General features: G+C 46.9%; 56 protein-coding genes and 1 pseudogene (1 of these 57 only partly in view). 14 read left to right on the forward strand and 43 right to left on the reverse strand.

Annotation, left to right across the window (positions count from 1 at the left end; translation table 11 throughout):
- The 3 genes from upp to CEF21_RS00300 form a co-directional block, all read right to left on the reverse strand.
- Window positions 1-520, reverse strand: the 5' portion of a protein-coding gene (gene upp / locus CEF21_RS00290) for a uracil phosphoribosyltransferase (protein ID WP_123912889.1). The gene continues 110 nt to the left of window position 1, outside the view; 520 of the gene's 630 nt are visible here — the first part of the coding sequence; its start codon is at window positions 518-520; its stop codon lies off the left edge, out of view.
- Window positions 521-695: 175 nt separating this feature from the next.
- Window positions 696-1,718 (reverse strand): IS110 family RNA-guided transposase, encoded by a 1,023-nt coding sequence (locus CEF21_RS00295; RefSeq protein WP_241156737.1) that lies wholly within the window; start codon window positions 1,716-1,718, stop codon window positions 696-698.
- A gap of 372 nt (window positions 1,719-2,090) precedes the next feature.
- The gene (locus tag CEF21_RS00300) at window positions 2,091-3,323 is read right to left on the reverse strand and encodes a serine hydroxymethyltransferase (protein ID WP_123912890.1); all 1,233 of its coding nucleotides are present in this window, start codon (window positions 3,321-3,323) and stop codon (window positions 2,091-2,093) included.
- A gap of 154 nt (window positions 3,324-3,477) precedes the next feature.
- Here CEF21_RS00300 and CEF21_RS21155 point away from each other — a divergent pair, with 154 nt between their 5' ends.
- Both CEF21_RS21155 and CEF21_RS00305 read left to right on the forward strand, forming a co-directional pair.
- Window positions 3,478-3,642 (forward strand): hypothetical protein, encoded by a 165-nt coding sequence (locus CEF21_RS21155; RefSeq protein ID WP_164462054.1) that lies wholly within the window; start codon window positions 3,478-3,480, stop codon window positions 3,640-3,642.
- Between the two features lie 312 nt (window positions 3,643-3,954).
- On the forward strand, window positions 3,955-4,494 hold the full coding sequence (locus CEF21_RS00305) for a hypothetical protein (RefSeq protein WP_123912891.1): 540 nt from the start codon (window positions 3,955-3,957) through the stop codon (window positions 4,492-4,494).
- Window positions 4,495-4,566: 72 nt separating this feature from the next.
- Here the strand turns inward: CEF21_RS00305 and CEF21_RS00310 are convergent, their stop codons facing one another.
- The 10 genes from CEF21_RS00310 to prfA form a co-directional block, all read right to left on the reverse strand.
- Complete coding sequence (locus CEF21_RS00310; RefSeq protein ID WP_123912892.1) at window positions 4,567-5,139, reverse strand: TIGR01440 family protein; 573 nt, start codon at window positions 5,137-5,139, stop codon at window positions 4,567-4,569.
- A gap of 13 nt (window positions 5,140-5,152) precedes the next feature.
- Window positions 5,153-5,596 carry a ribose 5-phosphate isomerase B gene (gene rpiB / locus CEF21_RS00315; protein ID WP_123912893.1) on the reverse strand — a complete coding sequence of 148 codons (444 nt, stop codon included), beginning with the start codon at window positions 5,594-5,596 and terminating at the stop codon, window positions 5,153-5,155.
- 16 nt (window positions 5,597-5,612) lie between these two features.
- Complete coding sequence (locus CEF21_RS00320; protein WP_123912894.1) at window positions 5,613-6,074, reverse strand: low molecular weight protein arginine phosphatase; 462 nt, start codon at window positions 6,072-6,074, stop codon at window positions 5,613-5,615.
- A 138-nt stretch (window positions 6,075-6,212) separates the two neighbouring features.
- Entirely contained in the window at window positions 6,213-6,773 is a 561-nt protein-coding gene (locus CEF21_RS00325) for a manganese efflux pump MntP (protein ID WP_123912895.1), read from the reverse strand.
- 61 nt (window positions 6,774-6,834) lie between these two features.
- On the reverse strand, window positions 6,835-7,881 hold the full coding sequence (locus CEF21_RS00330) for an L-threonylcarbamoyladenylate synthase (RefSeq protein WP_123912896.1): 1,047 nt from the start codon (window positions 7,879-7,881) through the stop codon (window positions 6,835-6,837).
- 182 nt (window positions 7,882-8,063) lie between these two features.
- A complete protein-coding gene (locus tag CEF21_RS00335; protein ID WP_123912897.1) occupies window positions 8,064-8,507 on the reverse strand; it encodes a GNAT family N-acetyltransferase in 444 nt (147 codons plus the stop codon).
- An 88-nt stretch (window positions 8,508-8,595) separates the two neighbouring features.
- Window positions 8,596-9,261 (reverse strand): stage II sporulation protein R, encoded by a 666-nt coding sequence (gene spoIIR, locus CEF21_RS00340; protein WP_123912898.1) that lies wholly within the window; start codon window positions 9,259-9,261, stop codon window positions 8,596-8,598.
- 81 nt (window positions 9,262-9,342) lie between these two features.
- On the reverse strand, window positions 9,343-9,969 hold the full coding sequence (locus CEF21_RS00345; protein ID WP_123912899.1) for an NUDIX hydrolase: 627 nt from the start codon (window positions 9,967-9,969) through the stop codon (window positions 9,343-9,345).
- 15 nt (window positions 9,970-9,984) lie between these two features.
- Window positions 9,985-10,830, reverse strand: coding sequence for a peptide chain release factor N(5)-glutamine methyltransferase (gene prmC, locus CEF21_RS00350; RefSeq protein WP_123912900.1), 846 nt, complete (start codon window positions 10,828-10,830; stop codon window positions 9,985-9,987).
- Window positions 10,831-10,832: 2 nt separating this feature from the next.
- Complete coding sequence (gene prfA, locus CEF21_RS00355; protein ID WP_123912901.1) at window positions 10,833-11,903, reverse strand: peptide chain release factor 1; 1,071 nt, start codon at window positions 11,901-11,903, stop codon at window positions 10,833-10,835.
- 260 nt (window positions 11,904-12,163) lie between these two features.
- On the opposite strand from prfA, the gene CEF21_RS00360 reads away from it, so the two are divergent.
- The 4 genes and pseudogenes from CEF21_RS00360 to CEF21_RS00375 all read left to right on the forward strand — a co-directional run.
- On the forward strand, window positions 12,164-12,523 hold the full coding sequence (locus CEF21_RS00360; protein WP_123912902.1) for a PadR family transcriptional regulator: 360 nt from the start codon (window positions 12,164-12,166) through the stop codon (window positions 12,521-12,523).
- Complete coding sequence (locus CEF21_RS00365; RefSeq protein WP_123912903.1) at window positions 12,504-13,031, forward strand: DUF2812 domain-containing protein; 528 nt, start codon at window positions 12,504-12,506, stop codon at window positions 13,029-13,031. The genes CEF21_RS00360 and CEF21_RS00365 overlap by 20 nt, the downstream gene beginning before the upstream one ends.
- A gap of 73 nt (window positions 13,032-13,104) precedes the next feature.
- Complete coding sequence (gloA2, locus tag CEF21_RS00370) at window positions 13,105-13,488, forward strand: SMU1112c/YaeR family gloxylase I-like metalloprotein (protein ID WP_123912904.1); 384 nt, start codon at window positions 13,105-13,107, stop codon at window positions 13,486-13,488.
- Between the two features lie 122 nt (window positions 13,489-13,610).
- Window positions 13,611-13,986 (forward strand): annotated as a pseudogene (locus CEF21_RS00375) (MerR family transcriptional regulator); the annotation flags it as partial.
- An 858-nt stretch (window positions 13,987-14,844) separates the two neighbouring features.
- Here the strand turns inward: CEF21_RS00375 and CEF21_RS00380 are convergent.
- The 9 genes from CEF21_RS00380 to CEF21_RS00420 form a co-directional block, all read right to left on the reverse strand.
- On the reverse strand, window positions 14,845-15,627 hold the full coding sequence (locus tag CEF21_RS00380) for an AIM24 family protein (RefSeq protein WP_123912906.1): 783 nt from the start codon (window positions 15,625-15,627) through the stop codon (window positions 14,845-14,847).
- A gap of 139 nt (window positions 15,628-15,766) precedes the next feature.
- On the reverse strand, window positions 15,767-16,384 hold the full coding sequence (locus tag CEF21_RS00385) for a thymidine kinase (RefSeq protein ID WP_123919857.1): 618 nt from the start codon (window positions 16,382-16,384) through the stop codon (window positions 15,767-15,769).
- A 209-nt stretch (window positions 16,385-16,593) separates the two neighbouring features.
- Entirely contained in the window at window positions 16,594-16,794 is a 201-nt protein-coding gene (gene rpmE / locus CEF21_RS00390) for a 50S ribosomal protein L31 (RefSeq protein WP_123912907.1), read from the reverse strand.
- 158 nt (window positions 16,795-16,952) lie between these two features.
- Window positions 16,953-18,236: a transcription termination factor Rho gene (rho, locus tag CEF21_RS00395; RefSeq protein ID WP_123912908.1), complete on the reverse strand. Its 1,284-nt coding sequence runs from the start codon at window positions 18,234-18,236 to the stop codon at window positions 16,953-16,955.
- A gap of 264 nt (window positions 18,237-18,500) precedes the next feature.
- On the reverse strand, window positions 18,501-19,463 hold the full coding sequence (gene glpX / locus CEF21_RS00400) for a class II fructose-bisphosphatase (protein WP_123912909.1): 963 nt from the start codon (window positions 19,461-19,463) through the stop codon (window positions 18,501-18,503).
- A 74-nt stretch (window positions 19,464-19,537) separates the two neighbouring features.
- Complete coding sequence (locus CEF21_RS00405; RefSeq protein WP_123912910.1) at window positions 19,538-20,827, reverse strand: UDP-N-acetylglucosamine 1-carboxyvinyltransferase; 1,290 nt, start codon at window positions 20,825-20,827, stop codon at window positions 19,538-19,540.
- Between the two features lie 332 nt (window positions 20,828-21,159).
- Window positions 21,160-21,801, reverse strand: a complete 642-nt coding sequence (fsa, locus tag CEF21_RS00410; RefSeq protein ID WP_123912911.1) for a fructose-6-phosphate aldolase — start codon at window positions 21,799-21,801, stop codon at window positions 21,160-21,162.
- Window positions 21,802-22,067: 266 nt separating this feature from the next.
- Window positions 22,068-22,925 (reverse strand): class II fructose-bisphosphate aldolase, encoded by an 858-nt coding sequence (locus CEF21_RS00415; protein ID WP_123912912.1) that lies wholly within the window; start codon window positions 22,923-22,925, stop codon window positions 22,068-22,070.
- A 188-nt stretch (window positions 22,926-23,113) separates the two neighbouring features.
- On the reverse strand, window positions 23,114-23,488 hold the full coding sequence (locus CEF21_RS00420; protein WP_123912913.1) for a response regulator: 375 nt from the start codon (window positions 23,486-23,488) through the stop codon (window positions 23,114-23,116).
- Window positions 23,489-23,789: 301 nt separating this feature from the next.
- Between CEF21_RS00420 and CEF21_RS00425 the strand changes: the two genes are divergently transcribed.
- Window positions 23,790-24,335, forward strand: coding sequence for a DUF2529 domain-containing protein (locus CEF21_RS00425; protein WP_123912914.1), 546 nt, complete (start codon window positions 23,790-23,792; stop codon window positions 24,333-24,335).
- Window positions 24,336-24,403: 68 nt separating this feature from the next.
- On the opposite strand, the gene CEF21_RS00430 is transcribed toward CEF21_RS00425, so the two are convergent.
- The 9 genes from CEF21_RS00430 to CEF21_RS00470 all read right to left on the reverse strand — a co-directional run bounded on the left by CEF21_RS00430 (window position 24,404) and on the right by CEF21_RS00470 (window position 38,203).
- On the reverse strand, window positions 24,404-26,011 hold the full coding sequence (locus CEF21_RS00430) for a CTP synthase (RefSeq protein ID WP_123912915.1): 1,608 nt from the start codon (window positions 26,009-26,011) through the stop codon (window positions 24,404-24,406).
- Between the two features lie 251 nt (window positions 26,012-26,262).
- A complete protein-coding gene (rpoE, locus tag CEF21_RS00435) occupies window positions 26,263-26,796 on the reverse strand; it encodes a DNA-directed RNA polymerase subunit delta (RefSeq protein WP_123912916.1) in 534 nt (177 codons plus the stop codon).
- A 489-nt stretch (window positions 26,797-27,285) separates the two neighbouring features.
- Window positions 27,286-30,531, reverse strand: a complete 3,246-nt coding sequence (gene icmF / locus CEF21_RS00440) for a fused isobutyryl-CoA mutase/GTPase IcmF (RefSeq protein ID WP_123912917.1) — start codon at window positions 30,529-30,531, stop codon at window positions 27,286-27,288.
- Window positions 30,532-30,581: 50 nt separating this feature from the next.
- Window positions 30,582-31,208 (reverse strand): TetR/AcrR family transcriptional regulator, encoded by a 627-nt coding sequence (locus CEF21_RS00445; protein WP_123912918.1) that lies wholly within the window; start codon window positions 31,206-31,208, stop codon window positions 30,582-30,584.
- A 398-nt stretch (window positions 31,209-31,606) separates the two neighbouring features.
- Entirely contained in the window at window positions 31,607-32,746 is a 1,140-nt protein-coding gene (locus tag CEF21_RS00450; RefSeq protein ID WP_123912919.1) for an acyl-CoA dehydrogenase, read from the reverse strand.
- A gap of 17 nt (window positions 32,747-32,763) precedes the next feature.
- Complete coding sequence (locus CEF21_RS00455; RefSeq protein WP_123919859.1) at window positions 32,764-33,900, reverse strand: acyl-CoA dehydrogenase; 1,137 nt, start codon at window positions 33,898-33,900, stop codon at window positions 32,764-32,766.
- 16 nt (window positions 33,901-33,916) lie between these two features.
- Window positions 33,917-34,768: a 3-hydroxybutyryl-CoA dehydrogenase gene (locus CEF21_RS00460; protein WP_123912920.1), complete on the reverse strand. Its 852-nt coding sequence runs from the start codon at window positions 34,766-34,768 to the stop codon at window positions 33,917-33,919.
- A 27-nt stretch (window positions 34,769-34,795) separates the two neighbouring features.
- A complete protein-coding gene (locus CEF21_RS00465) occupies window positions 34,796-35,974 on the reverse strand; it encodes an acetyl-CoA C-acetyltransferase (protein ID WP_123919861.1) in 1,179 nt (392 codons plus the stop codon).
- Window positions 35,975-36,091: 117 nt separating this feature from the next.
- Window positions 36,092-38,203, reverse strand: a complete 2,112-nt coding sequence (locus CEF21_RS00470; RefSeq protein WP_123912921.1) for a (Fe-S)-binding protein — start codon at window positions 38,201-38,203, stop codon at window positions 36,092-36,094.
- Between the two features lie 185 nt (window positions 38,204-38,388).
- Between CEF21_RS00470 and cls the strand changes: the two genes are divergently transcribed.
- Both cls and uvsE read left to right on the forward strand, forming a co-directional pair.
- On the forward strand, window positions 38,389-39,603 hold the full coding sequence (gene cls / locus CEF21_RS00475; protein WP_164462055.1) for a cardiolipin synthase: 1,215 nt from the start codon (window positions 38,389-38,391) through the stop codon (window positions 39,601-39,603).
- Between the two features lie 59 nt (window positions 39,604-39,662).
- Entirely contained in the window at window positions 39,663-40,622 is a 960-nt protein-coding gene (gene uvsE / locus CEF21_RS00480; protein ID WP_123912923.1) for a UV DNA damage repair endonuclease UvsE, read from the forward strand.
- A gap of 322 nt (window positions 40,623-40,944) precedes the next feature.
- Here the strand turns inward: uvsE and argS are convergent, their stop codons facing one another.
- The 4 genes from argS to speE all read right to left on the reverse strand — a co-directional run bounded on the left by argS (window position 40,945) and on the right by speE (window position 44,955).
- Complete coding sequence (argS, locus tag CEF21_RS00485) at window positions 40,945-42,615, reverse strand: arginine--tRNA ligase (protein WP_123912924.1); 1,671 nt, start codon at window positions 42,613-42,615, stop codon at window positions 40,945-40,947.
- Complete coding sequence (locus CEF21_RS00490) at window positions 42,612-43,043, reverse strand: YwiB family protein (protein ID WP_123912925.1); 432 nt, start codon at window positions 43,041-43,043, stop codon at window positions 42,612-42,614. Before CEF21_RS00490 ends, argS begins: the two co-directional genes overlap by 4 nt.
- Window positions 43,044-43,189: 146 nt before the next feature.
- Complete coding sequence (gene speB, locus CEF21_RS00495) at window positions 43,190-44,068, reverse strand: agmatinase (protein ID WP_123912926.1); 879 nt, start codon at window positions 44,066-44,068, stop codon at window positions 43,190-43,192.
- A gap of 56 nt (window positions 44,069-44,124) precedes the next feature.
- A complete protein-coding gene (gene speE, locus CEF21_RS00500) occupies window positions 44,125-44,955 on the reverse strand; it encodes a spermidine synthase (RefSeq protein ID WP_123912927.1) in 831 nt (276 codons plus the stop codon).
- Between the two features lie 227 nt (window positions 44,956-45,182).
- Here speE and CEF21_RS00505 point away from each other — a divergent pair, with 227 nt between their 5' ends.
- Window positions 45,183-47,252, forward strand: a complete 2,070-nt coding sequence (locus CEF21_RS00505) for a transglycosylase domain-containing protein (protein ID WP_123912928.1) — start codon at window positions 45,183-45,185, stop codon at window positions 47,250-47,252.
- 32 nt (window positions 47,253-47,284) lie between these two features.
- Here the strand turns inward: CEF21_RS00505 and CEF21_RS00510 are convergent, their stop codons facing one another.
- Together CEF21_RS00510 and CEF21_RS00515 are read right to left on the reverse strand one after the other, a co-directional pair.
- Window positions 47,285-47,797: a YwhD family protein gene (locus CEF21_RS00510; protein ID WP_123919863.1), complete on the reverse strand. Its 513-nt coding sequence runs from the start codon at window positions 47,795-47,797 to the stop codon at window positions 47,285-47,287.
- Between the two features lie 13 nt (window positions 47,798-47,810).
- Complete coding sequence (locus tag CEF21_RS00515) at window positions 47,811-48,482, reverse strand: site-2 protease family protein (protein ID WP_241156738.1); 672 nt, start codon at window positions 48,480-48,482, stop codon at window positions 47,811-47,813.
- 124 nt (window positions 48,483-48,606) lie between these two features.
- Between CEF21_RS00515 and CEF21_RS00520 the strand changes: the two genes are divergently transcribed.
- On the forward strand, window positions 48,607-48,792 hold the full coding sequence (locus CEF21_RS00520) for a 2-hydroxymuconate tautomerase (protein ID WP_123912930.1): 186 nt from the start codon (window positions 48,607-48,609) through the stop codon (window positions 48,790-48,792).
- Between the two features lie 56 nt (window positions 48,793-48,848).
- Window positions 48,849-49,631, forward strand: coding sequence for an arylamine N-acetyltransferase family protein (locus tag CEF21_RS00525; protein WP_123912931.1), 783 nt, complete (start codon window positions 48,849-48,851; stop codon window positions 49,629-49,631).
- A gap of 439 nt (window positions 49,632-50,070) precedes the next feature.
- Here the strand turns inward: CEF21_RS00525 and CEF21_RS00530 are convergent, their stop codons facing one another.
- The 3 genes from CEF21_RS00530 to CEF21_RS00540 all read right to left on the reverse strand — a co-directional run bounded on the left by CEF21_RS00530 (window position 50,071) and on the right by CEF21_RS00540 (window position 52,333).
- Window positions 50,071-50,577, reverse strand: a complete 507-nt coding sequence (locus CEF21_RS00530) for a YwgA family protein (protein WP_123912932.1) — start codon at window positions 50,575-50,577, stop codon at window positions 50,071-50,073.
- A gap of 36 nt (window positions 50,578-50,613) precedes the next feature.
- On the reverse strand, window positions 50,614-51,918 hold the full coding sequence (locus CEF21_RS00535) for an HD domain-containing protein (protein WP_123912933.1): 1,305 nt from the start codon (window positions 51,916-51,918) through the stop codon (window positions 50,614-50,616).
- 190 nt (window positions 51,919-52,108) lie between these two features.
- The gene (locus tag CEF21_RS00540; protein WP_123912934.1) at window positions 52,109-52,333 is read right to left on the reverse strand and encodes a YuzB family protein; all 225 of its coding nucleotides are present in this window, start codon (window positions 52,331-52,333) and stop codon (window positions 52,109-52,111) included.
- Between the two features lie 244 nt (window positions 52,334-52,577).
- Here CEF21_RS00540 and CEF21_RS00545 point away from each other — a divergent pair, with 244 nt between their 5' ends.
- Complete coding sequence (locus tag CEF21_RS00545; RefSeq protein ID WP_481747610.1) at window positions 52,578-53,345, forward strand: RsfA family transcriptional regulator; 768 nt, start codon at window positions 52,578-52,580, stop codon at window positions 53,343-53,345.
- Between the two features lie 60 nt (window positions 53,346-53,405).
- Here the strand turns inward: CEF21_RS00545 and lipL are convergent, their stop codons facing one another.
- Together lipL and pta are read right to left on the reverse strand one after the other, a co-directional pair.
- The gene (gene lipL, locus CEF21_RS00550) at window positions 53,406-54,248 is read right to left on the reverse strand and encodes an octanoyl-[GcvH]:protein N-octanoyltransferase (protein WP_123912935.1); all 843 of its coding nucleotides are present in this window, start codon (window positions 54,246-54,248) and stop codon (window positions 53,406-53,408) included.
- A gap of 349 nt (window positions 54,249-54,597) precedes the next feature.
- Window positions 54,598-55,572, reverse strand: coding sequence for a phosphate acetyltransferase (gene pta / locus CEF21_RS00555; RefSeq protein WP_123912936.1), 975 nt, complete (start codon window positions 55,570-55,572; stop codon window positions 54,598-54,600).
- 257 nt (window positions 55,573-55,829) lie between these two features.
- Here pta and hemQ point away from each other — a divergent pair, with 257 nt between their 5' ends.
- On the forward strand, window positions 55,830-56,588 hold the full coding sequence (hemQ, locus tag CEF21_RS00560) for a hydrogen peroxide-dependent heme synthase (protein WP_123912937.1): 759 nt from the start codon (window positions 55,830-55,832) through the stop codon (window positions 56,586-56,588).
- A 33-nt stretch (window positions 56,589-56,621) separates the two neighbouring features.
- Here the strand turns inward: hemQ and CEF21_RS21495 are convergent, their stop codons facing one another.
- Window positions 56,622-57,242, reverse strand: a complete 621-nt coding sequence (locus CEF21_RS21495; protein ID WP_241156739.1) for a hypothetical protein — start codon at window positions 57,240-57,242, stop codon at window positions 56,622-56,624.
- Window positions 57,243-57,671: the final 429 nt, after the last annotated feature.

Consider the following 57,671-nt stretch of genomic DNA (forward strand, 5'->3'; position numbering starts at 1 on the left):
GAGCCCGCTTGAATTCTTCCACGCCTTCAGGTGCAGCAATCAGGCACATGAATTTGATGTTTTTCGCTCCGCGTTTTTTCAGGCTGTTGATCGCCTCAATTGCAGATCCGCCTGTTGCAAGCATTGGATCGACAACAATGAAATCACGCTCTTCGACGTCGGAAGGAAGCTTTGCATAATACTCCACAGGCTTTAGAGTTTCAGGATCGCGGTAAAGTCCTACGTGGCCGACCTTTGCAGCAGGTATCAGCTTAAGGATTCCATCCACCATTCCAAGCCCTGCACGCAAAATCGGAATAATAGCCAATTTTTTGCCGCCAAGCACATTGGATTTCGCAACCGTTACCGGTGTTTCCACTTCCACTTCTTCAAGAGGAAGATCTCTTGTAATTTCAAAGGCCATCAGCGTGGCTACTTCGTCCACTAGTTCACGGAAGTCTTTCGTACCTGTTTTTACATCTCTTATGTAAGTAAGCTTATGCTGAATCAGCGGATGGTCGAAAACGTATACTTTCCCCACAATGCTCATCTCCTTTTAATAAGTCGTACCAGTTTCATTGCACTTCCATTGATTCTACAGAAAAAGGCCGCGGGTTTCAAGAGAGAGGAACCATTTTAAAAAATGGAAAAAGAGGCTGGGACAAAAGGTTTCCGGATAATAAAAAAGCTCCGTTAAACTTTGCTGTTGATTTCCGCTACAGGCGCTCAGCGACCAGCAGGGCGGGCGGTGAGCCTCTGCGATTTTGTGCTTTCCAGGATATGGACTGAATGGTCGGAGATTGTCCACTTTGTCTTCGTGCCAATTCTCCTTTAACCGCAGGCTTATATCGGTAACTCCAAGCGGCTTCGACCAATAACCGTCGTACATGCCGATTTCCTGTCTTGGTTATATTTCCTTGCCGTCTGCTTTCTCCACTCGAATATTCGCTTGGAATCAACCCGACATATCCCATGAAGTGATTAGGGGTTGGGAACCGTTTAAACGAACCTATTTCTGCCACAACACTCGAGGCGGTGACAAGGGCAACACCTCTCAAACATTGGAGGGCCTGAATTTTCCGAGCATGTACCCCTTCATTTGAGTGAACCCGAATTTCTTCTTCCAGCCTTAAGAGTCTTTGACCGATTTCTTTAAGCTGATAATAGTACTCCTGAAACGTAACCCGCAAAGAAGAATTTTCAAAATGAAGGGTATCCAGCCATCTGAAGTACTTGGTGGTCCACTTATTTACACCTGCCGGTGGCTTAATATCGTTGCGTAGTAAAAATTTGCTTAACCGGTGTTTCACCCTTAACTCATCCTCTTTCACATCTTCCCGGCAACGTACCAGATCCCGAAGGGCTTCGTCTTCTGGAGTAGGAACATAAACGGACGTTAACTCCCCAGCCCGATATAATTGAGCCAGACGAACAGAGTCTCGGCGATCGGTTTTAATTCGATCTCCAGGCCTTTTCGGAATAAGAGTTGGGGCGATCACCGAACAATGAATGTCCAATGTTAGTAATAGTCTGTATAACGGATATCCGGTAGGACCGGCTTCATAACAGACACGAAGGGACTTTGGGCTGCCCAGCTTCTTCATCAATTTTTTCACGGCTTCAGGCGTATGAGGAATGACCCCCCAGTATCTCGGTGCTTCCCGTCCTTCTTCTGCGACCGCAACGGCAATATTTTCTTTTGATACGTCTAAACCTACGTATTTAATGGTATCCTGCATAATAGCTAGCTCCTTCCGTAATGTAGCTCTGATTTGGTTTTGTTTTGTTTGACAAAAACAGTCTAACCAAATCAACCTACGATTTTACGAGTAAGGGGCTAGTTTCGTTCATGATAACTCGCCGCTTCGCGACTGAGGGGTCTCACCTGTCCCGCTGCTCCCACAGGAGTCTCGCGCCTTCCGCTTCAATCAACAGGGTTTAAAAATCACCAACATGCTTTAACATAGCGAATAAAAAAACCGAACGATTATTTAAAACTCTGGTATAGAGCTTCTTAATCGTTCGGTTTTATTGTTTTTCATGCTTTTTTTCAAAAGAAATATTCGGCTTACGGACAACAATTTTAGTTATGTCCCAGCCTCCTTTTCTTCTTAGTAAAGCGGGAATTTTGCCGTAAGTGCTTCCGCGCGCTCCGCTGCTTCTTTTTGTTTTTCTTCGTCTTCGCTGTTTTTTAATGCAAGGGCAATGATTGAAGCAATTTCGTCCATCGCTTCAAGTCCGAAGCCGCGTGTTGTAACAGCCGCTGTACCAATGCGGATACCGCTTGTTACAAATGGACTTTCCGGATCGAATGGAATCGTGTTTTTATTAGTAGTAATGCCGATCTCATCAAGGATTTTTTCAGCCGCTTTACCTGTAAGGTTCAGGGAACGTACATCAAGAAGGACCAAATGGTTGTCCGTACCGCCGGATACGAGATTAATTCCTTCTTTTACAAGGGACTCACCAAGGCGTTTTGCGTTCTCGATGATTTTTTCGCCGTACTCTTTAAATTCAGGCTGCAGGGCTTCACCAAAAGCAACAGCTTTAGCCGCGATCACATGCATAAGCGGACCGCCTTGAATTCCAGGGAAAATCGATTTATCAATCTTTTTCGCAAATTCTTCTTTGCAGAGAATCATTCCGCCGCGAGGTCCACGAAGTGTTTTATGTGTGGTGGTCGTTACAAAATCCGCGTAAGGAACGGGATTCGAATGAAGTCCTACTGCTACAAGACCCGCTATGTGTGCCATATCAACCATGAAGTAGGCTCCTACCTCATCCGCAATTTCACGGAACTTCTGGAAGTCGATTTCACGAGGATAAGCACTTGCTCCAGCCACAATCAGTTTTGGTTTATGTTCAATTGCTTTTTGGCGCACATCCTCATAGTTAATGCGGTGCGTTTCTTTATCTACACCGTACTCAACAAAGTTGTATTGCACTCCGCTGAAGTTAACGGGACTTCCGTGGGTAAGATGGCCGCCGTGTGAAAGGTTCATACCAAGTACTGTGTCCCCATGCTCCAGGATGGTAAAATAAACAGCCATATTTGCTTGTGCACCGGAATGCGGCTGAACGTTGGCATGCTCAGCACCGAAAATTTCCTTCGCACGATCGCGCGCAATATCCTCTACGATATCTACGTATTCACAACCGCCATAATAGCGTTTGCCCGGATAGCCTTCTGCATATTTGTTCGTAAGTACAGAACCTTGCGCTTCCATTACCGCTTCACTTACAAAGTTCTCAGATGCAATAAGTTCAATCTTTGTCTGCTGGCGTTTAAGCTCTTTCTGCATTGCTTCAAATACGGATGGATCCTGCTTTTGCAAAAATGTCATGATAATTTCCCCCTTAGTTGGACAGTAATGGCTTGCATATATGCTCCTATTTTACACATATTCAGAACAAAAAGTAAAAGAGATTCGGCTGATTTCTTAAAAAATTGAGGCTAATGCCGAACTATAGAGAGTTGAATGGAAGAGATTGTTCGAAATGAAGGTGGATGGCGGAAAGCAGGTGATGATTGGATGGGCAGTCTTGGGAAGAGGGGGCTATATTGATTGGACAGATTCCAACGTAGAACGGACGAATTCAGTCTGGGAATGGACAGATAGCATCGTAGATTGGACAAATTCTTTACCGCAGCGGACAAAATAATTCGATCGGACAGATTTGTGGGCGGAACGGACAATTAACGCTTTTGAACGGATAGATTCAGTCCAGCAACGGACGAATCTCCGGGCCGAATGGACAAATTAATCCGATTGGACAGATTTGTGAGCGGAACAGACAATTAACGCTTTTGAACGGACAGATTCAGTCCAGGAACGGACGAATCTTCGGGACGAATGGACAAATTAATCGATTGGACAGATTCTTGTGAGGAATGGACAATTTACGCTGTAGAACGGACAGATTAATCCGATCAGCTTAGTAAGATGAATGCACACATAAAATGGACCGGTATTTTTGCCGCTTAACAGGTTTTCAGCCCAGATTTCCACTCAATTCCTGCCAAACTTCATTTTCCCGCCGTTTGCACTCGTTTTCCTGCCGCAGCTGTTTTCTTTCCGGCCAAATCGGACTGCTTTCCTGCCGTTCCTTTACTTATTCCTGCCAAACTCCATTTACCCGCCGTTTACACTCGTTTTCCTGCCGCAGCTGCTTTCTTTCCGGCCAAAACCGACTGCTTTCCTGCCGTTCCTTCACTTATTCCTGCCAAACTCTATTTACCCGCCGTTTACACTCGTTTTCCTGCCGCAGCTGCTTTCTTTCCGGCCAAAACCGACTGCTTTCCTGCCGTTCCTTCACTTATTCCTGCCAAACTCTATTTACCCGCCGTTTACACTCGTTTTCCTGCCGCAGCTGCTTTCTTTCCGGCCAAAACCGACTGCTTTCCTGCCGTTCCTTCACTTATTCCTGCCAAACTCTATTTTCCCGCCATTTAAACCGGTTTTCCGGCCAAAACGGCCCGCTTTCCCGCCGGCACTCCTTAATCCCCGGTCATGAATTTATGACCATCGTCCACGCCCCCGAACTTTTTCATAAAGCAAAAAGAACCGCTTCCAAGAGCGGTTCTTCTTATCTGCAGGATTCATTTTCTTCTGCTGCTTCATAAACGGCACGGACTCCGCCGATTAGCTTTGGCCGGGTTTTGGCCATCGTGACGTGGGCTTGTCCCACTTGTTTCAGCGAGCTTCTGATTGGGACTGCGACTGCCTTCAGGTGCATGCCTATGAAGGTGTCACCGATGTCGATGCCTGCGTCCGCTTTAATGTGTTCGACTACGACAGGGTCTGTCATGTGCCGGTAGGCGTGGGCAGCCATGGCCCCGCCGGCTTGTCTGACTGGTATGACCGTGACGGGTTCAAGCCCCTGCATTTCCGCTGTGGATTTCTGTACAACGAGAGCCCGGTTCAAGTGCTCGCAGCATTGAAAGGCCAGTCGGATTCCGTGTCGTTCGCTAAACTGGTGAAGTTCTTCGAAAATCATGGTTGCCGCTTCAAAGGTGCCGGATGTTCCGATTTTTTTGCCGATGACTTCGCTTGTGCTGCAGCCAATTACAAAGAGACTGTCTTTTTCAAAGGTGACTTGGTGTTCGAAGTCTTGCAAAATGGTTTGGAGTTCAGAACGCCATACTTCGACTTCCGTCATTTTGGTTCACCTCTTATTCTTGATTTTCGTATTCGGCAATTTTGCCGAGCCGGTTCGCATGTCTTCCGCCTTCGAATTGGGATTCAAGCCATGTTTTGGCGATATCGCGCGCCAGTCCCGGTCCAATGACGCGCTCACCCATTGCAAGAACGTTGCTGTCATTATGCTCTCTCGTCAATCTTGCACTGTACACGTCATGGACGAGTGCGCAGCGGATGCCTTTTACCTTGTTTGCCGAAATGCTCATCCCGATTCCGGTTCCGCAAATAAGGATGCCCCGGTCCGCTTCCCCGGATGCCACTTTTTCCGCGACCGGAACAGCATAATCCGGATAGTCCACTGACTGGCTGCATTCGCAGCCGAAGTCCTCATATTCAATGCCCATTTCGTCCATTAATGATTTAATTTCCTCACGGATGTTCATTCCGCCATGATCTGACGCGATCGCTACTCTCATTGTTCTTGCCTCCCAATCAGCTTGTTTGTTCGATTTTTTCCAGCAGAAGCTTTAGCATGCCTTCCAGGTCATCTCTTGTTGCTCTGTATATTTCTGCGGGGCCGCCATAAGGATCCAGCACATCTCTTTTTTCAGAGAGACCGTGAACGTATTCGGACAGGGTCCATATTTTCTCCTTTGCTTCCGGAAACCTTTCCAGCATCAGCTGTTTATGGCTTTCTGTCATTGTTAAAATATGAGTGGCCCAATCCACCTTTTCCCCGTTCAGAAGACTTGAGCGATGGTTGAAGGCAATCCCTTTTTCTAATAGTACATCCTTGGCGTAGGGCGATGCATCACTGCCATCCATGGCAAACACTCCGGCTGATTTTACTTTTGTTTGATCGGAACGTTTCATAAACTGCAGGAGCGCCTCAGCCATCGGGCTCCTGCATGTATTGCCTGTACAAACAAAAAGGACATTCGACACTGCTTCCACTCCTCTTTTTCATCGAATCTATTCACACCGTCATTTTTAAACGGGCATTTTGGTAATTACTATCTATATTGTACTACTAACCGGACGGCTCACCAAGCCGGGAAAACAAAAAACGGGCCTTCGGCAGGTCCCGTTTTCTCACAGAGGAAGCAAAAGCTTCATTCCAAAACCGAGCAGGATGATTCCCCCCAGAATTTCACTGTAATTCCCTAGCCAGCCCTGCACCCGTTTACCGATTATAAGGCCAAGCCACGTCAGCACCATGCTGACGAACCCGAACATGAAAATGGCAAGCATCGTTCTTGCCCCATAAATTCCGAGAGTAAGTCCGACCGAAAAGCTATCCAGGCTTACGCTCAATGCAAAGAGCAGCAAGCCGAAGCCAACGGGGGTAATCAGAGGGGCATCTTCTTTTTTAAAGGAGGAGGCAATCATTTGCAATCCGAGAAGGATCAGCAGTCCTCCGCCGGCATAAGCCGCGATGGTTCCTAATTTATCTGAAAGCAGCCTTCCAAGTCCCATACCGGCAAGGGGCATAGCAATATGGAACAGGCCGATGACCAGTCCAATGTAGAAAATCTGCCTCAATCTCAGCGCAATCATTCCCATCCCCAGACCGACTGAGAAGGCATCCATCCCTAAAGCAAAGGCCATCATAAAAAGCGTTAGAATTTCCCCGATTACTGCTTCTATACTCATGTATTCCCTCCTCGGACACGCCTGTTTCAGCATATGTTTGTCCAAAGAGGGTTAGAACGGATTATTCTTCGATTACCCGGTGTCCGGCCGCCTTCATCAGGCGGTTCATAATCGCAAGCCCGACCCCTTCTGAGGGGAACGCTTCACTGTAAATGACATCCAGCTCTTCATTTTCGTTAAACTGGCGGAGTACTCCGTATAGATTGGATGCTACTGTTTCAAGTTGCCCGAGACTTCCGCAGGCAATGACTTCGTCTGCATGGAGGGCTTCTTTATGCTCTTCCACAGTGAGAATGCCCGTTTTTTTCCCGGCTGCCCTTGCTTCGTCAGCGATTCGCTGCAAGAATTCAAGGGACCCTTCCACAATGGTGAGGGGGGCATTCGGAGCGTAATGCGTATATTTCATACCCGGTGAGATGGGTGCCTGCGTCTCATCAGCGAGAGCCTGATCCATATGAACGGTACCGATAACCGCTTCGAGCTGCTCTTTTGTGACACCCCCCGGTCTTAAAATGACGGGAATCGGTTTTGTGCAATCCAAAACGGTGGATTCCACCCCAACCCCGGTCGGCCCTCCATCCACAATACCCGCTATTCTTCCGTTCAAATCCCTTGCGACGTGCTCCGCCTTCGTCGGGCTCGGTTTTCCTGACAGGTTGGCACTCGGGGCTGCAATCGGCACTCCAGCCTGCTGGATAAGAGCAAGTGCAATCGGATGGTCAGGGAACCGGATAGCTACTGTGGATAAACCGGCTGTAACGAGCGGAGAGAGCTTCCCTTCCTTTACCGGCAAAATGACGGTTAGGGCACCCGGCCAAAACATGCTCATTAATTTCATCGCATAGGCAGGCACGTTATCGACAAGCCCGATTGCCTGTTTATGACTGGCGACGTGGACAATGAGCGGATTATCGCCCGGCCTTCCTTTTGCTTCATATATTTTTTTCACCGCTTCACTCGAACCGGCATTGGCACCAAGACCATAAACGGTTTCAGTCGGAAAAGCGATGGCTTCGTTATCTGCGAGAAGGGCAGCTGCTTGTGTGATTTGTGGATAACCTTTGGATAAATCCGCGGTCTTATCCACAGTCCAGTGAATCGTATTCATTCTTATCTGACTCCTTACTTTCCTTTACTATCCTGCTTTTTCAACTAGTTTACCACCCGAACTCCATAAGTAAAAGCCGCGGAACCCCAACAAGCTTTATCCACAAATTGTGGATAAAGCTATCTTTTCAGTGGATAACTATGTTGATAAAGTATTTAGACCTATGTGTCGCACTGATTTTTTCAGGTATTCTTAACCATTATGGCCGCTCCTGCTGCCTGAAGGGAGGCCTGAATATGGCTGGATTCAGCCATCTCTTTCGGCAAATCGGTCTTTGATGCCCGTTTAAACCCGATGACTCTCAAAAAATCAATCGAACCTTGTCCACCTGCTACGAGATAGTAGTTTTTTAGTTTCTTCTTCCTCCCTACTTCATGAATGCTCTGAAAGAGAGAAAGAATGTAAGCCTGGTCCAGCTTGTCCGATACAACAAGTGTTCGAAGCAGCCCGTTTTCTCCGAATACCTCAAGCCCGATGCAGGCTGCCACTCTTTGATCAGCGTCCGTCATCATCACGAATTGATCAATTGTTTCTTCAATCCCTGCTGCGTTGGAGCCGGCCGCTTCCACAAACTCTATTAAACTTCTGCTGTCCGCAGGTTCTGCTAATTTCAATTGATAAAACATCGTTCCACCCCATTGTTCATTCTTACTGTCAATGTATGCGGAAACGCGGTTTTTATGATGCGAACGAAGGATAAAAAAAGACTGTTCTCTATGAAAACAGCCCGCTGAACCATTCTGCAAGGAAGAATTTCACTTCGACTTCCTCTTTCTTGTTCTGACCGGAAGCTACCTTTTCTGATTTTTCGACTGCTTTTACTTCCTGTTTCACTTCTTTGTTTTGCGCTTCCACTGCTTGTCCTGTTGAGAAATCAAGGAAGCAGAGCGGAGGGAACAGCACGCACCACCAATTCGCTCCTTCACCGTTGCCAAGCGTAATGAGGATGGCTTCATAATCTCCAGCGGGGTAAATAAAATCGCCGTAAAGCTTTGTCGGGAAACGGACACTCGTGCCATACTCGACTTTGATGCTTTGGTTCATGCCTTCTTTTTTCATCGTTTCCTTCGCAATTTTATTGATCTCTCCAAGCTCCGAGCGAATCAGGGCTCTTGCTTTTTCAATGGAATCAATATCCTTCACCCACTGGGTGATTTGTTTATTTACTTGATCGCGGATTTTCAGTTTAACTGCCTGATCCTCAGGTGCGTCGCTGTTTGCCAGAATTCTCAGCCTGATGGCTTCCTCCGGTATTACCTTTGGCCCGTTTTGTTCTTCCGCTGAAGCCTGCTGTGCTCCAAGCGGCTGACTGTACGTATTTAAAAGCGCTCCCGCTGTAATGATCAATAAATATATGATTGCTAATGTTTGTTTTTTCATTTTCCCTCAACCATCCCTTCTCTAGCAACAGTATGGCCGGGGGGTGTGAAAAATAAACACGCAAAATCAAAATCTATGAGTCTATATTTTTACATTCGAACGAATCTGTTTGAACAGCTCCTCATAATAAGAGGACTGATGAGGGACGAAGGCTGATAAATCAACGGAATCCGCCAGCGGTATCCTCTCCCCGTTCTCTGTTTCCCGAAAGCCGGTAACTTGAAGGGTTTTTCGTTTTCCTGCTGCCAGTTCCTCAAACTCTCTGAAATCCGCCTTCACCACTCCTGCAACCTCTTCCTTTTGTAGAGAAAACCCTTCAATCGGGGATTCCCGATGGTAGAGATAGACACGGGCAAGCTCACGGTCGATGATGTCCCCATGGCTGCCTGTCCAGGGAATGGTACCGAGAGACACTAGTTCGCTGAACAGGATGCTTAAACCCAGTTCCTCTTCCAATTCCCGGACCCCGTCTGCTGCTGTCTCATCCGCCAGCAGATGGCCGGCTGCCGTTATGTCGAACAGGGAGGGATAGTCTTTCTTCAACGGGCTCCTCAGCTGAAAATAAAGATACATCCTGTCCAGATGGCGTTCCGTCATCCAGCAGTGAAAAGTTTCATGCCAAAAGCCTTGCCGGTGAACCTCTTTCCGTTCAGCCGTCCCAAGACAGCGGCCATTTTCATCAAAAACCTTCAAAAGCTCTGTTTCCATTTCGAAAGCGCCCCTTTATCGTTCAGCAAACACCATCCGGTCCTTGCCGTTTATATCAAACACCACTTCCACCTTGGCTTCAGGAAATGCCTTTTTCAGCAGACCGGCAACGTCTTCACCCTGCCCTGCCCCGATTTCAAATGCGGCAATGCCCGGCTTCTTCAACAGAGCCGGCATCCCGCTGCACAGCCTGCGGTAGAAATCCAACCCGTCTTTCCCTCCTGCGAGCGCTCTGTGCGGTTCATGGTCTTTTACGATTTCAGACAGCGTCAGAACCTCTTCATCCGGAATGTAAGGAGGATTGGAAACGATGATGTCAAAGGTCCGCCCTTCGAGAGGTTCATACAGATCTCCCTGGATAAAACAGACCTTCGCGCCGTTCCGTTCCGCATTCCGGCCCGCAACGTCCAGGGATTCCTGCGCAATGTCCGTACCGGTTGCAGCAAGTTCCGCGACCTCAAGAGCAAGAGTAATCGCAATTGCCCCGGAGCCCGTCCCAATGTCGGCTGCAGTCAGCGGCTGATCCGGCAAATGGGACTGAATTCTGCTCTTCAGTCCTTCAATTAATTCTTCTGTTTCCGGTCTCGGAATGAGCACTTCTTTATTGACTTCAAATTTTCGGCCGTAAAACTCTTCATATCCGGTCAGGTGCTGTACCGGAACCCCGTCCGCATGTTTTTTCACATCGGCACGGAACGCCTCCAGTGCCTCTAAGCTGATTTCCATCCGAAAATTGGCTAAAAGCGCGGACCTGTTCATATTTAAATGGTGTCTCAGAAGCCATTCTCCTGCGTTTTCATCTCTTCCCGCATCAGTTAAAAAAAGAGAAGCCCATTTCAGGGCTTCGAATACAGTTGTCATCCTTAGTTTTCCGCCTGTTCCAGTCTGCTGGACTGATCCTCGACGATCAGGGCATTGATGACTTCATCAAGCTTTCCTTCAAGGATCTGATCAAGTTTCTGGATGGTCAGACCGATGCGGTGGTCTGTCACCCGGTTTTGCGGAAAGTTATACGTACGGATCCGTTCAGAACGGTCCCCGGAACCGACAGCAAGCTTGCGGTTTTGATCATACTCAGCCTGTGCTTCGCGCTGAAATTTGTCATAAACACGGGCACGGAGAACCTTCATGGCTTTTTCTTTGTTTTTAATCTGGGATTTTTCATCCTGACAGCTTACAACGGTCATGGTCGGAAGGTGAGTCAGACGGACGGCAGACATCGTTGTATTAACACTTTGTCCACCCGGTCCGCTGGAAGCGAAGGTATCCACACGGATGTCCTTATCGTGAATTTCCACTTCCACTTCTTCTGCCTCAGGCAGGCAGGCGACTGTCGCAGTGGACGTGTGAATCCGGCCGCCGGACTCGGTTTCAGGTACACGCTGTACGCGGTGGGCTCCGTTTTCAAACTTCATTTTGGAATAGGCACCTTTGCCGTTCAGCATAAAGATAATTTCTTTATAGCCGCCGACACCCGATGAGCTTGCTTCCATTACTTCGGTTTTCCAGCCTTGGGCCTCCGCATATTTGCTGTACATTCTGTATAGATCGGCAGCAAACAAAGCCGCTTCATCACCGCCTGCTGCTCCGCGGATTTCCATGATGACGTTTTTGTTATCATTTGGATCCTTTGGAACAAGGAGAAGCTTCAATTTATCATTTAAGGATACTTCCTGCTCCTGCAGCTCAGATAGCTCTTCCTTTACCATTTCGCGCATATCGCCATCAAGCTTTTCGTCAAGCATCGCCTTTGCGTCTGCGATTTGCTCTCTTACTGCTTTATATTCTCTGTATGCTTCCACTGTATCAGACAGATCAGATTGTTCTTTTGAATATTCTCTCAGCTTATTGGTATCACTGATAATATCAGGATCCATCAATAGCTGATTTAATTTTTCATAACGCTCTTCAACCGCTTGCAAACGATCTAACACGTTCTTCACCTCTGGAGTTTACTGGCTGACCTTTCAGCCGGTCTATTTCTGTCCCGCTTTAGCGGTTTCACTTCATCCATAACATTCTAATTATAGTATAGGACAGGAAAACAATCAAAAGCAATTTGCCATTTTAAAAAGCAGTCAGAAGGTTTTCCGAATAAACCGTTGCACGATGTAACAAATACTGGTATTATATCGCCATGCGATATATATCGTTAGTCGATATATATTCCTGAACGCGAAAAGGAGGAAATCCGATGACCGTGAAGAAAGCAGAAAGCTTTTTGCCTCTTACTCATACAACGTATTTTATTCTGCTCGCTTTATTCAGCCCCTTGCATGGCTATGGCATCATGAAAGCTGTAGAAGAAATGAGCGAAGGAACCGTTAAGCTCGGCCCGGGTACCCTTTACGGGGCATTAGGCAAATTAGAAAAACAGCAATTGATTGAAAAATACGGAAATTCCCTTTTAGACCAAAAAAAGAACTATCGTTTAACGAAGCTTGGGAAAGAAACGGTCCGGCTCGAGTATATCCGTTTAGAAACAGTCACAAGAATCAGCCGGAAGGTTTTAAACAGTCTCGAAGGAGTGGATTATGATGAAAAAAGTCTTTAAACTTTATTTTGCCTGGGCCGATGATGCTGAAGCAAAATGGCTGACCAGCATGTCAAAAAAGGGATGGGGCTTGAAAAGCTATAAATGGGGCCTGTACACGTTCGAAAAAATCACACCTGCGAACTACATATACAGGCTTGACTATCAGGCTTCCTTAAAAGATGATCGGGAGGAATACTATTCGATTTTTCATGAAGCAGGTTGGGAACATGCGGCTGAGTTCAATGGATGGCAGTATTTTCGCAGACCGGCAGAGGATCATGCTGAAACACCCGACATCTATTCTGATCTTCCCTCCAAAGTCCAAAAATACCATTCCCTTTCGCTGCTTATTTTCCTTCTCACTTTACCAGCCCTGGGAATCTTTTTATCCATCATCCTTCCTTCTGATTATGGCAGTGTGAACGCCGTGAAATGGATTTTTCCTTTATGTCTTGCCTTTAACTTGATTGCCATCGGATGTTTGCAGCTGAAAAGAAGAAGTTTGATGAAAAACCCCCTGTCTTGATGGCTTTCACCGCTGTACACAAAGGACGGCACGCATCAGTCTATAAACACAAAAGCAAAGGAGAGGTTCATGAATGATTACCCATATTCACCACACGGCCATTATTTGTTCCAACTACGAAATATCCAAAGCTTTTTACGTCCATACGCTCGGATGCAAAATCATAAAAGAAACCTACCGGAAAGAAAGAGACTCCTACAAGCTGGACCTTTCCGTCGGAGATTCCGGACAAATCGAGCTGTTCTCCTTTCCTGACCCTCCTCTCCGCCCCACTCAGCCGGAAGCACGGGGGTTAAGACATCTCGCTTTTGGCACCGATGATATAGAAGCCGCCATTGGGACGCTCTCTTCAAAAGGTGTGGAATGTGAACCGGTCCGGGTAGACGAACTCACCGGAAAACGGTTTACCTTTTTCCGGGATCCCGACAATTTGCCGCTTGAGCTGTACGAAGTCTAATTCGACAAACACTCTCACATTTTCACTACCTTTGCCGAACAGGTACTTGTTTTGTCTTCTGCAAAGGAGATGAAGGGCAAATAGCGAATTCCTTTCTTATTAAGAGATAGGGGGAATGTTTAATGAACACTGCTGCCGTTGCAAAAGAACTTGGGGTTTCCACTAAAACCGTTCAGCGCTGGGTCAAACAGCTGGGACTGCCAATGGAACGTAACGAGCTTGGACACTATCATTTCCGGGAAGAGGATTTAGACACCCTAAAAAGCGTGAGGGAGCAGCTCCAGAACGGCGTGCTCCTGCAAGATATAAAAGCAGAAACCATACCAGCATCTGAACCTGACACACCTGCCCCCTCTTCACCGCCAAATGATGCAGACGCAAGGGTCGCTGAGCTTGAGAGCCGCCTGACCCTAATGGAACAAAAATTAAACCATAAGGCCGATGCCGTCGTATCCTATCAGCTCCTTCAGCACCGCAGAGAAATGGAAGAACTCAATCGAAAAATCCAAAAAATCGAGCAAACCATCGATATTCTTTTTGCCCAGCTCCCCGATGCCCAGCAGGAACCTGTGCTCATGTTTGAAAACCAGAAGATGAACAAGCGAAAAGGACTGTTGCGGTCTATTTTTAGTCTGTAAGGAGCGGGACGGGATGGCCTATTTGGGGTCATTCTTTTTTTAAATTATTTTGGATGTTCTTCAGGGGGCGGCGGGTGCCTGTCCCGCTATGCTTCACCGCAGCGGGGGACACAGGCTCTGTCCTCCGAATCCTTCTGTACCAGCGGATGGTGAAGGAGGTGCCGGAGCTTTAGTTCGGTAAAACTTCCGGGGACAGGCACGGTGCCTGTCCCGCTTTGCTTCACCGCAGCGGGGGACACAGGCTCTGTCCTCCGAAGCCTTCTGTACCAGCGGATGCCGAAGGGGGTGCCGGAGCTTTAGTACGGTAAATTTTCGCGGGACTGGCCCCATCTTCCCATATACTTCAAAGCTGATCTCTTAATGCCTGTCATCCACACTCTGTTTGCACTGACCCTCCCTTCGCTAATGCATGAAAGGACAGAGGAAACAATGGATACCTCCTTTTACACCGCCAGTGGATGAGATTAGGGGACGGAGGTTTAGCGCTTTAGCAGAGCGGGGGTCAGTGCATTGCTCTGACCTTCTGCCCTTTAAAGTAACGAGGGAACAAGCATTCAATCCGCAAAGTCTTGATTTATATAGGGATATAAGGAACAGGGACGGAGGTTTAGTCCTTTAGCAGAGCGGGGGTCAGTGCTCACACGAAGCAGGCGGCCAGTTCCCCCGATCCCTCACACGCCTAAAAAATAAAAAAACCGCTGCAAAAGCAGCGGTTTCTTTATGTCAGCAACGGGCCTCTTGATGTGGTTGGAGAAAGCCAGACTTGCCCTGTTCCGCGGAACGTCTGCAGGTAGCCCTCTCCGCTCGATGCAGAGCCGATGATTCCTTTGGCAGACCGTTCGACTGTAAACTGGATGCCGCCGGTCCGGAGAATGGCAAAGTTGCCGTCGACCTTCAGGGTATCGTTGTTTAGATCGACTTTGACGACTGCGCCTGCCGGTACCGGGCTTTCCAGGACGATGATGCCGGATCCGGAGAGCTTTGTCTGGAACAGTCCCTCTCCTCCCCTTGCAGCAGAGGACAAATTTTTCATGGATTCAATTCCAACTTCAACGGTTGACTCGCAGCAGTAGAACATTCCTTTATCCACGATGATAGAGTCATTTTCAATTTCAAGCATGAGGAAGTGGCTGAAGCTCGGCTCTAAAAAGATATCGCCGGTTCCCCTGTATTTAGGTTTTATGGCTGATTCGTTTGTCAGGACGCTGCTTGCAAACTTTTTCATGATTCCTGCAGCTCCGCCAAGCGAGTTATCCATCTCAATGCTTCCCTGCATGTAGTGGAGGGCTCCCGCTTCCGTTGTGATGCTGCCATTTCTCAGTTCGATGGCAATTTGCCTAAGGCCCATGCCGAGTTTTTTAGCGTAATACATATCGGTTGGGGAGGTTAAGTATGTACTGCCGTTTAAATCATTGAATTCTACAATTTTAAACACAGCATTCTGGGTTTCAAGCTGTTCAATTACACTGTATACTTCGGGATTATTTTGAACAATCATCATTTCTCCTCCTTAACACCTATTCTTTTACCATCGTACCATATTGGCTCAGTAAAAAACTTCCTTTTAGCTTCGGATCTGTCATCACAGACCGAAAAAATCCCTCTTTGCTGATTGTAAGCAAAGAGGGATGGCTGTTTGATTATGGATGAGAAGCCTGGTTTTGTTCACGTGCAAATGCAGGCTTTCCCGGAACTTCGTGGTGATGGCGGCAGCGAGGCTCATAGGATTCGGATGCTCCAACGAGGATGATCGGATCCTTGTAAGCCGCTGGCTTTCCGTCAATCAGACGCTGTGTACGGCTTGCGGGCGAACCGCAAACAGAACAGACCGCCTGAAGCTTCGTAACCGACTCCGCAATCGCCATTAAATCCGGCATGATGCCGAAAGGCTCTCCGCGGAAATCCTGATCAAGACCGGCCGTAATCACACGGTGCCCGCGGTCTGCCAGGGTCGTTACGACTTCCATGATTCCGGCATCAAAAAACTGGATTTCATCGATGGCTACAACATCTGTATCCTCATCCACAAGGCTTAATACATCTGCTGAAGTCGGAACCGGCGAGCAGATAATGGTTGTCCCATTGTGGGAAACGACTTCTTTCTCACTGTATCGGTTATCTATGGATGGCTTAAAAACTAAAACATTTTGTTTTGCGTACTGCGCACGGCGCACTCTTCGGATCAGTTCCTCGGATTTCCCCGAGAACATACTGCCGCAAATGACTTCAAGCCATCCGCTAAATTTCATTACATACATGCATACGGCCTCTCCCTTCATTCCATGCATAAGGCTGATGGACCGTGTTACAGCCTGGTCACCCCGGTTTTTCTTTTCATTTATCTTGTCCGAATCCCTGCTTTCCATGCCGAAAGTCCTTATGAAAAACGATTGAATTCGTGTTTTTTTCGTAAAAAAACAGGCAAGTGTGAAGACTTGCCTGTTTTTGTTTACATCTATTTCTAAAATTACTTGATTCCGTATTTTTTATTGAAACGGTCAACACGTCCGCCAGCTTCAGCGAATTTCTGACGTCCAGTGTAGAATGGATGACATTCAGAGCAAGTCTCGATGCGAAGCTCATCTTTAACTGAACCAGTTTCAAATTCGTTTCCGCAAGAACATTTCACCATTACTTTTTTGTAATTAGGATGGATTCCAGCTTTCATTCTTTTCATCTCCTTCTGCCCTGAATTCTTACCGAACCCAGAGTTATCTTGTTCAGCCTAAATTTATCTGAACGGCATATGAAAAAATTATAACAGGGCTTCTCTATGATTGCAAGGAACAAAATTGGAATCTTTCAGGAAACCCTGCCGAGTTTTTTCTATGATCTTCTTGAGCCTGCTGTGCTTGGCTTCATTTCAGCCGAAAGCATGTCAAAAAATTCTTCATTGCCTTTCGACTGCTTTAATTTACGAAGGAATTTCTCGACAAAATCCGGTGTATCCGTCATTGATTTACGGATTGCCCATAATTTTTCAAGGTGTTCCTTCTGAACGAGAAGTTCTTCTTTCCTTGTTCCGGAACGGCGGATATCAATTGCAGGGAAAATCCGTTTTTCGGCAAGGGAGCGGTCAAGATGAAGCTCCATATTACCGGTTCCTTTAAATTCCTCATAAATGACATCGTCCATACGGGAACCCGTATCAACGAGAGCCGTCGCTAGAATCGTTAAGCTTCCGCCTTCTTCGATATTACGCGCTGCTCCGAAGAAACGCTTTGGACGGTGGAATGCAGCAGGATCGATTCCTCCTGAAAGTGTACGGCCGCTTGGAGGAATCACAAGGTTATAGGCACGGGCAAGACGCGTGATGCTGTCCATAAGGATAATGACGTCTTTCTTGTGCTCCACAAGCCTCATCGCACGGTCAAGCACGAGTTCAGCTACCTTGATATGATTCTCCGGAACTTCATCAAACGTGGAGCTGACAACATCGCCTGCAACTGAACGTTCAATGTCCGTTACTTCCTCCGGACGCTCATCGATTAAGAGAACAATGAGTTCTGCTTCCGGATTATTGGTTGTGATGCTGTTCGCGATTTCCTTCAAAAGCATCGTTTTCCCTGCTTTTGGAGGGGCTACGATTAATCCGCGCTGCCCGAAGCCAACCGGCGCAATGAGGTCCATAATTCTGGTGGACAGCATATGCGGCTGTGTTTCAAGGATAATCTGACGGTCCGGGTAAAGCGGCGTAAGAGCAGGGAAATGAACGCGTTCCTTTGCCGACTCAGGATCGTCGCCATTCACCGCATCTACATGTAGAAGGCCGTAATAGCGTTCGTTTTCCTTTGGAGGACGGACCTTACCGGATACTTTATCACCGTTTCTTAAATCAAAACGTCTGATCTGGGACGCAGAAATATAAATATCCTCCGAGCTTGGAGAATAGTTAATCGGTCTAAGGAAACCAAAGCCCTCAGACTGAATGATTTCAAGAACCCCTTCCATGAATAAAAGGTCTTCCTGTTCTGCATCTGCTTTTAAAATAGCAAAAATCAGTTCTTTTTTCGTCAACTTGCTGTAGTAAGAGATTTTGAAATGACGAGCATGCTCGTACAATTCTTTCAGCTTCATGTTTTCCAATGAAGAGATGGAAACCTTACTCATGTAAACACCACACTTTTACCATATAAAATAGACATACTGGTTTTCTTTCCGCCCTATATGTACTTTTGACATTGAAAAATGGATTTCAGGATAGAGAAGGAAAAGAAGGAAAAATTTGAAGTAGTTGAAGCAGTGTATTTTTGATTTGCAGCACTCTTTAGTTTTACCTTATTTCAGGTGATTAATCAATACGTTTTCGGAGACGTAAAACATTTGAAATAAATGAGGGAACCGGGGCCATAAAACCCCGGTCCGCTTTTCTTTTTATTTGATGACTAAGTTTGGTTTCTTTTTGAGGCTGTGCTGTCCGTCAATAAAGCGGACGGTGCCTGATTTCGCTCTCATGACAAGGGATTGCGTGGTGCCGCTTGACGCTTTGAACTGCACACCGCGCAGCAATTCCCCATCCGTCACACCGGTGGCTGCGAAGATCGCATCATCACCTTTTACCAAATCATCCATCAAAAGGACTTTGTTTACATCAAGTCCCATTTTCACACAGCGCTCCAGTTCCTGATCGCTTTGAGGAATAAGCCTTCCCTGGATCTCCCCGCCCAGGCATTTTAAAGCGACGGCAGAAAGAACTCCTTCAGGCGCTCCGCCGGAACCGAAAAGAATATCAACACCCGTATGGTCAAAGGCCGTATTGATCGCGCCTGCTACATCGCCGTCGTTGATCAGCTTGATGCGGACACCTGCTTCGCGGAGCTCATTGATAATCCCCTGATGGCGTTCCCTGTTCAGGATGGTTGCAACTATGTCTTCAATGTCTTTGTTTTTCGCTTTTGCGACAGCCCGGAGGTTATCCATAATGGGAGCGTTGATGTCAATGCAGCCGACTGCATCCGGCCCCACCGCTATTTTATCCATATACATATCGGGTGCGTTCAGCAGATTGCCGTGATCCGCAACAGCTATAACAGCAAGCGCATTCCAGCCTCCCTGTGCCAGGATATTCGTTCCTTCAAGTGGATCAACCGCTACATCCACTCTCGGTCCGTAACCATTCCCAAGCTTTTCTCCAATGTAGAGCATCGGGGCTTCATCCATTTCCCCTTCCCCAATGACGACTGTCCCTTTCATCGGAATCGTGTCGAATACATCTCTCATTGCAGAAGTAGCGGCATCATCCGCTTCATCCTTCTTGCCGCGTCCCATCCATCTGGCGGATGCGAGTGCTGCAGCTTCTGTTACGCGTACTAGTTCCATCGACAAACTTCTTTCCATCTTTGGTTCCTCCCCTTCGCTGTAACGAAATTATGTATGAGACCTGCTTCCATAAGGAAGCAGGGTGGTAACGGTTATGAATTTTCGACTTGCTCTATTTCCTCAGCCGTTAATTTTTCGCGCCAGATTGTGGCACCCATATTCGTAAGCTTTTGCTCAAGTTCGCTGTAGCCCCTGTCAATATGCTCGAGGCCTGTAACCTCTGTTATCCCTTCAGCCATTAAGCCGGCTGTCACCAGAGCGGCTCCGGCTCTCAGATCACTTGCTTTTACTTTTGCGCCCTGCAGCTTATTTGGCCCGGATACAATAGCGGAACGACCTTCCACTTTAATGGATGCTCCCATACGGCGAAGCTCGTCAATGTGCTTGAACCGCGCGGAATAGATCGTATCCGTTACAACGCTTGTCCCATTGGCTTTTGTAAGGAATGATGTGAAAGGCTGCTGAAGATCCGTAGGGAATCCGGGATAGACAAGGGTCTTCACATCAACCGGCTTCAGCTCTTTTTGCCCGCCGACAATCCAGATTTGATCATTGCTCGTCTCAACATGGACGCCGGTCTCCCTTAATTTTGCAATGAGAGACTCCATATGGAGGGGAATCACGTTATCAATCAGCACTTCTTTTCCGGCAGCAGCACCGATAATCATATACGTACCGGCCTCAATCCGGTCCGGAATGATGGTATGGCGGCACCCATGGAGTTTTTCAACTCCGTCGATGCGGATGACATCCGTTCCTGCTCCTTTTATTTTGGCACCCATACTCGTGAGAAGGGTTGCGACATCTACAATTTCAGGTTCCTTCGCCGCATTTTCAATAATGGTGCGCCCTTTTGCCAGGACCGCTGCAAGCATAATATTAATGGTGGCCCCGACACTGACTACATCCAGATAAATACGTGCGCCCTTTAGTTCTTCTGCGCGGAGATAAATGGCACCCTGCTCATTTGTCACCTGTGCACCGAGCGCTTCAAACCCTTTAATGTGCTGGTCAATCGGCCGCGGTCCGAGGTGGCATCCTCCCGGAAGTCCGATTACTGCCTTTTTAAAGCGGCCAAGCATGGCACCCATCAGGTAATAAGAAGCCCTTAATTTTTTCACCTTTCCGTTTGGAAGAGGCATTGAAATCATGTTTTCCGGCTGGACGTGCATTTCACCGTTATGAAAGTCGACTTTTCCGCCTACTTCCTCAAGCAAATCCTTTAAGATGTGGACATCGGATATATTCGGCAAGCCTTCAATAATGACGGGGGATTCAGCTAAAATAGTCGCTGGAATCAGCGCTACTGCACTGTTTTTTGCTCCGCTGATTGTAACGGAACCTTTCAGCAGATCACCGCCTGCAATCTTTAATTTTTCCATGATGGTCTCCTTCCTAAGAAGCTGACATGTTAGGACACTCTTTTCAACAAATTCTCCATAAATCCGACAGAACATACTCTGTATATGAAAAATAAACGAAGCGTCAAAAATTGAGTCTCTTCCCATTGTAAAATAAATTCCATTGATGCTCAAATCGTCCGGGAAAAACCTTCTTTTTGCAAAAGGACAGATTAATAGAATGCCTTTTGTACAGTGTATCATCAAGTCCAAAACGATGCTTAACAGGCACTCTGAGTCCAATACGCAAATAAACCGCATAAATGGCAAGCCGGTAGCTTGCCATTTATTCCTGCCTATTTACTTATTTGCATTTATACGCGGCTGTTCCAGTCCGCCAGAAACTTTTCAATCCCCTGATCTGTCAGCGGGTGGTTGAAAAGCTGATGGATCACTTTAAGCGGAATGGTCGCAATGTGAGCTCCATTCAACGCGGCTTCCGTAACGTGCATCGGATGGCGGATGGATGCCGCAATAATTTCTGCATCCAGACCATGAAGATCAAATATTTCAGAAATCGTTGCAATTAAGTCCATGCCGTTCTGTCCGATATCATCCAGTCTTCCAAGAAAGGGAGAAACATAGGATGCTCCCGCACGGGCTGCAAGAAGCGCCTGGTTTGCACTGAAAATAAGCGTGACATTCGTTTTGATTCCAAGCTCTGAAAATTCCTTGACTGCCTTCAGCCCATCCGGTGTCATCGGAACCTTGACCGTTATATTTGGAGCAATTTTTGCTAGTTCTTTTCCTTCTTCAATCATTTCTTCGGCTTTTAAAGAAATGACTTCTGCACTGACCGAACCTTTAACTATGTCTGTAATTTCTCTTAGTCTATCATGAAAGGAAATATTCTCTTTGGCTACTAAACTCGGGTTTGTCGTCACGCCTGCAAGGATGCCCATCTCCTGGGCTTCTTTGATTTCTTCAAGGTTTGCTGTATCAATGAAAAATTTCATTCTGTTCCGCTCCCTTATCAAAAATCTGAAAACTAAATCTTGTTATCGCTTTCTTTTTACATCTTTGAAAACCGTCTCCTGAAAGACGGTTTTCAATTGTAAAAATTAAGCTTTGTTAAACTTAGCTGCTGATTTCCGCTGCAGGCGCTCGCTTTCCGCGAGGCGGGCGGTGAGCCTCCTCGACGCTTAAGCGTCTGCGGGGTCTCACCTGTCGCGCTGCTCCCGCAGGAGTCTCACGCCTTCCACTTCAATCAGCCCGCTAAAAATTAAGCTTTGTTGGAAGAACCGAATTCACGCATTTTGCCTTGAACCGTTTCTTTGATTGCATCGCGAGCTGGTCCAAGATATTTACGCGGATCGTACTCTTCAGGTTTTGCAGCAAGCACTTCGCGAACCGTTTTTGCAGAAGCAATTTGGTTCTCAGTGTTTACGTTGATTTTAGCTGTTCCGAAAGAAATCGCTTTTTGGATATCGTGTGTAGGGATTCCAGTTCCGCCGTGAAGAACAAGAGGAAGGCCTGTAGCCGCTCCGATTTCTTCCATTTCTTTGAAACCAAGGTTTGGTTCACCTTTGTAAGGACCGTGAACAGATCCAAGTGCAGGTGCAAGCGTGTCGATTCCAGTACGCTCAACAAGCTCCTTGCACTCTTTAGGGTCAGCGTAGATTACGCCTTCTGCGATCACGTCATCTTCCTGTCCGCCAACTGTTCCAAGCTCAGCTTCAACAGATACGCCGTGGAAATGAGCAAGCTCGACCACTTTGGATGTTTCAGCGATGTTTTCTTCGAACGGGTGGTGTGAAGCATCGATCATTACAGAAGTGAAACCTGCATGAATCGCTTTTGCACAAGATTCGAAGCTTGAACCGTGGTCAAGGTGAATGGCAACTGGTACCGTCACTTTGTATTCTTCCATTAGCGCTTTAACCAAAACTGTAATCGTTTTGAAACCGCCCATGTAGCGTGCTGCACCTTCAGAAACACCAAGAATAACTGGTGATTTTTCTTCTTGTGCCGCTTGAAGAATCGCTTGAGTGAACTCAAGGTTATTCACGTTAAATTGACCAACAGCGTAGCCTTCGCTTTTGGCTTTTTGAAGCATTTCTGTCATTGATACTAAAGGCATGTCGAATAATCCTCCTTGTATAGCCTGATTTTGCTAAACCCGAAAAGCCTATCAAATCTAGCTTGACCAGAAAATTTCCTGTATATGTAACTAAGAAATGGATGCATAGCTTTTCTCAAACAATAGCATACCAATAACAAGAAAAATCGGCAACTTTTCGAGACATGTCCAAAAATTCAAACTTTTTGTCAGTTTGACTTGATCGGAAGATGTTTCTTGACAGCTGCGCGAATTTCATCAATGTCAAACGGTTTGGCAAAATGGGTAAGGGCCCCAAGGTCTTTAGCTTCCTGGATCATATCGAGTTCACCGTAGGCCGTCATAATGATAACCCGGATATTCGGTTCAACAAGCTTCATTCTTTTTAGGATTTCAATTCCATCCATTCCAGGAATTTTCATGTCCAGCAAAACTAAATCCGGAGGCGTTTGCTCCAGAATTTCCAGCGCCTGAAATCCGCTGGCAGCCTGATATGTGTCATAGCCTTCTTTTTGAAAGACTTCGTTTAGTAAAATTCTGATTCCGTACTGATCATCGACGATTAAAATTTTCTCTTTTTCCATCTTTGCACCTCTTCACGTTTTTTCCTGACATAGTAAGAAAGCACTCTCCTGCTATATGCCGCGCATTAGACCCGGCAAGCATAAACGTTTAAGCCCTTTAAGGTGCCGGATGGCCGCAGGTCTGCGCCGCGGCAGAACTCCCTTCCTTAAAGGCGCTGCTTTTATATGACTTATGATACTAATTCTTGTAAGAAGGTCAATCTCCTGCCTCTTATTGGATATTGTTTAACATTTTGTATTTTAACCGCAGATTCCGTATAATGCCTGTGAAAAGGATCCGTATAAAAGGAGTTTTTTACCCATGCTAAAAATATTTTCCACACAGCTCTCCGGGCAGTTTCAGCGCATTCAAACCCAGGAGGAGTTTTCCATAGAAGATGGAGCAAGGCTGCTTGCCCAAGCCTGTGCCGGGGATGGAATCGTTTATATTCACGGATTCCGCGAGCTCTCGGGAATCGTTATGGAGGCAATGGACAGTGCCGAGCCTTTTCCGAAGGCAAAACCGCTGTTCAATGAAAGCGGGGAAATGGCTGCCGTCCTCCCTGCGGACCGCGTGCTTTTCTTCACCCGGCTTTCTTCCGATCAGGAAGCCATCAGGCTCGCCCGCAGACTTCAGGATGAAGGGGTGCAAACCGTCGGAGTATCTGCGCTCGATGGAGAACCGGGACTTGAGGGGATTGTGGATGTTCACATTGACTCCAAGCTTAAAAAACCGATGATTCCTGCCGAAGACGGCAGCCGGTATGGATTCCCCGCTTTGATGACCGGTTTATTTGTGTACTATGCCCTCCGTTTTACTATTGAGGAAATCCTCTCTGAATATGAAGAAGAGGATGAAGAGATTTGACTGCGGCAGTCCGGCTGTTCGCTCAAAGATAAAAAAATCCTGACGGAGCCCGTCAGGATTTTTTCTTTTTACAGTTTTTCTGAAGCTTTCAGTGAAGCTTGAACGAAGTCACGGAACAGCGGCTGCGGTCTTGTCGGACGGGACGTAAATTCCGGATGGAATTGAGACGCCACGAACCAAGGGTGATCTTTCAGCTCAATGATTTCAACGAGTCTTCCGTCAGGACTTGTTCCGGAGAAAATAAAGCCGGACTCTTCCATTGCCTGGCGGTATTCATTGTTAAACTCGTAGCGGTGACGGTGTCGTTCATATACCACTTCATCTTCATAAGCTTCCATCGCTTTGGATCCTTCTGTCAGCTTGCATGGATAAAGGCCAAGGCGAAGCGTTCCTCCAAGGTCTTCGATATCCTTCTGCTCCGGAAGAAGATCAATAACGGCATGAGGTGTAAGAGGATCGATTTCAGCTGAATGCGCTCCGTCGAGTCCAAGTACATTGCGTGCATACTCAATAGAGGCTACCTGCATGCCAAGGCAAATGCCGAAGAATGGAATTCTGTTTTCGCGTGCGTATTTTGTTGCAGCAATTTTTCCTTCTACACCGCGGTCACCGAATCCTCCAGGCACAAGAATTCCGTCTGCCTGCGATAGAAGGCTGCTTACGTTTTCGTCTGTCACATCTTCTGCATTGACCCAATCAATGCTGATATCCGAATCAAACGCATAGCCTGCGTGACGAAGGGCTTCCACTACAGAGATGTAGGCATCCTGAAGCTCTACGTATTTCCCGACAAGTGCAATGCGGGTTGTTTTGGAAAGGTTCGTTACACGGTGAACAAGTTCTTTCCACTCGTCCATGTTTGGCTCAGGGCAATCGAGTTTAAGATGTTCACATGTTATCGTATCAAGCTTCTGCTCCTGAAGAGCCAGCGGAATGGAATAAAGAGTATCCGCATCACGGCACTCAATGACCGCTTTTGCATCAATATCGCAGAATAGAGCAATTTTATCTTTCATATCCTGGGAAATCGGCATTTCCGTACGCGCAACAATTACGTTCGGCTGGATACCAAGACTTCTCAATTCTTTTACACTGTGCTGAGTCGGCTTCGTTTTCATTTCACCTGCAGCTTTGATGTAAGGAACGAGGGTACAGTGAATGTACATGACATTGTCGCGGCCAATGTCGCTTTTGATTTGGCGGATCGCTTCAAGAAATGGAAGAGACTCGATATCTCCAACGGTTCCTCCGATTTCAGTAATGACAACATCCGCATTCGTTTCCTTGCCGGCACGGAATACCTTGTCTTTGATTTCGTTCGTAATGTGCGGAATAACCTGTACCGTTCCGCCAAGATAGTCTCCGCGGCGTTCTTTTTTCAGCACCGTGGAATAAACTTTTCCCGTCGTCACGTTGCTGTATTTATTCAGGTTAATATCGATAAAACGCTCGTAGTGGCCTAAGTCAAGATCCGTTTCAGCGCCGTCGCCGGTTACGAACACTTCCCCATGCTGATAAGGACTCATCGTTCCCGGATCCACGTTAATGTACGGATCGAATTTTTGAATGGTTACATTCAATCCTCTGTTTTTAAGCAGGCGGCCCAGTGAAGCAGCCGTAATACCTTTTCCGAGCGACGAGACAACACCGCCGGTTACGAAAATATACTTTGTCATTTGATGGTCTTCCCCCTCGCGAGATACAGTCTTTGTATAATTTGTGCTAAACTCAGCCAATTTACTAATGAAAAAGTGGAGCAAGGCTGACAGCACGAATAAATAAAAAATGGTCGTATGCTTCTGAGAAAAATAAGAAAGCTCCCTTCTAATTGCTCAGAAGGGAGCTGATATTATAATCATCAATAAAGCACTTTAAAAGAGCCCAAATAAAATACTACCTACTTCGATGTCGAAAGTCAAGATGAATCTTAATCTTCGTCTTCTTCATCCTCATCAAGGTCTTCATCATCCAGATCTTCATCCAAAATTTCGTCTAGATCTTCGTCATCTTCTGTGTCGTCGTCTGCATCCAAATCCGGATCTACTGCGTCGTCTTCATCGTACTCATCCAAATCGTCAAACTCCAGATCCTCATCTTCTTCTTCCGATTCTTCAAAGTCTTCATCGAAGTCTTCCGCCACAGCTGCAGCTTTCTTCGTTTTCTTCTTCTTCGCTTTAGGTGCCGCAGCCATCTCTTCTTCAAGAGTATCAACCGGATACCAGTTGCGGAGTCCCCATCTGTTGTCTCCAACAGAAATAAAGCGTCCGTCTATATTTAAATCCGTGTAGAATTGAGCGATTTTCTCTTCCACCTGCTCTTTTGTAAGGCCAAGAATGGAAGTAATTTCTTTCATAAGATCCTGAAAATCAATCGGCTGCTTCTTATCGGTCATAAGCCCATGAGCAATTTCAATCAATGCCATTTCCTTAATTTCTTCTTTAGAGTATTGCGCTAAACTCAACGTAAGGCACTTCCTTTCTTATTCGTCCTATCTTTATAAAAAGCTCTGTTAAACTTGGCTGTTGATTTCCAATCAGCAGTTGTTGAAATTTCCATACCATGCTTTAACACAGCCTTATTAAAAGGCAAAAAAGGGCGAAACCTTTCGGCCGTAAGCCTTCCCGCCCTATGTAAACCATCATGAAGACATAAAATCATATCTTTCATTATAAACAAATTCTAGCACTTTATGCTAGCTTTCTTTGAAATTAAACTTGGCCGCTGTTCTTCCCGCCAGCCGGATGGGTTGAATAGCCGAGCGAAGGGAGGATGGCGGCATATTTTTTATCCCGTGTCCATTCGCAGTGGAGCGTAAAACGCTGAGTTCTGCCCTTTATCCTATTTCTGTCCATCACACGCAATCAGATTCCAGACCGGCATCGGCGCGTCCATTCGGGCTTTTCCATAAACAAAACCAGGCAGCCTGATCCGCTGCCTGTGTTTTTTCCTCTTACATATTGCGGCGGTACTGCCCGCCCGCCTCATAAAGTGCGGCTGTGATTTGGCCGAGGCTTGCGTATTTTACAGTCTCCATTAATTCCTTAAACAAGTTTCCGTTTGTCATCGCTGTATGTGTAAGCTTTTGGAGTGCTGCTTCCGCTTCTTTTTCATTTTTCTTTTGGAAGGCTTGGAGATTTCGAATCTGTGTTTCTTTTTCTTCCTTTGATGCACGGGCGATTTCCATGTTATCCATTTCCTCTTCTGAAGGAGGATTAGGATTAAGGTACGTATTCACTCCAACGATTGGGAGTTCGCCATTATGCTTTTTCATTTCATAATGCATTGATTCGTCCTGGATCTTGCCTCGCTGATACTGGGTTTCCATCGCTCCAAGTACGCCGCCGCGCTCGTTTATGCGGTCGAATTCCTCCAGCACCGCTGTTTCCACTAGGTCGGTGAGTTCCTCGATAATAAAGGAACCTTGCAGCGGGTTCTCATTTTTCGTTAACCCGTGCTCTTTCGTGATAATCATTTGGATCGCCATTGCCCTGCGGACGGATTCTTCGGTCGGTGTTGTGATCGCCTCATCATAAGCATTCGTATGAAGCGAGTTGCAGTTATCGTGAAGCGCCATTAAGGCCTGCAGTGTAGTCCGGATATCATTAAAGTCAATTTCCTGAGCATGAAGGGACCGTCCTGAGGTTTGAACATGATACTTCAGCTTTTGGCTTCGCTCATTTGCTCCGTATTTATCCCGCATCACCGTTGCCCAGATTCTTCTTGCTACCCGTCCGATTACCGTATATTCGGGATCCAAGCCGTTGCTGAAGAAGAAGGACAGGTTTGGTGCAAAGTGATCAATATCCATGCCCCTGCTCAAATAATATTCAACATACGTGAACCCGTTTGCAAGTGTGAAAGCAAGCTGGGAAATCGGGTTGGCTCCCGCCTCTGCGATATGATAGCCGGAAATGGAAACAGAATAATAGTTTCTTACTTTCTCTTCAATAAAATATTCCTGAATATCGCCCATCAGTTTCAGGGCAAATTCTGTTGAAAAAATACATGTGTTCTGCCCTTGATCTTCTTTTAAAATATCGGCCTGCACGGTTCCCCGCACGGTTTGAAGCGTGTAAGCTTTTACGTCTGCCTGTTCAGCATCATTCAGGTCACGGCCGAGTTCTTCTTTTTTCCGGTCAAGCTGCTGCTGAATGGCGGTATTCATAAACATCGCCAGGATAATCGGAGCCGGTCCGTTGATGGTCATAGAGACAGAGGTTGAAGGGGCGCATAAATCAAAGCCTGCATAAAGCTTTTTCATGTCTTCGAGCGTACAGATGCTCACACCGCTCTCCCCTACTTTTCCGTATATATCCGGCCGGTGGGCAGGATCTTCGCCATAAAGTGTAACCGAGTCGAAAGCTGTGCTGAGCCGTTTTGCTGAATCGTCCTTCGACAAATAGTGGAAGCGGCGATTCGTCCGCTCCGGTGTTCCTTCACCCGCAAATTGCCGTTTCGGATCTTCTCCTTCCCGTTTGAAGGGGAATACTCCCGCCGTATAAGGGAATGAGCCCGGAACGTTTTCTTTATAAATCCAGCGCAGAATATCGCCGTGATCCCTATACGTCGGAAGAGAGATCTTGGGAATCATCAGACCGGACAAGGAAACCGTTTTCAGCTGTGTGACCAGCTCTTTATCACGGACTTTTGTGACATACTGATCAGCCCTGTACTTCGCTTTCAGTTCCTCCCACGTTTCCAAGTGGTGCTTTGATTCTTTTGACAGCTCTTCCTCCGCCTCTTCTTTCAGAGCGTGAAGGGAAGAAGCCGATTCGCCTTTTCCGTCTAATAGAGAAAGAACGCCATCAAGCTGATAAAGTCTTGTAGCTATTTCAGCCTGCTGTCCTGCTTTTTTATGATAATGGCGAACTGTATCACTGATTTCGCGCAGGTAATAGCGGCGCTCACTCGGAATAATGACATTTTGTTTCTTTACATCGGTCACCGTTTCAAGCGATGATTTCCATTCCTTCCCGGTTTTTTCCCGGATGGTTTGCAGGAGAGCCTGAAAAAGGGTATTGGTTCCGGGATCATTAAACTGGCTTGCAATGGTTCCGTATACAGGCATCTCATTGATATCCTGTTCAAACAAATTGCGGCTCCGCTGATATTGTTTCTGCACCTGGCGCTTTGCATCCTCGGAACCTTTCCGTTCAAATTTATTGATCACAATAAGATCCGCGTAGTCAATCATGTCAATTTTCTCTAGCTGTGTCGGTGCTCCATACTCACTTGTCATGACATACATGGACAGATCGCAGATGTCGGTAATGCCCGCATCTCCCTGCCCGATCCCGCTCGTTTCCACCACCACGAGGTCATACCCCGCTCCCTTCACGACGGAAATCGCATCTTTAATCGCCAGGGACAGCTCAGAGCGCGATTGCCTTGTCGCGAGGCTCCGCATATACACTCTTGGATTAAAAATGGCATTCATACGGATCCGATCCCCAAGCAAAGCCCCGCCCGTTTTTTGCTTCGTCGGGTCAACAGAAAGGATGGCAATTTTTATTTCCGGTATTTCATTGAGAAAGCGGCGGATCAATTCATCTGTTAAAGAGCTTTTACCAGCTCCGCCTGTACCGGTGATTCCAATGACAGGGGCCTTCGATTCCGCCTGATTCAGTTCAGCTATGAGCTGTTCGGCTGCCGCTGCCGCTTCATCCTTTTCACTTACTTTGGATTCTGCCAGGGTAATCAGCTTCGCTACCGCTGTAACCTCTCCGTCTTTAAGCTCTTCAAGCTCTCCTGTAAGCTTCGTCACAGTCGGATAATCACACTCTTCAAGCATTTGATTAATCATTCCCTGAAGACCATTTTTCCGGCCGTCCTCTGGAGAAAAAATCCTGGCGATGCCGTATTCGTGCAATTCCTTTATTTCCCGCGGAATAATAACACCGCCGCCTCCGCCGTAAATCCGGATATGCGGCGCTCCTTTCTCTTTTAAAAGGTCCAGCATGTATTTAAAGTATTCTACGTGCCCTCCCTGATAGGAGGAAATAGCAATCCCCTGCGCATCCTCCTGAATAGCGGCATTCACCACTTCTTCTACCGAGCGGTTATGGCCGAGATGAATGACTTCCGCTCCGCTCCCCTGCAGTATGCGCCTCATGATGTTAATAGAGGCGTCGTGCCCATCAAACAAACTTGATGCTGTTACAAACCGTACGGCATGCTTCGGTCTATAAATATGCATGTTCTGTTTCCCCCTTTGTTTCACCGCCCATCCCACGATGCGGCTCGTTTTTATCTTTTACCCCGATTCATCCCGTTTAAAATAAACGCTGTCTGTAAGGTGATGTAGTCCTCAATGGAACCCATTTTCTGCAGCGCCCATCTTCGGAAAGCCCACATTTGGCCTTGAACGAATATGTTATGCGCCATGAGCTTTTTTTCACTTTCATTAAGGAAAAAAACTTCATTTGCTACACAGTTGCCGATGATCTGCTCAAACATTCCGACCATCTCCACCTCTTTTTGCAAAACGTACGGCAGAGCATCCCTGGAAAGTGATTTTGCTTCCTGATACATCACAAGCACTTCATCCTGCATGTCATCGATCACACGAAAATAGTTGGCGATAGCATGTTCAAGTCCTTCGACCGTACCGTGTTTCGGATCAATATCCTTTTCAAGCCTGCTGCGGACCTCGTCATAAATCGTATCGCAGACGAGATACAATACATCTTCTTTCTGACGAATGTATTCATAGAGAGTCCCGATGCTGAATCCCGACGCCTTGGCAATTTCGCGCGTTGTCGTCCGGTGGAATCCCTTTTGCTTAAAAAGACTTACCGCTCCCTTAATCATTTGATCCCGTCTCTTTTTAATCAGCCTTTCATCCTTTACGGATGCCGGTACCTCTCTTCGCATTCGATCGGCCCCTTTTGTTCAAAATCGCCGCGGTTTTATGCGGCAGCCGGACGGCCAGGAGAGAAATCCAGTGTGAATTCCGCTCTCAGCCAGTCAGACCGCTTACGTGCTGCTTTCATTGCATAATAATCAGGTCATACCGGGTGGATTTGGATAATCCGCACAAAATCCGGATTTATTTGCACAGGATTCGAATTATTTGCACAAGATCTGGATTTATTGCACAGGATTCGAATTATTTGCACAAGATCTGGATTTATTGCACAAGATTCGAATTAATTGCACAGGATCTAAATTAATTGCACAAGATCTTAATTTATTGCATAACCTCCCAGATTCATTGCACAAAGTTCAGATTTAGGCATAAATCCACGTTCTCTGCTCACAACTTTTACCGGTTACTTTGTCAGCATTCGGGAGATGACGAGTCTCTGTATCTCCTGAGTTCCCTCGTAAATCTGCGTGATTTTCGCGTCGCGCATATAGCGTTCAACCGGGTAGTCCTTCGTATAGCCATAGCCGCCGAAGACTTGGACCGCCTCTGTTGTTACTTTCATGGCCGCGTCTCCTGCGAACAGTTTCGACATGGCGGATTCTTTTCCGTATGGCAGCCCTTCTGATTCAAGCCATGCTGCCTGATAGGTTAGAAGTCTGGCAGCTTCCACACTCGTTGCCATATCGGCAAGCTTAAAGCCGATGCCTTGCTGGGCGGCTATTGGCTTACCGAATTGCTGGCGCTCTTTAGCATAGTTGACAGAGGCATCAAGCGCTCCCTGGGCAATTCCGACAGCCTGGGCAGCGATTCCGTTTCTGCCGCCGTCGAGGGTCATCATCGCAATTTTGAAACCTTCTCCTTCTTTGCCCAGCATGTTTTCCTTTGGTACCCGGCAATCTTCAAAGATAATTTCCGTTGTTGGTGACGAGCGGATGCCGAGTTTCTTTTCCTTTTTCCCCACGGAGAACCCGGGAAAGCTGCTTTCAACAATAAACGCGGTCGTTCCTTTATGCTTTTGATCTGCATCGGTTACCGCAAAAACAACATAAATGTCAGCGATTCCGCCGTTTGTAATAAAGATTTTGGAGCCGTTCAGCACATAGTCGTCTCCATCAAGCTTGGCATAAGTCTTCATCCCGCCTGCATCGGATCCTGAACCGGGTTCAGTTAACCCGTATGCACCGATTTTTTCTCCCTGAGCCATCGGCTTTAAGTATTTCTGCTTCTGTTCTTCTGTACCGAATTTGTACACTGGCCAGCCGGCAAGTGACGTGTGGGCTGACAGTGTAACTCCAGTTGAAGCACAGACACGGGAAAGCTCTTCCACCGCAATTACATAGGCCAGATAATCGCTTCCGATTCCGCCGTACTCCTCCGGCCATGGAATTCCGGTCAGGCCAAGCTCCGCCATTTTGTCAAACAGAGCCCGGTCGAAGCGCTCCTCTTCATCCCGCTCCGCAGCAGTTGGCTCTACTTCTTTTTTGGCAAAATCGCGTACCATTTTACGGATCATTTCATGTTCTTCTGATAGTTTGAATTGCATGTTCCCATCCCCCATTTTCAGCTTGTTAAGTATTTGGAAATCACCATTCGCTGTATTTCGCTTGTGCCTTCATAAATCTCGCAGATTTTCGCATCCCGGAAGTACCGTTCGACCGGATATTCCTTTGTATAGCCGTAGCCCCCGAACACCTGGATGGCCTCGGTACTGACTTCCATGGCCGTTCTTGACGCAAAAAGCTTGGCCATGGATGCTTCTTTTCCGCATGGAATGCCTTTTTGTCTAAGAGATGCCGCCTGATAGATTAAGAGCTTGGATGCTTCCACACTTGTCGCCATATCGGCAAGCTTAAAGCCGATCCCCTGCTGGGCAGCAATCGGTTTGCCGAATTGATGTCTTCCTGCCGCATATTCAACGGATTTTTCAAGAGCTGCTTCTGCAATCCCAAGGGACTGGGCCGCGATTCCAATCCGGCCGACATCGAGGTTGCCCAGCGCAATTTTAAAGCCATGCCCTTCCTCGCCAAGCAGATTTTCAGCGGGTACAATGCAGTCTTCAAGCGTGATTTGAACGGTTCTTGATCCACTTAGACCCATTTTGTGTTCATCCTTGCCTATGATAAACCCTTTTGTTCCTTTCTCTACGATAAAAGCGGAGATCCCTTTGCTTCCCGCCGCAGGACTCGTTGAGGCGAAAACAATGTACACATCGGCCTCGCCGCCATTTGTGATGAACACTTTGGAGCCGTTCAGGACATAGTGATCGCCTTTACGGACCGCTTTTGTTTTTAAACTCGCCGCATCTGAACCGGCACCAGGCTCTGTCAGGCAGAAGGCTCCAAGGTATTCACCTGAAGCAAGCTTTGGCACGTAATGCTTTTTTTGCTGTTCATTCCCATAATAAAGAATGGGATTCGTTCCGACAGAAGTGTGCACGGAAAGGATGACACCAATTGTCGCACTCACTTTCGACAGCTCGTGGATGGCAATGATATAGGAGGTAAAGTCCATTCCCGCTCCCCCGTACTCTTCCGGGATCGGGATCCCCATGAGCCCAAGCTGCCCCATCTTATCTAAAATTGCTCTTGGAAATTCACCCTGCTCCATTTTTTCGATAACCGGCTCAATCTCCGTTCTGGCGAAGTCCTGCACCATTTTCCTCATCATGTTCTGTTCTTCTGTAAAATAAAGCTTCACCGCATGTCCCCCTTGATCAAGCGTATTCGTAAAAACCTCTGCCTGTTTTTTTGCCAAGCCATCCTGCTTTTACATACTTCCTTAACAGCGGACATGGGCGGTACTTATCATCACCGAATCCTTCATGAAGTGTTTCCATAATATAAAGGCACGTGTCCAGACCAATAAAATCAGCGAGAGTCAGCGGCCCCATTGGATGATTCATCCCAAGCTTCATCACTTCATCAATCGCCTCACGGCTCGCGACACCCTCATAAAGCGTGTAGATGGCTTCGTTAATCATCGGCATTAAAATCCGGTTGGAGACAAACCCGGGGAAGTCATTCACCTCGACCGGCACCTTTTGAAGCTTTCGTGTCATTTCCTCCACGGCTGCATAAACCTCATCCTCTGTTGCAAGACCGCGGATAATTTCGACGAGCTTCATAACCGGTACCGGGTTCATGAAGTGCATGCCGATGACTTTGCCCGGACGGTTTGTGGCAGCCGCGATCTCAGTAATAGGCAGGGAAGATGTGTTCGTCGCAAGAATCGCGGACTGCGGTGCGATTTCATCGAGCTGGGCGAATATTTGCTTTTTAATTTCCATGTTCTCAATAGCTGCTTCAATAATGAGATCGGCCTCACCGGCGCTTGAGATGGTGGTTGACCGTTCAATTCTGTTCAGTATGTCTTCCCTGTCTTCCGCAGTCATTCTTTCTTTATCTACCTGGCGCTGAAGATTTTTTGCAATCCCTGATAATCCCCGTTCCAGAAATTCTTCTTTTAAATCCTGCAAAATGACGCTGAATCCAGCCATGGCACAAACCTGGGCAATCCCTGAACCCATTTGGCCCGCTCCAATCACCATTACCTTTTTAATTTCCATCTTCCATCCCCCTATGAATATCGTTGCTTACACTTGCACCATAATCGCATCGCCCTGGCCGCCGCCGCTGCAGATGGCTGCCACCCCAATGCCGCCGCCCCGTCGTTTTAGCTCATGAATAAGCGTTAAGAGGATGCGTGCTCCGCTTGCACCAATCGGATGTCCCAGTGCTACTGCCCCGCCGTTTACATTCACTTTTTCCGGATCCAGGTCTGCCAGCTGATTGCTTGCAAGAGCTACATTCGCAAACGCTTCGTTGATTTCAAACAAATCAATGTCCGCCGCCGTTTTGCCGGTCTTCTTCAGCAGTTCATTGATGACAACCCCGGGTGTCTTCGGAAAATCCTTTGCTTCCATGGCCACTGCGGTATGGGCAATGATTGTGGCTAATGGGGTTTTTCCTTCTTTTTCAGCCCGCTCCCCGCTCATCAGGACAAATGCTGCCGCTCCATCGTTTACGCCCGGGGCATTTCCTGCTGTAATGGTTCCTTCGTGGCCGAAAACCGGCTTGAGGCTGGATAGTCTTTCAAGAGAGGTATCCGGACGTGGCGCCTCATCTTGATCAACCGTGATTGGATCCCCTTTACGCTGAGGAACGCTGACCGGCACGATTTCTTCCCGGAAGAGTCCTTTTTTTATTGCCTCTGAAGCACGCTGATGGCTTCTCAGTGCCCACTCATCCTGGGATTCTCTCGTAATCTCCAACTCTCTTGCTGTTGAATTGCCGTACGTCCCCATATGCACTCCTTCAAAGCTGCAGGTAAGGCCGTCGTGGACCATTAAATCCTTAACAGACCCGTCTCCCATACGAAGCCCCCATCTTGCTTTCGGAACGATGTATGGCGCATTCGACATAGATTCCATACCGCCTGCGATAATGATTTCTTCATCTCCTGCACGGATGATTTGATCAGCCATCGTTACACTTCTTAATCCGGACGCGCATACTTTATTCACGGTCTCTGTTTTCACTTCCCACGGAATGCCTGCGTGGCGTGCCGCCTGTCTCGAAGGAATTTGTCCCTGCCCTCCCTGAAGAACATTTCCGAGAATGACTTCGCCGACATCTTCCGGACGGACGCCGCTTCTTTTAAGTGCTTCCTTCACAGCGATTCCGCCGAGTTCTGAGGCCGTTAAAGACTGAAGTGCTCCCCCAAATTTGCCAAAGGGTGTACGTGCTCCTGAAACGATTACCGTTTTTCCCATCATGTTTTCCTCCTCAAGGTTAGTAGCAAGCGCTTACATTTAAAGGCGACTGAACGCTCGCTCAGTTCAGTTAAAAAGGGACAGGCAGTACATACAGCACCGCCTTATCTCCCTTTCTTATGCTATTTCCTTCTTCACATCTCCGATGACCGATTTTTCAAGCAGCTCGGCTACATCATAGGTGGATACCGTTTCTTCAACTTCCTTCGCTTTGGTTCCGTCGCTGAGCATCGTCAGGCAATAAGGACATCCCGAGCTGATGACGGTCGGATTCACAGCAAGTGCCTGTTCGGTTCTCGCTACGTTGATGCGGGTTCCTGTATCCTCTTCCATCCACATCAAACCGCCTCCGGCTCCGCAGCACATTCCGGTTTCCCGTTTGCGGGCCATTTCAACAAGCTTGACGCCTGGAATCGCTTTTAAAAGGTCCCTTGGCGCATCGTACACATCATTGTAGCGTCCAAGGTAACAGGAATCATGGAAGGTAATCGTTTCCTTCACTTCATGCACCGGCTTCAGTCTGCCTTCCTTCACAAGCTTCGCAAGCAGTTCGGTATGGTGATAGACCTCTGCATTCAGTCCGAAGTCCGGATACTCATTTTTGAAAATATTGTAGGCATGCGGATCGATCGTGACGATCTTCTTCACACCAATTTTCTCGAATTCATCAATATTTTTCGTCGCCAGCTCCTGGAATAAGAACTCATTTCCAAGTCTTCTAGGTGTATCGCCTGAGTTTTTCTCCTTATTGCCGAGGATCGCAAATTTCACACCCGCTTCATTCATCAGCTTGGCAAAAGAAAGAGCGATTTTCTGGCTGCGGTTATCAAAGGATCCCATGGAGCCCACCCAGAACAGGTATTCAAACTCTTCCTCCTGTTTTTGAAGCTCTTTCACCGTCGGGATGACCACATCTTCGCGCGCTTCACGCCAGTTCTCACGCTCTTTGCGATTCAGTCCCCAAGGATTCCCCTGACGCTCTATGTTCGTCATCGCACGCTGTGCATCGGCATCAAGCTTACCCTCAGTCAAAACAAGATACCGGCGAAGATCAATAATCTTATCCACGTGTTCATTCATGACCGGACACTGGTCTTCACAGTTGCGGCAAGTCGTACAAGCCCAGATTTCTTCTTCTGTAATGACTTCGCCAATCAGGCTCGGGTTGTACGCGACAGCTGCGGCTGCTTCTTTGGATCCCTGACCTGCTGAAGCCATGGCCAGCTGATTCCCCTGTGTTTCGGCAAAGGCGAAGGCCGGCACCCATGGTGTCTGGGAGGTTACGGCTGCCCCTTTATCTGTAAGGTGATCCCTTAAACGCAAAATCAGGTCCATAGGTGATAGCATTTTGCCTGTTCCGGTTGCCGGACACATGTTTGTGCACCTTCCGCATTCCACACAGGCATAAAGATCAATAAGCTGGGACTGGCGGAAATCTTCTATTTTCCCCACTCCGAATGATTCCTGGGATTCATCTTCAAAATCAATTTTTTCAAGCTTTGCCGGCGGCCCCACTCTGGAGAAGAATGTATTGGCCGGTCCTGCGATTAAGTGGGCATGCTTGGATTGAGGGACGTACACAAGGAACGTCAGCAAAATCAGCAAATGCACCCACCACGATACGTAGAAAACGGCAATTGCGGCCGTTTCATTCATAAAACTGAAAAGGAATGCGAGGGACGATGCGATCGGCTCTGTCCATGTTAATTCATGATCATGCCAAATGATGCCCATTGCATTTCCGAGCAAAACGGAAAGCATGAGTCCGCCAATAAAGATCAGGACGAGTCCCGCTTTAAAATTCCGTTTTAAGCGGACGAGTTTTTCAATGTATCTTCTGTAAAAAGCCCATACAACTGCTACTAAAATGACAAACGTGACAATCTCCTGGAAAAACGTAAAGCCCGGATAGAGCGGCCCAAGCGGCAAATGGCTGCCAGGCGACAGTCCTTTTATAATGAAATCAATGGCACCGAACTGAACGAGGATAAACCCATAAAAGAACATGACATGGATGATTCCGCTCTTTTTATCCTTCAGCAGCTTTTTCTGGCCAAAAACATTCACCCATATCCGGTCCAGTCTCTCTTTCCACTTTCCATCGAACTCTTCTTTTTTGCCCATCCGGATGTAAGCAATCCGGGAGCGGATTAAATGAACAAACAGCGCAACTGCGTAAGCGGTTACAAACAAGAATGCAATAAGATTGATCCACAGCAGTGTGTTCATTCCGTTTCCCCCTATCTGATGTATAAAATGTATCTCCCATCTTCAGAAAATTTCAAAACAGAAAATTTTCAGAAATTATCCCTATCTTCATCATAAATATGAATGAGCATTCAGTCAATCCTTTTTCCTTGAATCTTTTTCATAATTTTCCCTATCTCGTCCATCATAAAGGAGACACATACAATTTGAAAGAGGGAATGGCTATGGCCTTTTTTATGATCATTCTTTTTGTCCTCCTCGTTACGGTTTGGATCCGTCTCGATTTTTCGCTTGGCTACAGCCGGCATCTTCGCAATAACGGACCCATGCTATATCCGTACCGAAATGGAGACATCCAGTTTTTTTCAGATGGACAGGAATTTTATCAGCATTATTTTCAATCGCTGCAGAATGCCCGGTCATCCATCTATGTAAGTTTTTATATCGTAAAAGGGGACGAAGAAATCAGCCAGACCTTTCTCACGATCTTAGGAAAAAAAGCACAGGAGGGGCTTCAAGTTTATTTGCTTCTGGACCGGCTTGGATCCCTGAAAGCTTCAAATAAAATCCTGAAGCAAATTCAGCGACAGGGAGTTCATTTTTCATACTCACATACCCCAAAGTTTCCTTGCTTTTTTTTCACTCTTCAAGCCCGCAATCACCGGAAAATCTCAGTGATTGACTGCCAAACCGGATACCTCGGCGGATATAATATCGGGAAAGAGTACATCGGGAAAAATCCAAAGCTCGGATACTGGCGTGATTACCATCTTAGTTTTACAGGGGCAGGGATTCAGGACTTGCTGGAACAATTTCAAAGGGACTGGAATCAGACAGGGGCAAACCGCTTCCATCTGCCCGAAATCTCCGCTGAAGCATCCGGTACGGTTCGTTACCGGTTTATTTCTACATACGGAAAAGCACTTGATGACCAGTTCCTTTCTTTTATCCATCGTGCAAAAAGAGAAATCATCATCTGCTCTCCCTATTTTATCCCCGGCAGCAAACTGCAGACTGAACTGCTTCGTGCTCTGGAAAGAGGGGTAAAAGTAAGAATCATCGTACCGATGCGCTCCGACCATCTGCTTGTAAAAGAAGCAGCTTTTCCCTATTACGGGCCTTTGCTTAAAGCCGGGGCAAAGATTCACCGATTTTATCCAGGCTTCTATCACGCAAAGATTATCCTGATTGATGAAGCGTTCTGTGATATCGGAACAGCAAATTTTGACAAACGGAGTATGTATTTAAATGATGAAATGAATGCGTTTATTGAGGATCGGGCTTTCGCAGAAAAAGTGAGAGCCAGCATTTTAAAAGACATCCACGATTCCGAACAGCTGCTGTACGAGGATTACCTGAAAAGGCCGTATGTACAGAGGGTAAAGGAAAAAGCGGCCACTTTTGTGTCCCTGTTTTTGTAAGGGTTTATACCCCTGTCACCTGCGGTCTGTCAAACATTCTGTAAAACAAGGAGAGAACCATGAAAATCAGGTTTGGCTACGTCGCAAACGCCCTTTCTCTGTGGGATTGCTCACCCGCTAAAACCATGACCTTTGCGAGATATAAAAATCTTGAAAACCATGAACGCGAAGAGGCGCTTCACCGCGTTACGAGACAAAATCTTGAGCATACGCTGCGTATTATTCATTACAACATTGCACATGAAATTCACCTATACCGCTTTTCATCAAGCCTGGTTCCGCTCGCAACCCACCCTGATGCAAGCTGGGATTTTGTCACCCCATTCAGGGATGCGTTTAGAGAAATTGGAGATTTAGTAAAAAAACACAAAATCCGGACAAGTTTTCATCCCAATCAATTTACCCTTTTTACAAGTGACCGGCCTTCCATTACGGAAAATTCCGTGAGGGACATGGCGTATCATTTTGACATGCTTGAAGCCATGGGACTTGAAGAGGAAGGTCTAATGAACATCCATGTCGGCGGGGCATACGGGGACAAAACCGCTTCCGCCGAACGTTTTTTTGAAAACATTCAATCGCTGCCGGCCCCTGTTTTCTCCAGAATGACTTTGGAGAACGATGATAAAACCTATACAACAAATGAAACGCTGCAAATATGCGAAAAGGGAGGCATTCCCCTCATGTTTGATTATCACCACCATCAGGCGAACAAAAATGAAGGGGATGATAAACTCGAGGATTTGCTTCCGAGATTTTTTCATACTTGGAATCGCGTCGGCCTTCCGCCGAAAATCCACCTGTCTTCGCCCAAAAGTGAAAAAGAATACCGCAGTCACGCGGATTTTGTGGATGCGGAATATATCCTGCCTCTTCTCAAGATGCTGAAGGAATTCGATGTTGATGTGGATATGATGATTGAGGCAAAACAGAAGGATTTCGCCTTATTCAAACTAGTGGAGGACGTCTCGAAAATACGCGGAGTGAAGCGGATGGACGGGGGGAGTGTGGTGTGGTGAGGGAGTGAGCGGCTGTGCTGTGCACTGACCCCCGCTCTGCTAAAGCACTAAAACTCCGTCCCCTTCTCTTTTAATCTTCCTTCTGACAAGGACTTTGCTGGTTATTCCTCTGTCCCTCAGTACGGTGAAGGAATGGGGGTCAGTGCAATGCACTGACCCCCGTTCTGATAAAGCACTAAAACTCCGTCACCGCTCGGTACGAACCCTTTCCGCACAGGCATTTACAAATATCTTCCTCTGTCCCCTGCTGCGGTGAAGCGCCGGGGGTCAGTGCAAGCCGAAAGGAAAAACCCCCGCACCATTAGGTACGGGGGCAAAGATGTTACATTTTTTCCGGTGCAGATACACCGATCAGTGTTAGTGCATTTTTCAATGTTTGCTGGGTCGCTTTCATTAGAGAAAGGCGTGCCTTTGATTTCTCTTCGTTTTCCGGGTCCAATACTTTTTCTGCGTTGTAGAAGCTGTGCAGTGTGGATGCCAGATCGAAAATATAGTTGGTGATGCGGTGCGGAATGCGTTTTTGGGCAGCGTCTGCCACTGCTTCCGGGAATTCACCCAGCTTTTTCAGCAGATCGGTTTCTTTTTCGGAAAGTTCAGCGCCTAATACGTTTTCTTTGCCGAAGGACAGCCCCTGCTCTTCGCCCTGGCGAAGCATGCTGCAAATACGGGCATGAGCATATTGAGCGTAAAATACCGGGTTTTCGTTGGATTTTGAAACGGCTAAATCCATGTCGAAGTCCATATGTGTATCTGCACTTCTCATGGCAAAGAAATAGCGCACAGCGTCCAGGCCGACTTCTTCCATTAGGTCACGCATGGTCACGGCTTTTCCGGTCCGTTTGCTCATTTTCATTTTTTCGCCGTCTTTGTACAGATGGACGAGCTGAATGATTTCCACTTCAAGCGTTTCTTTACTATAGCCGAGCGCTTCGATCGCGGCTTTCATACGCGGGATGTAGCCATGGTGGTCTGCGCCCCAGATGTTGATAAGCTTTGTGAATCCGCGGTCAAGCTTATCTTTGTGGTAGGCAATATCCGGTGTCAGGTAGGTGTAAGAGCCGTCGTTTTTAATTAAGACGCGGTCTTTATCATCCCCGAACTCCGTAGAGCGGAACCATGTTGCCCCTTCCTCTTCAAAGATATGGCCTTTTTCGCGAAGAGCGGCAAGAGCCGTATCAATTTTTCCGTTCTCGTATAGAGAGGTTTCTGAATACCAGACATCAAACGGCACACGGAAGGCATCCAGGTCCTTTTTCAATTTATCCATTTCGAATTTCAGTCCGTATTCACGGAAGAATCCAAGGCGTTCGTCACGGGACTCCGCTACAAAACGGTCGCCGTATTCGTCAGCAAGCTTTTGGCCGATTTCCTTAATATCCTGGCCGTGATAGCCGTCTTCCGGCATAGGCGTGTCCTGGCCGACTGCCTGCAGGTAACGGGCTTCTATGGATAGAGCGAGGTTGTTGATTTGGTTCCCTGCGTCATTGATGTAGTATTCCCGTGAAACATCATAGCCCGCTTTTTCAAGAATGTTGCATAGAGAATCCCCAACAGCTGCTCCCCGTGCGTGACCGAGGTGAAGGGTTCCTGTCGGGTTGGCTGAAACAAATTCGACTTGAAGTTTTTCGCCGTTCCCAATATTGGTTTCTCCATATTTTTCTCCTGCCTCAAGGATGGCAGGTACTAAATCGGCAAGATAGGCATTGTTCATGTAGAAATTGATGAAGCCAGGTCCTGCAATTTCTATTTTTTCGATCGATGCTTTCTCTTTGTCAAAGTGCTTGACGATTTCGTCTGCGATCATGCGCGGCGCTTTTTTTGCCACTCTTGCAAGCTGCATAGCCATATTGGTAGAGAAATCTCCATGTGCTTTTTCTTTCGGCACTTCGAGGATCACATCCGGGATTTGCGATGCTTCTGCAAGTCCTGCATTCTGAACTGAAGCTTTTACTTCTTCTTTTAACCGCTCTTTCATTTGCTCGACGATGTTCATGACGTTGCCTCCTTAAAATCAATTAAAAGGGAGTGAAGGTGGCTTTGCCCTTCTCCCATGTGCAATTCGTACTCAATTTCCAGTTTGCCTTCAGCAGATTCGGGATGAATATCTTGAGTCATTCTTGACGTATACGTGGTCATTTGCAGGGTACCGAGAGGGGTTTTATAATGCGTGAGCGTTTCGGTATCCTTAATAAAACGCTGTTTCATGGAGACAGCGCCCGACCTGAAGACGAGCGTTTCGCCGGGCTTCATTTTCACAATCGTCTGGATGGTTCCGTATTCCTGTTCTTCTTTATAAGACAGGTAGGGAACCGAATCTTTTATGTAAAAGCTGCCGCTTGAACGGAACTCAATGATTTCCGTATCTCCTTCATTTCTGATCTTAGAATGAATGTAGAGGTTTACTGGTGTCTGTTCTTTCATTCCGGACACATCCTTCCACTATAACTACAATAGTATAAAGATTCTTCCAAGAAAGTTCAATAGAACGCGGAATTTGGAAATAAAAAAACGGACTGTCCGCTATAAATCGCCAAAACGGCGCCTTATGTGAACAGTCCTTATGTTTTCTAGCGCTTTTGAACCCAGCCAAGGATCATCTCGCGGATGAGCTTGCTCGCTGTATTCGCAGTCTGCTCGGAAGGGTCGTAAATTGGTGCTACTTCTACTAGATCTGCCCCAACTACCTTCACTTCAGAACGGGCGATTTCATGGATGGATGCAAGCAATTCCTTAGAGGTAATGCCCCCTGCGTCCACAGTTCCGGTTCCAGGAGCATGGGCAGGGTCCAATACGTCAATGTCGATCGTTACATATACCGGACGTCCGGCTAGCTTTGGCAGAATTTCTTTAAGAGGCTCAAGCACTTCAAATTTCGAGATGTGCATGCCAGCTTCCTTCGCCCATTGGAATTCTTCCTTCATACCGGAACGGATGCCAAAGGAGTATACATTTTCAGGTCCGATATGCTCGGCAATTTTGCGGATTGGCGTAGAATGGGAAAGCGGTTCTCCCTCATATTCCTCGCGAAGATCCGTATGGGCGTCCATATGGATGATTGCAAGGTCAGGATATTTCTTCGCGACAGCTTTCATCACCGGCCAGGAAACAAGGTGTTCCCCGCCCATGCCAAGCGGGAACTTGTCCGCTGCCATCAGACCGTCAATGTATTCCTCAATCATATCGATGCTGCGCTGCGGATTGCCGAATGGAAGCGGGATGTCGCCTGCGTCAAAGTATTTTACCTCTTCAAGCTCACGGTCCAGATACGCGCTGTACTCCTCGAGGCCGATGGACACTTCGCGGATGCGGGCCGGGCCGAATCTTGATCCCGGACGGTAGCTCACAGTCCAGTCCATTGGCATGCCGTAAATGACCGCCTCGCTTTCCTCATAAGACGGATGGCTTTTAATAAATACGTTCCCCGAATAAGCTTCATCAAATTTCATTTTTCACCCTCCAATTTAGGAAAGGGCGTTTTCATTAAACGCCCTTCTAGCTGATGTTATTTTGTTAAATCCTGTACAAACTTCGGCAGTACGAATGCTGCTTTATGAAGCTCTTTTGTATAGTACTTCGTATCGATTTCATGGAAACGCTCTTCCGGCACTTCAAGCGGATTGTATTTTTTGGATCCGATTGTGAATGTCCACATGCCGCTTGGGTATGTCGGGATGTTGGCAATGTAAAGATTCGTGATCGGGAAGATTTCGCGTACATCGCGCTGTACGTTGCGGATCAAGTCCGGAGTGAACCATGGGTTGTCCGATTGCGCCACGAAAATTCCGTCTTCTTTCAGTGCTCTTGAAATCCCTGCATAGAAGCCTTTTGTGAAAAGATTGACTGCCGGTCCGACAGGCTCTGTGCTGTCGACCATGATGACATCGTACTCGTTTTCGCTCTCCGCGATATGAAGGAACCCGTCTCCTACTTTCACATCTACGCGCGGATCATCAAGCTTTCCTGCGATTTCAGGCAGGAATTTTTTTGAGTACTCAATGACTTTTCCGTCAATATCCACAAGCGTTGCTTTCTTCACACTTGGGTGCTTAAGAATTTCACGGATGACCCCGCCGTCACCGCCGCCTACCACAAGGACGTTTTCAGGATTCGGGTGCGTGAAAAGAGGAACGTGCGCCACCATTTCATGGTAAACGAACTCGTCCTTTTGAGACGTCATCACCATGCCGTCCAAATAGAGCATGTTGCCGAATTCTTCGGTTTCCACCATTTCCAGGTGCTGAAATTCCGTTTGTTCTGTATGTAAAGTGCGCTTAATTTTCATTGTGATTCCAAAGCTGTCAGTCTGCTTCTCTGTATACCATAGTTCGGACATGTTTTAATCATCCTTTCGTGTGTGTGTTCATTTCGGAGACCGTCTTATTTTGCTCACTTTTTAACCTACCCTATCAAAATGAAACAAAACCCTGTATCAACCTCAAAAAAAGTATAGAGGAATCCTGCAAAAATGCAAGAAATTTTTCAATGCCTCTGCTTGTTTAGAAAAGCCGTTCTTTTTCCATAATGGTAAGAAAAGAATGTGACGAAACGGGGTGTAAAAGAATGAACGTGATCCATCCTTCCAGAATCAGGCAGACCATTAAGCTGGTCCGTGCTTTGTTTTTCATCAGCTTGCTCCTGCTCGCCCTATTGTCAATAGCCGCAGGCATCATTCTCCTTACAGCCAGGCTGCAGGGCCCGCCGTCATTGAACGTACCACAGGCAACGATCGTGTTTGCAGACGATCATTCAAAATTAGGAGAAACGCATTATGGGGAGAAACGGTACTGGACCAGCCTTAAACATATTTCCCCTTACGCCGTTAAAGCCACATTGGCTATAGAAGACCGCCATTATTATGAGCACCACGGGTTTGATTTTAAACGAATTGCCGGAGCTGCACTCGCCGATATGAAGGCGATGGCTAAAATACAGGGGGCAAGCACCATTACCCAGCAGTATGCCCGCAATCTTTATTTAAGCCACGACAAAACGTGGACAAGAAAGCTGACTGAAGCGTTTTATACCATTCGTCTAGAAGTCAATTACAGCAAAGAGCAAATTTTGGAGGGTTATTTAAATACCATCTATTACGGCCATGGCGCATATGGAATTGAGGCGGCATCGAAAACGTATTTCGGCAAAAGCGCGAAGAATTTAACCCTTGCTGAGGCGAGCATGCTGGCCGGCATTCCAAAAGGACCGAGCCAGTTCTCTCCGCTCCTGAATGAAAAAAGAGCGAAGGAGCGCCAGAGGCTGATCCTCTCCTCTCTCGTTAAAGCAGGGGCTGTGAGCAAGGAGCAGGCTGAAGCGGCTGAAATGGTTCCGCTTGTCTATAAAGAACATAAAACAGAAGAGGCAGCCGATACAGAAGCGTCCTACTTTTATGATCAGGCGATGAGAGAAACAGCCCGTCTTCTTGGTGTGGACCAGGAGGCTCTTTCCACAAGGGGACTCAAGGTCTATACTACGCTTGATCCTGACCTTCAGAAAAAAGCGGAACGGCAGCTGAAGGAAGTCATTGATCCGGATTCATCCATTCAGGCAGGGATCATTTCGATGGACCCCGAAACAGGTGCCGTGCGTGCGATGACAGGGGGACGCGATTATAAGAAAAGTCCGTTCAACCGGGTCACGCAGGCGCTAAGGCAGCCCGGTTCAACAATTAAACCCCTTCTTTATTATGCAGCCATTCAGAACGGTTTTACGCCATCGACAATGATGGTCAGCAAACCGACCGTTTTTGAATACGATTCAGGCAAGTCTACTTACAAACCGAGCAATTACAACGATTATTATGCGAACGGCCCAATCACGCTCGCCGAAGCCATCGCCTTGTCCGATAACATCTACGCGGTGAAAACCCATCTATTTATCGGGCCTGAAAAACTGGCAGAAACCGCAAGAGCTGCCGGCATTACGAGCAAGCTTCCCGCTATTCCTTCTCTTGCACTGGGGACAGCTCCGGCAAGGCTTGAAGAAATCGTCAACGCCTATGGAATTCTGGCAAACGGAGGGAAACAAATCCGTCCGGTTTACGTCGCAAGAATTGAAGACGCGGCGGGGAACGTTCTTTATCAGTGGAAACAGCACCCGGGAAAACAAATTCTGAATGAGCAGGCCGCGTTTGTCACAACCGAGCTGATGACCGGCATGTTTGATAAAAAACTCAATTCCTATACATCTGTTACAGGAAGAAGGATTGCCAAGCATTTGACCCGCTCCTATGCAGGAAAATCCGGTACAACGGAAACGGACAGCTGGATGATCGGGTACAGTCCGGAGCTCGTCACAGGGGTTTGGACCGGATATGACCGGGATTTGAAAATGGAACAAGTGGAAGAAAGAACGTACGCAAAATCTATTTGGGCCGGGTTTATGGAGGATGCACTGCGGGGAAGGCCCATGAAGGAATTCAAACCTCCTGAAGGAGTAACGGGCGTTTATATTAACCCGCAAAACGGAAAGCTCGCAGGCCCGGGGTGTCCTGTGAAGCGTTACGTATACTACAAGTCAGGAACAGAACCGACAGAAACGTGCACCGATCATCTCGAATACAAAACAGAACCCGCCGGAAAAAAGCAGGCGGACGAGAAGAAGGGGTTCTGGAATAAATTTAAATTTTGGGATTAAAAAAACCGAGCGGGTCCGCCGCTCGGTTTTTTTTACGCCTTTAATCCCTCTTTTAGCTTTTCATCTGAACGCTGCCACATGCCGGCATCATGAGAAATAAGGAATTGTGCGAGAATTTCTTTGGATTTGTCATCCATGTGATCGACCATGATGTGCCGCTTCATGGATTTATCCATTTTATTTACGTGCTCGGGAAGCGACTTATAGCCTCTTCGAATTTCTCGGTTCACGGTCATTTCACATGCTGTGACTCCTGCATAATAAGGACCTTCCTCTTTCCGGTCCGTCGTCACCCAGACTAGCCAGAACGGTTTGGCATCCGGGACATCTTCTTTATTCGGAAGAAATTTGATGCCTTTTTCAACGACGCTTCTCGCATGCATCGCACCGACATCTACAAACGCTTCGCCTTCTGTGACATCTACGAATACCGGGGATATGTTATCCAGGCTGAGTGCACCAACCCCAAAGCCTCCATGACCGTCATTCTGATCGTTTTTTTTAATAATATTAAAGCCTATATTCTTTTTCTTTTTTTCTTCCATCACGAACATCCTCCTAATACAGCGGGTTTAATACGCCCAAAAGGGTGCTTATTAATTCACTGCCTTTATCGAGAAACGGCCAAACCGTATATTGATCGAGCGGGGTCACAAAAAGGACAATGAAAACGATAAAGCCGTATGTTTCAAATTGCGTCATTTTCGGCCGCCACGTCCTCGGTGCCAAATCCTCCAGGATTCGATATCCGTCAAGAGGAGGGAGCGGAAGCAGATTGAACAGGAAAAGCGTAATATTTAAACCGACAAAGATCCGAAAGAAATTCATCAGCGCATCGGATACGGCTGGTGAAACGCTGTCGGTCACTCCTGTCAGCAGCAGAATGCTCCATAAGACCGTTCCCAAATAAGCCATAAGCAGATTGCTCAATGGGCCGGCAACGGAAACGAGAACACCCGCAAGCCTCGGTTTTTTGAAATAAAACCGGTTCACCGGAACAGGTCTAGCCCATCCAAAGCCCGCAATTAAAATCAGAATCGTACCGAAAGGGTCCAGGTGGGCAATAGGGGATAATGTCAGTCTTCCCTCTTTTTGGGCCGTCGGGTCTCCAAATTTATATGCGACATATGCATGCGCAAACTCATGCACCGTAAAAGCAACAAGCAAAGTAATAATTACGTACGGCAGAACGTCAAAATCAAAGGCTAAAAAACTGAATGTATCTTCCACGCACACTGCTCCTTTGGCACGCATAATCACTGCATCGATTTTCTGATTAAAGTATACTATATTTGAAGATGAATATCAGGTTCAAGTTCTTATGTTTTTTCACTTTAAAAAAGGAGCGATTCCCATGCCGTACATAACCGTTAAAATGCTTGAAGGCCGTACAGAAGAGCAAAAGAAAGCCCTCGTGGAAAAAGTAACAGCCGCTGTTTCCGAAACAACCGGAGCTTCCGAGGATAAAATTGTCGTATTTATTGAAGAAATGACGAAAAATCATTACGGTGTTGCCGGAAAACGGCTAAGCGATATGTAACATGGACGGCTTGCCGAGAGATCGGCGGGCCGTTTTTATAAAGGGGGAACCTAGTAATGAACCTGCATGCATCATTCCTTAAAAGAGTCGGTCTGGAAAACAGCGGACAGGTCCAATTTGAGGACCTGGAACGCATCTTAAAGGCCTTTTCACTTACCATTCCATTTGAGAATTTCGGCATCCTGGACAACAAAAAAATTCCGCTTACCGCAGAATCCCTATCCTTTAAAATACTGGAACAGCGCCGCGGAGGGGTTTGCTATGAGCTGAATCCTCTCCTTTATTATTTTCTCACCGAGAATCATTTAGACGTACAGCTTATACAGGGAACGGTATACAACCATGCTGAGCAGAAATGGAGCTTATCCGGAACACACGCTGCCATTCTGCTGAGTACGGACAGCTCCTCTTATTTGCTGGACAGCGGTTTTGGAACGAACGTGGCCCAAAAGCCTATTCCCATGAATGGAGAAATGACCGAATCCGCCACAGGCAAATTCCGGATTCGCGAAAAATCCACAAGCGAAGGCAGCCACCTGCTAGAAATGAGGCTGGACTCTGAGCAGCAGGATAGCTGGAAAATCGGGTATGCTTTTCACGCGGACAGGCCATTGAACTTAACTGACCTTTACGACATTCAGGCAAAAATCCACGACAATCCTGATTCTCCTTTTAACAAGAAGCCTCTTGCTGCCATGAGGACAGAAACCGGTGTCAAAACATTATCCGAAGCATCCTTTTCGGTTACGGAAGATGGGCGTACAGAAAAGCATCCCCTTTCCGCTGGAGAGTTTCAGAAAATGGCTGAGAAGGAGTTTGGTTTACAGGGTTTGCTCTGACCCCCGCTCTGCTAAAGCACTAAATCTCCGTCCCCCCTGTTTCTCATTCGTGTTCTGCCAAGGGTTTAGCGATTTTCTGCTCCGGACCCCGGTGCGGTGAATCGGTGAGGGTCAGTGCATAGCACTGACCCCCGCTCTGCTAAAGCACTAAACCTCCGTCCCCCCCCTGCTTCTCATTCGTGTTCTGACAAGGGTTTAACGATTTTCTGCTCTGGACCCCGCTGCGGTGAATCGGTCAGGGTCAGTGCATAGCACTGACCCCCGCTCTGCTAAAGCACTAAATCTCCGTCCCTCCTGCTTCTCATTCGTGTTCTGCCAAGGGTTTGACGGTTCTCTGCTCTGGACCCCGCTGCGGTGAATCGGTGAGGGTCAGTGCAAAGAACAAAACAGCAGCAAAAACCAAAAAAACAAGCCAATCCCAGGGGATCAGCTCGTTTCTTCAATGCTTCGTTTTCTCCCGGAGCGCCTCTACATACGTGTACGCTTCGTCTACTTCTTCATCCGTATACTTCTGCTTGCTTTTCAGGGTGAACACCTTTTCCTTCACTTCTTCCCGCTCGAGGCTGTCAAAGTAAAGAACGGTAGAAACCAGTTCAAGGAAACGAGCGGACTGTTGATTTAAGTCTGTCATGCAAACATCGAGAGGCGGAATTTCAAGGTCATGGTTGGCCAGGAATTCTTCTCCCGAATCGGTTAAATTGTAGCGGTACTGGTAGTAACCGCCTTTCTTTTCGCGGACTTCGTCTACAAAGCCGAGGTTGCACAGTTCTTCGATCCTCAGGGTCAGTTCCTCCGAGTAGGGCCCGTAAAAATGAAAATCATATTTTTCGTAGAATGGATAATCGATTTTTTTCGCAATGTAGATCATTTTTTGAAGCTTCTTCCGTCCAATGACTTCACCGGCCGACGAAAATACCTTCAAAACTTTTGCATGTTCTGTTAGCAATTCCCCTTCATCTCCTAACTCCGTAATTCTCTCTATCTATGTAAGATTGAGCAGTTCCAAAATCTTTTTCTTTGCCGTGCGCTTTGTTGACAGGTCTTCAATCAGGTCCCTTGGAAAATACAATTTGTGGTCGGTTCTTCTTTTTCCGGAAATGGCGTCCACGATCTCAGATTGTCTGGACAATTCCCGTATTTCTCCGTTTGGCATAAGCAGATGAATTGGAAGTCTTTCTTCTTCTTCGCCGGGACGGTAAAAATCGTACGGCAAATCGGAGGAAGAGTCTAAAACGAGATAGTAATCAGGGTCAATTCCTGCTTTTTTGAACAGGGCTTTCAGTTCCATCAGCTTCATCATTTGTTCATTGGAAGGATTAAATTCAACATACTTAAACAGGTTGCGGTTCAAAAACCGGCGGCATAAATCGGACAGAATCTCATCTTCTTCCTCTTCCCAGGCCTGGAAGTAAAAGAGAATGACAGATTCGTCAAGCTTTAAATAATCTTTTAAGGTGACTTCGTCTTCAAACAGAGAATAGAAATGCACAGGCTCCTGCTTAAATGTGTAATATTCTTTGTGGAGCTGCTTAGCCCTGTGAAGGATTTTAGTCAGGATCACTTCCGCACTTCGTGTAACGGGGTGAAAGTATACTTGCCAGTACATTTGATAACGGCTCATGATGTAATCTTCTACAGCATGCATCCCGCTGTATTTGATGACAACCTGATCTTCCCTCGGCCTCATAACCCGGAGAATCCGCTCCATATCAAAATGGCCGTAGCTGACGCCTGTATAATAGGCATCCCGCTGCAGATAATCCATCCGGTCCGCGTCAATTTGGCTTGAAATTAAGGAAACGACCTGTTTGTTGGAATAGGTTTTTGCAATGACTTCCGCCACCTTTTTCGGAAAGTCTTTCCCTTCCGTTTTAAGAACACGGTTTACTTCCGTATCCTCGAGAATAATCCGGCGGGTAAAATCCTCATGATCCATGTGAAATACCTTTTCAAATGAATGGGAAAAGGGGCCATGGCCCAAATCGTGGAGAAGGGCAGCACAAAGGCTGACGAGGCGCTCTTCTTCGTTCCATTCAGGTCTTCCTTTGAAACCATCGTCCACGATTCGGCGGACAATCTCATATACTCCAAGCGAGTGGTTGAGCCGGCTGTGTTCGGCACCGTGAAAGGTCAGATAGGTTGTGCCAAGCTGCCGCACCCTGCGCAGGCGCTGAAATTCCGGCGTGCCGATCAAATCCCATATGAGCTTGTCCCGCACGTGAATATAGCGGTGAACCGGGTCTTTAAATACCTTTTCTTCCGACAATTTACCGTTTCGATTAGCCATTCTTTTCCCTCTTCCGTTTTACTTGTATCCATTATAGCGGTTTTCAAGTGCTGATTGAATGCTGTTTTCCTATATTTTGAAATTAATGCAAATTAAGAGGGCATACTTCTTTATTGCCCTGTTAGGAGGATCGGTAATCGGAATTCGGAGCAAGAAAAAAAATCACCAGCGCATGAAGACGCCCGGCGATTTATTTGTTCAGTTTTTTCTCTATTTTTTCAACCAGTTCGTCTTCACTCAGCGCAGAGACTGGACGGTTATTTACAAATGCAAACGATTTTTTTCTGCCGGGTCCGCAATAGGATTGACAGCCAATATCTATCGGTGCATCCGGATCCACTTTTTTCAAGCGGGGGACAAGCGTTTTAATGTTTGTCGCCTGGCAATCGTCGCAAATACGAAATTCATTCGCCATGAATCCCCATTTCCTTTCTTCGTTGAAAATTTCTATTGTAAGAGTTTTGTCACTCTTTGCCTTTTCAAAACACTAAACGCTATTTTACCTTGATTTTTCTTCACATGCAAGTTCAGAAAGCATTCAATCATGTTCCGAAACTTTCAAAATTTTTCTATTATCCTTTTAAAAATGATGTATAAAAGGCTTCGATTCCGGCCATTCTGTTATCAGGAAAACATTACAGTTAATGGGAGTTGAGATCATGAAACAGAGACAGGATGCCTGGTCGGAAGAAAATGACCTGTTGCTTGCAGAAACCGTTCTGCGTCATGTACGCGAAGGAAGTACGCAGCTGAATGCATTTGAAGAAGTAGGAGATAAATTGAATCGCACTTCCGCTGCCTGCGGATTCCGCTGGAACGCAGTCGTCCGGCATCAATATGAGAAAGCGCTCCAGCTTGCGAAAAAACAGCGGAAACAAAAAATGAGGGCACTCGGAAAAGGCCAGCCCGCCAAGAAAAAACTGCTATACGCACCGCCTGAAACGGCTTTGGCTCAGCCTGTCTATGCAGAGGAGACGGCAGAAGAACAAGCCTATGAACCTGCTATTTCAGCCTATGTTCCGCCTAAACAGGAGGACGTCCTGGATGACGAGGAGCTGAATGGGGTTTCCTATACTAGTCTCAAGCAGCCTGCGCCTGTATCAGCTGTATCAGCAGGGGCCATTACAATGGATCAGGTCATTGCGTTTCTTGAAACATACGAAAGCCGGGCGAACCACAATACCGCTCTGAAGCAGGAAAATATCCGGCTGAAAAGAGAACTCGATGAACTCGCCAGCCGCAATGAAGAGCTTGAAATGAAAATTGCTAAAATGGAAGAGGATTCAGACACGATTCAGGAAGACTACGAAACACTGATGAAAATTATGAATCGCGCCAGAAAGCTTACCTTGTTTGAAGAAGAGGACCGTTCCGCGCCAAAATTCAAGATGGACCGCAACGGAAACCTTGAAAAAGTAGCGGAATAGTCCATTTCCCCCTCCCCCTATTTATATAGAAGACGCTCACACAGCTGTGGGCGTCCTTTTTTATACAATCCCTATTTTTTTATTCCGCTCAATCATCCTCGTCAGATTTTTCTCGAAAATCAGCTGCTCGTCCATAGATAAAGAGGAAGAAAAAATCCGTCCGCTCAGGTTTTTCAGAGCGGTAAGGAGCTTAAGCATGACATCCTGTATGGTCATGTTTTCATCCAGCAGTTCATTCAATGACGCCATGACTTCCGGTACGATGACTGGATATTCAAATTTCGTCGGAGTTCCTCTGAGGCTCTTCTCATAAAAATTCCGGATTACGCCAGCCCTACCGGATCCGCTGCCGGTCACGCACAAATAAATCTGCACAGCGACCCCGTTTCGAAGACGCCTTTGCGATATTCCGGCAAATTTTTTCCCGCCAATGCTCAAATCATAGCTTCCCGGACAATAGGACCCCTTAATTTCCCTTGCTTCAATGAAAGCAGCATGCTCCGGAAACATGACCTTAATCAGCTCCCACATCGCTTCATACCCTCTGTTTATATCAATTCCTTTATCTGTTTCAGGAAAAATGAGAGAAATGTTTAAAACGCCCTCATCCAATACAACCGCAAGCCCGCCTGAATTTCTGACAACTGTCCGATAGCCGAGAGACGTTAAATATTCGATTCCCTCTTCTATAAAAGGCAGCCTTGTATCTTGAATCCCGAGCACAATGGTATCGTGATGGACCCACGTCCTGGCCGTCGCAGGGGACGCCAGGGAGCCGGCTGACGTACAAAGTGTATCATCAAAAGCAAACGACTGCTTTGCGTCAAATTGAGGTCCAAGACTTGACTGATCCAATATTCTCCATTCCGGCTGCATTAATAGGCTCAAAGATTTTTCTGTCATGGTCATGTATTCCTTTCTTTTCCGGTCGTTCTATCGCTTTTTATTATAGCATGAACGTTTGGAACCGGAAAAGGAGGGGTTCATTTCAGGCGGTTTTAGCAGGGGGCAGTCTTTTAAGCAGGGGTCTGTCCCCTGAAATTTTACCGTACTAAAGCTCTGGTACCTTCTCTGTAAACCCTTGGCTTATAAGGGATCCTTCTTTAATGCCTCTGTCCCCTGATACGGTGAAGCAATGCGGGACAGGCCCCTATTTAAAAAGCACCGAAGCACCGCCTTTCAAAGATCACCACTAAAACACCACCCAAAAAAGCCGGAACGAAAAGGATTCGTTCCGGCTTTCTGCCAATCATTATTGTACGGTTTGTCCTGCTGTAATAAGAGAAAGCTTGTAAACATCCTCTGCACTGCAGCCGCGGGATAGATCGTTCACGGGCATGTTCAGACCTTGAAGGATCGGTCCGACTGCTTCGAAGTTCCCTAGACGCTGAGCGATTTTGTAGCCGATGTTTCCGGCTTCAAGGCTAGGGAATACGAATACGTTCGCATCACCTTTGATGACGGAATCCGGAGCCTTTTTCTCTGCTACAGACGGAACGAATGCCGCATCAAATTGGAATTCCCCGTCCAGTACGAGGTTTGGAGCCAATTCTTTTGCGATCGTTACCGCCTCTGACACTTTTTCTGTTTCAGGGGATTTAGCGGATCCTTTTGTTGAGAAGCTTAGCATCGCAACGCGTGGATCAATATCGAACATGTTTGCTGTATTTGCGCTTTCAACCGCGATTTCAGCCAGGTCCTGAGCATCCGGTGAAATGTTAATGGCACAGTCGGCAAATACATATTTTTCATCTCCGCGAACCATGATGAATACGCCGGATGTTTTTTTCACGCCTTGCTTTGTTTTAATGATTTGAAGGGCAGGACGAACGGTATCGGCTGTAGAGTGTGCCGCTCCGCTTACTAAGCCGTGGGCTTGTCCCATATATACAAGCATCGTTCCGAAATAGTTTTCGTCTTTTAAGATTTCGCGCGCCTGCTCTTCCGTTGCTTTCCCTTTACGGCGTTCAACAAATGCCTGAACCATGTCTTCGAAGCCTTCGAAGCTGTTCGGGTCTTTAATTTCCACACCGTCAAGCTTTACATTCAGTTCAGCCGCTTTCTGCTCAACCGCCTGCTTGCTGCCGATAACGATTGGCTGTAAAACGCCTTCTTCAGCAAGACGGGATGCCGCTGTTAAAATCCGCTCATCGGTGCCTTCCGGAAGAACGATTTTAATATCCTTACCTGTCACTTTTTCTTTTAACGTTGCAAACAAATCTGACAAATGAATGCCCTCCTTATTTAATGCCTCATATGCTTCCTGTTTTAGGATACTTTACTGAGCAGGAAATTCAAGTCATCGCCCGTTATGACAGCGTTATCAGTCAATAATTCTTTATTTTCAAAACTAACTGACTACTCAGCGCGCCTTTTTTTCCTCCTTTATCATCCTTGTTTCCTTCAAGTTTTATTCACAAATCCGTGAGTTAAACTGTGATATAGTTAGGTTAGAATGAATAGAGAGAATAGGAGTGAAATGAAATGAATGAAATGCCGAAAAACGAAGCTGCACAAACCCTTGACGGCTGGTACGCTTTGCATGATTTCAGAACGCTTGACTGGGCAGCATGGAAGATGCTGACGGGCGACGAACGCGAAATGATTATCCATGAATTCTCCGGCCTCCTTGAAAAATGGGGCGCAGTGGAGAAAGCCGGAAAAGGCAGTCACGCTCTTTACAGCATTGTTGGACAAAAAGCAGATTTCATGATGATGCTCTTGCGGCCGACTATGGAGGAACTGAACGAGATTGAAACGGAATTTAATAAATCCCGCCTTGCTGAATTCACATTGCCGGCATTTTCCTATGTATCTGTCGTTGAGCTGAGCAACTACCTTGCAGGAGACGGAGACCCGTATGAAAATCCTCAGGTGCGCGCGCGGCTATATCCGGAGCTTCCAAAAGCGAAGCATGTCTGCTTCTATCCAATGGACAAGCGCAGACAGGGCAACGACAACTGGTATATGCTTCCGATGGATGAGCGTAAAAGCCTGATGAGAAGCCATGGAATGATTGGCAGACAATACGCAGGCAAGGTTAAGCAAATTATTTCCGGCTCTGTTGGTTTTGATGATTACGAATGGGGCGTTACCCTTTTTGCCGATGACGTTCTTCAGTTTAAAAAGCTTGTTTATGAAATGCGGTTTGACGAGGTAAGTGCCCGATACGGCGAATTTGGATCCTTCTATGTCGGAAATATTCTTTCTCCTGAAAAGGTCCAGTCGTTTTTCCATATTTAACAGTAAAAGCTCTTTCCATCAGGAAAGAGCTTTTTAGCGCGCGGTAAATTGATTGCTGCTGTCCTGATCCCAGTTCTCTCCTCTGTAGCCGGTATGCCCCTCCTCATTCACAAAACAAGGGAGAACTTCATGGACCACCCCGGACACTGCACTTTGCCTAAATGAAATTGTGAACCGCATTTTTGATGAATCCGAAGGGGCGATCACCGAGTTCTGAGGGGTCAGGCTGTTCGAAGCAAGCAGCTGCCCATTCATTCCGACTGTACCGATTCCTGACGGCTGCGCCTGATTAACTCTGATCCAATAGTTCGTCACTTTTAAAGCAGAGGCAAGATCGCAAGGTCGATCATAAACGATTTCAATCTGATTTGCCGCCGTCTGCCTGGCCATTAACAGCTTGGGAACGGCCACTCGGATATTCAAATCCGCGACTCGGTAGCTTACCCCAATTTTAAGAAGCTGGCTTCCGGTAAGCCGGTAGCTGCCATTGCCGGTCCTCCTTGCCCTAAAGCTCGTTCCATCATCTCCGTTTATCGTTAGTACAGGGGCAGCAGAAGCAAAGCCTGCCAGCTGAATTTCGGTGAGAGTAATAATGTTGGCTCTTACTTGCCTGTAAGCTAACGAATGTCCAATGCTATTGTAGCTGCTGTACAAGTGATTGCCTCCTCTTTTTCTATTTCCTCTTTCTACCCTATGTACCAATGAGCGTTTTTTGCCTGTTATAAAAAAGAATAATTCCATTTCTTTTCTCATACTATCTGTGTTGAGTATGGTATTCAGTCTTTCTCTTCTCAGGGGTGAATACATGACAAGAAGCTTTCAAGGCAGATGAGGGCGGCAGGTGCTGGAGTCAGTGCAATGGGAATGCTTTTTGAGGTGAACAGAGGTAAAGACTCCTGTCTTGATGTTAAAGGCATATCCTCTATAAAAGGCAGGCATTCAGCGGCCTGGAGGATTTGAAGTGACTTAAGCAGGATCTTTTTACCAGGAATTTCCTTCCACTGACGTTAAACCTCGCCAAAAACGTCGCTGCAGGGAATCACTGCAGGCCGGGGGAGTATTCGCTCAAGCCTGCCGGAAATT

It is taken from the genome of Bacillus sp. FJAT-42376 (assembly GCF_003816055.1).
GTDB lineage: Bacteria > Bacillota > Bacilli > Bacillales > Bacillaceae > Metabacillus_B.

What these genes read in the sequence shown, in the direction of transcription:
- CEF21_RS00295 (WP_241156737.1), bottom strand. Translation starts at nt 1,718, where the DNA reads ATGCAGGATACCATTAAATACGTAGGTTTAGACGTATCAAAAGAAAAT.
- CEF21_RS00300 (WP_123912890.1), bottom strand. Translation starts at nt 3,323, where the DNA reads ATGACATTTTTGCAAAAGCAGGATCCATCCGTATTTGAAGCAATGCAG.
- CEF21_RS21155 (WP_164462054.1), top strand. Translation starts at nt 3,478, where the DNA reads ATGAAGGTGGATGGCGGAAAGCAGGTGATGATTGGATGGGCAGTCTTG.
- CEF21_RS00310 (WP_123912892.1), bottom strand. Translation starts at nt 5,139, where the DNA reads ATGACGGAAGTCGAAGTATGGCGTTCTGAACTCCAAACCATTTTGCAA.
- rpiB (WP_123912893.1), bottom strand. Translation starts at nt 5,596, where the DNA reads ATGAGAGTAGCGATCGCGTCAGATCATGGCGGAATGAACATCCGTGAG.
- CEF21_RS00325 (WP_123912895.1), bottom strand. Translation starts at nt 6,773, where the DNA reads ATGAGTATAGAAGCAGTAATCGGGGAAATTCTAACGCTTTTTATGATG.
- CEF21_RS00330 (WP_123912896.1), bottom strand. Translation starts at nt 7,881, where the DNA reads ATGAATACGATTCACTGGACTGTGGATAAGACCGCGGATTTATCCAAA.
- CEF21_RS00335 (WP_123912897.1), bottom strand. Translation starts at nt 8,507, where the DNA reads ATGTTTTATCAATTGAAATTAGCAGAACCTGCGGACAGCAGAAGTTTA.
- spoIIR (WP_123912898.1), bottom strand. Translation starts at nt 9,261, where the DNA reads ATGAAAAAACAAACATTAGCAATCATATATTTATTGATCATTACAGCG.
- CEF21_RS00345 (WP_123912899.1), bottom strand. Translation starts at nt 9,969, where the DNA reads ATGGAAACAGAGCTTTTGAAGGTTTTTGATGAAAATGGCCGCTGTCTT.
- prmC (WP_123912900.1), bottom strand. Translation starts at nt 10,830, where the DNA reads ATGACAACTGTATTCGAAGCCCTGAAATGGGCTTCTCTTTTTTTAACT.
- CEF21_RS00360 (WP_123912902.1), top strand. Translation starts at nt 12,164, where the DNA reads ATGACCGTGAAGAAAGCAGAAAGCTTTTTGCCTCTTACTCATACAACG.
- CEF21_RS00365 (WP_123912903.1), top strand. Translation starts at nt 12,504, where the DNA reads ATGATGAAAAAAGTCTTTAAACTTTATTTTGCCTGGGCCGATGATGCT.
- gloA2 (WP_123912904.1), top strand. Translation starts at nt 13,105, where the DNA reads ATGATTACCCATATTCACCACACGGCCATTATTTGTTCCAACTACGAA.
- CEF21_RS00380 (WP_123912906.1), bottom strand. Translation starts at nt 15,627, where the DNA reads ATGATGATTGTTCAAAATAATCCCGAAGTATACAGTGTAATTGAACAG.
- CEF21_RS00385 (WP_123919857.1), bottom strand. Translation starts at nt 16,384, where the DNA reads ATGTATGTAATGAAATTTAGCGGATGGCTTGAAGTCATTTGCGGCAGT.
- rpmE (WP_123912907.1), bottom strand. Translation starts at nt 16,794, where the DNA reads ATGAAAGCTGGAATCCATCCTAATTACAAAAAAGTAATGGTGAAATGT.
- rho (WP_123912908.1), bottom strand. Translation starts at nt 18,236, where the DNA reads ATGAGTAAGGTTTCCATCTCTTCATTGGAAAACATGAAGCTGAAAGAA.
- glpX (WP_123912909.1), bottom strand. Translation starts at nt 19,463, where the DNA reads ATGGAAAGAAGTTTGTCGATGGAACTAGTACGCGTAACAGAAGCTGCA.
- CEF21_RS00405 (WP_123912910.1), bottom strand. Translation starts at nt 20,827, where the DNA reads ATGGAAAAATTAAAGATTGCAGGCGGTGATCTGCTGAAAGGTTCCGTT.
- fsa (WP_123912911.1), bottom strand. Translation starts at nt 21,801, where the DNA reads ATGAAATTTTTCATTGATACAGCAAACCTTGAAGAAATCAAAGAAGCC.
- CEF21_RS00415 (WP_123912912.1), bottom strand. Translation starts at nt 22,925, where the DNA reads ATGCCTTTAGTATCAATGACAGAAATGCTTCAAAAAGCCAAAAGCGAA.
- CEF21_RS00420 (WP_123912913.1), bottom strand. Translation starts at nt 23,488, where the DNA reads ATGGAAAAAGAGAAAATTTTAATCGTCGATGATCAGTACGGAATCAGA.
- CEF21_RS00425 (WP_123912914.1), top strand. Translation starts at nt 23,790, where the DNA reads ATGCTAAAAATATTTTCCACACAGCTCTCCGGGCAGTTTCAGCGCATT.
- CEF21_RS00430 (WP_123912915.1), bottom strand. Translation starts at nt 26,011, where the DNA reads ATGACAAAGTATATTTTCGTAACCGGCGGTGTTGTCTCGTCGCTCGGA.
- icmF (WP_123912917.1), bottom strand. Translation starts at nt 30,531, where the DNA reads ATGCATATTTATAGACCGAAGCATGCCGTACGGTTTGTAACAGCATCA.
- CEF21_RS00445 (WP_123912918.1), bottom strand. Translation starts at nt 31,208, where the DNA reads ATGCGAAGAGAGGTACCGGCATCCGTAAAGGATGAAAGGCTGATTAAA.
- CEF21_RS00450 (WP_123912919.1), bottom strand. Translation starts at nt 32,746, where the DNA reads ATGCAATTCAAACTATCAGAAGAACATGAAATGATCCGTAAAATGGTA.
- CEF21_RS00460 (WP_123912920.1), bottom strand. Translation starts at nt 34,768, where the DNA reads ATGGAAATTAAAAAGGTAATGGTGATTGGAGCGGGCCAAATGGGTTCA.
- CEF21_RS00465 (WP_123919861.1), bottom strand. Translation starts at nt 35,974, where the DNA reads ATGGGAAAAACGGTAATCGTTTCAGGAGCACGTACACCCTTTGGCAAA.
- CEF21_RS00470 (WP_123912921.1), bottom strand. Translation starts at nt 38,203, where the DNA reads ATGAACACACTGCTGTGGATCAATCTTATTGCATTCTTGTTTGTAACC.
- uvsE (WP_123912923.1), top strand. Translation starts at nt 39,663, where the DNA reads ATGAAAATCAGGTTTGGCTACGTCGCAAACGCCCTTTCTCTGTGGGAT.
- argS (WP_123912924.1), bottom strand. Translation starts at nt 42,615, where the DNA reads ATGAACATCGTCGAGCAAATGAAAGAGCGGTTAAAAGAAGAAGTAAAA.
- CEF21_RS00490 (WP_123912925.1), bottom strand. Translation starts at nt 43,043, where the DNA reads ATGAAAGAACAGACACCAGTAAACCTCTACATTCATTCTAAGATCAGA.
- speB (WP_123912926.1), bottom strand. Translation starts at nt 44,068, where the DNA reads ATGAAATTTGATGAAGCTTATTCGGGGAACGTATTTATTAAAAGCCAT.
- speE (WP_123912927.1), bottom strand. Translation starts at nt 44,955, where the DNA reads ATGTCCGAACTATGGTATACAGAGAAGCAGACTGACAGCTTTGGAATC.
- CEF21_RS00505 (WP_123912928.1), top strand. Translation starts at nt 45,183, where the DNA reads ATGAACGTGATCCATCCTTCCAGAATCAGGCAGACCATTAAGCTGGTC.
- CEF21_RS00510 (WP_123919863.1), bottom strand. Translation starts at nt 47,797, where the DNA reads ATGGAAGAAAAAAAGAAAAAGAATATAGGCTTTAATATTATTAAAAAA.
- CEF21_RS00520 (WP_123912930.1), top strand. Translation starts at nt 48,607, where the DNA reads ATGCCGTACATAACCGTTAAAATGCTTGAAGGCCGTACAGAAGAGCAA.
- CEF21_RS00525 (WP_123912931.1), top strand. Translation starts at nt 48,849, where the DNA reads ATGAACCTGCATGCATCATTCCTTAAAAGAGTCGGTCTGGAAAACAGC.
- CEF21_RS00535 (WP_123912933.1), bottom strand. Translation starts at nt 51,918, where the DNA reads ATGGCTAATCGAAACGGTAAATTGTCGGAAGAAAAGGTATTTAAAGAC.
- CEF21_RS00540 (WP_123912934.1), bottom strand. Translation starts at nt 52,333, where the DNA reads ATGGCGAATGAATTTCGTATTTGCGACGATTGCCAGGCGACAAACATT.
- CEF21_RS00545 (WP_481747610.1), top strand. Translation starts at nt 52,578, where the DNA reads ATGAAACAGAGACAGGATGCCTGGTCGGAAGAAAATGACCTGTTGCTT.
- lipL (WP_123912935.1), bottom strand. Translation starts at nt 54,248, where the DNA reads ATGACAGAAAAATCTTTGAGCCTATTAATGCAGCCGGAATGGAGAATA.
- hemQ (WP_123912937.1), top strand. Translation starts at nt 55,830, where the DNA reads ATGAATGAAATGCCGAAAAACGAAGCTGCACAAACCCTTGACGGCTGG.